At 75.1% G+C, this 48719-nt stretch carries 38 protein-coding genes and 1 pseudogene (1 of these 39 only partly in view); 16 read left to right on the top strand and 23 right to left on the bottom strand.

The window, feature by feature from the left end; genetic code table 11:
* Nucleotides 1-190: 190 nt before the first annotated feature.
* Nucleotides 191-538, top strand: a complete 348-nt coding sequence (locus ACFVXH_RS33595) for a GntR family transcriptional regulator (protein WP_074005740.1) — start codon at nt 191-193, stop codon at nt 536-538.
* A complete protein-coding gene (locus tag ACFVXH_RS33590; RefSeq protein WP_387829642.1) occupies nt 535-1560 on the top strand; it encodes a DUF1648 domain-containing protein in 1026 nt (341 codons plus the stop codon). Before ACFVXH_RS33595 ends, ACFVXH_RS33590 begins: the two co-directional genes overlap by 4 nt.
* Nucleotides 1561-1654: 94 nt before the next feature.
* Here ACFVXH_RS33590 and ACFVXH_RS33585 read toward each other — a convergent pair whose 3' ends face one another.
* A complete protein-coding gene (locus tag ACFVXH_RS33585; RefSeq protein ID WP_387829640.1) occupies nt 1655-4453 on the bottom strand; it encodes a hypothetical protein in 2799 nt (932 codons plus the stop codon).
* A 445-nt stretch (nt 4454-4898) separates the two neighbouring features.
* Here ACFVXH_RS33585 and ACFVXH_RS33580 point away from each other — a divergent pair, with 445 nt between their 5' ends.
* Nucleotides 4899-5648, top strand: coding sequence for a hypothetical protein (locus ACFVXH_RS33580; protein ID WP_387829638.1), 750 nt, complete (start codon nt 4899-4901; stop codon nt 5646-5648).
* Nucleotides 5649-5747: 99 nt separating this feature from the next.
* Nucleotides 5748-6587 carry an SAM-dependent methyltransferase gene (locus tag ACFVXH_RS33575; protein WP_074005743.1) on the top strand — a complete coding sequence of 280 codons (840 nt, stop codon included), beginning with the start codon at nt 5748-5750 and terminating at the stop codon, nt 6585-6587.
* Between the two features lie 22 nt (nt 6588-6609).
* Here the strand turns inward: ACFVXH_RS33575 and ACFVXH_RS33570 are convergent, their stop codons facing one another.
* Nucleotides 6610-7269, bottom strand: a complete 660-nt coding sequence (locus tag ACFVXH_RS33570; RefSeq protein ID WP_387829693.1) for a response regulator — start codon at nt 7267-7269, stop codon at nt 6610-6612.
* Nucleotides 7270-7319: 50 nt separating this feature from the next.
* Nucleotides 7320-8561 (bottom strand): sensor histidine kinase, encoded by a 1242-nt coding sequence (locus tag ACFVXH_RS33565; RefSeq protein ID WP_387829636.1) that lies wholly within the window; start codon nt 8559-8561, stop codon nt 7320-7322.
* A gap of 126 nt (nt 8562-8687) precedes the next feature.
* On the opposite strand from ACFVXH_RS33565, the gene ACFVXH_RS33560 reads away from it, so the two are divergent.
* Together ACFVXH_RS33560 and ACFVXH_RS33555 are read left to right on the top strand one after the other, a co-directional pair.
* Complete coding sequence (locus ACFVXH_RS33560) at nt 8688-9611, top strand: ATP-binding cassette domain-containing protein (RefSeq protein WP_387829634.1); 924 nt, start codon at nt 8688-8690, stop codon at nt 9609-9611.
* Nucleotides 9608-10480, top strand: coding sequence for an ABC transporter permease subunit (locus ACFVXH_RS33555; RefSeq protein WP_387829632.1), 873 nt, complete (start codon nt 9608-9610; stop codon nt 10478-10480). Before ACFVXH_RS33560 ends, ACFVXH_RS33555 begins: the two co-directional genes overlap by 4 nt.
* Nucleotides 10481-10585: 105 nt before the next feature.
* Here the strand turns inward: ACFVXH_RS33555 and ACFVXH_RS33550 are convergent, their stop codons facing one another.
* Entirely contained in the window at nt 10586-12061 is a 1476-nt protein-coding gene (locus ACFVXH_RS33550) for an MFS transporter (RefSeq protein ID WP_053112161.1), read from the bottom strand.
* Between the two features lie 275 nt (nt 12062-12336).
* On the opposite strand from ACFVXH_RS33550, the gene ACFVXH_RS33545 reads away from it, so the two are divergent.
* A complete protein-coding gene (locus ACFVXH_RS33545) occupies nt 12337-14403 on the top strand; it encodes an MDR family MFS transporter (RefSeq protein ID WP_074005747.1) in 2067 nt (688 codons plus the stop codon).
* A gap of 52 nt (nt 14404-14455) precedes the next feature.
* Here ACFVXH_RS33545 and ACFVXH_RS33540 read toward each other — a convergent pair whose 3' ends face one another.
* Together ACFVXH_RS33540 and ACFVXH_RS33535 are read right to left on the bottom strand one after the other, a co-directional pair.
* Nucleotides 14456-15706: an MFS transporter gene (locus ACFVXH_RS33540; protein ID WP_387829629.1), complete on the bottom strand. Its 1251-nt coding sequence runs from the start codon at nt 15704-15706 to the stop codon at nt 14456-14458.
* Between the two features lie 121 nt (nt 15707-15827).
* Nucleotides 15828-16496, bottom strand: coding sequence for a GntR family transcriptional regulator (locus ACFVXH_RS33535; RefSeq protein WP_380777080.1), 669 nt, complete (start codon nt 16494-16496; stop codon nt 15828-15830).
* Nucleotides 16497-16667: 171 nt separating this feature from the next.
* Between ACFVXH_RS33535 and lysA the strand changes: the two genes are divergently transcribed.
* On the top strand, nt 16668-18026 hold the full coding sequence (lysA, locus tag ACFVXH_RS33530) for a diaminopimelate decarboxylase (RefSeq protein WP_387829627.1): 1359 nt from the start codon (nt 16668-16670) through the stop codon (nt 18024-18026).
* A gap of 9 nt (nt 18027-18035) precedes the next feature.
* The gene (locus ACFVXH_RS33525; protein WP_049660390.1) at nt 18036-18959 is read left to right on the top strand and encodes a LysR family transcriptional regulator; all 924 of its coding nucleotides are present in this window, start codon (nt 18036-18038) and stop codon (nt 18957-18959) included.
* A 52-nt stretch (nt 18960-19011) separates the two neighbouring features.
* Here the strand turns inward: ACFVXH_RS33525 and ACFVXH_RS33520 are convergent, their stop codons facing one another.
* The 7 genes from ACFVXH_RS33520 to ACFVXH_RS33490 form a co-directional block, all read right to left on the bottom strand.
* Complete coding sequence (locus ACFVXH_RS33520; protein WP_380741472.1) at nt 19012-19851, bottom strand: serine hydrolase; 840 nt, start codon at nt 19849-19851, stop codon at nt 19012-19014.
* On the bottom strand, nt 19848-21476 hold the full coding sequence (locus ACFVXH_RS33515; RefSeq protein ID WP_387829624.1) for an amidohydrolase family protein: 1629 nt from the start codon (nt 21474-21476) through the stop codon (nt 19848-19850). Before ACFVXH_RS33515 ends, ACFVXH_RS33520 begins: the two co-directional genes overlap by 4 nt.
* Before the next feature lie 29 nt (nt 21477-21505).
* Complete coding sequence (locus ACFVXH_RS33510; RefSeq protein ID WP_107418955.1) at nt 21506-22306, bottom strand: amino acid ABC transporter ATP-binding protein; 801 nt, start codon at nt 22304-22306, stop codon at nt 21506-21508.
* Nucleotides 22303-23283, bottom strand: coding sequence for an amino acid ABC transporter permease (locus ACFVXH_RS33505; RefSeq protein WP_234348503.1), 981 nt, complete (start codon nt 23281-23283; stop codon nt 22303-22305). Before ACFVXH_RS33505 ends, ACFVXH_RS33510 begins: the two co-directional genes overlap by 4 nt.
* 31 nt (nt 23284-23314) lie before the next feature.
* A complete protein-coding gene (locus ACFVXH_RS33500) occupies nt 23315-24205 on the bottom strand; it encodes an ABC transporter substrate-binding protein (protein WP_387829621.1) in 891 nt (296 codons plus the stop codon).
* A 190-nt stretch (nt 24206-24395) separates the two neighbouring features.
* A complete protein-coding gene (locus ACFVXH_RS33495; protein ID WP_074005754.1) occupies nt 24396-25193 on the bottom strand; it encodes a hypothetical protein in 798 nt (265 codons plus the stop codon).
* Between the two features lie 133 nt (nt 25194-25326).
* A complete protein-coding gene (locus ACFVXH_RS33490) occupies nt 25327-27984 on the bottom strand; it encodes an SdrD B-like domain-containing protein (protein WP_387829619.1) in 2658 nt (885 codons plus the stop codon).
* Nucleotides 27985-28474: 490 nt separating this feature from the next.
* Here ACFVXH_RS33490 and ACFVXH_RS33485 point away from each other — a divergent pair, with 490 nt between their 5' ends.
* Nucleotides 28475-29443, top strand: coding sequence for an NAD-dependent epimerase/dehydratase family protein (locus ACFVXH_RS33485; RefSeq protein WP_387829617.1), 969 nt, complete (start codon nt 28475-28477; stop codon nt 29441-29443).
* A gap of 155 nt (nt 29444-29598) precedes the next feature.
* On the opposite strand, the gene ACFVXH_RS33480 is transcribed toward ACFVXH_RS33485, so the two are convergent.
* A complete protein-coding gene (locus tag ACFVXH_RS33480) occupies nt 29599-30636 on the bottom strand; it encodes an aldo/keto reductase (protein WP_387829691.1) in 1038 nt (345 codons plus the stop codon).
* 119 nt (nt 30637-30755) lie between these two features.
* Between ACFVXH_RS33480 and ACFVXH_RS33475 the strand changes: the two genes are divergently transcribed.
* A complete protein-coding gene (locus tag ACFVXH_RS33475) occupies nt 30756-31376 on the top strand; it encodes a TetR/AcrR family transcriptional regulator (protein ID WP_387829615.1) in 621 nt (206 codons plus the stop codon).
* A 703-nt stretch (nt 31377-32079) separates the two neighbouring features.
* On the opposite strand, the pseudogene ACFVXH_RS33470 reads toward ACFVXH_RS33475, so the two are convergent.
* Nucleotides 32080-32631: pseudogene (locus tag ACFVXH_RS33470) on the bottom strand (TerD family protein); the annotation flags it as partial.
* 258 nt (nt 32632-32889) lie between these two features.
* Here ACFVXH_RS33470 and ACFVXH_RS33465 point away from each other — a divergent pair.
* On the top strand, nt 32890-34149 hold the full coding sequence (locus ACFVXH_RS33465) for a pyroglutamyl peptidase (RefSeq protein ID WP_387829613.1): 1260 nt from the start codon (nt 32890-32892) through the stop codon (nt 34147-34149).
* A gap of 54 nt (nt 34150-34203) precedes the next feature.
* Here the strand turns inward: ACFVXH_RS33465 and ACFVXH_RS33460 are convergent, their stop codons facing one another.
* Nucleotides 34204-34704: an inorganic diphosphatase gene (locus tag ACFVXH_RS33460; RefSeq protein WP_049652137.1), complete on the bottom strand. Its 501-nt coding sequence runs from the start codon at nt 34702-34704 to the stop codon at nt 34204-34206.
* A gap of 229 nt (nt 34705-34933) precedes the next feature.
* Here ACFVXH_RS33460 and ACFVXH_RS33455 point away from each other — a divergent pair, with 229 nt between their 5' ends.
* Complete coding sequence (locus ACFVXH_RS33455) at nt 34934-36010, top strand: restriction endonuclease (protein ID WP_049652136.1); 1077 nt, start codon at nt 34934-34936, stop codon at nt 36008-36010.
* Between the two features lie 76 nt (nt 36011-36086).
* Here ACFVXH_RS33455 and ACFVXH_RS33450 read toward each other — a convergent pair whose 3' ends face one another.
* The 3 genes from ACFVXH_RS33450 to ACFVXH_RS33440 all read right to left on the bottom strand — a co-directional run bounded on the left by ACFVXH_RS33450 (nt 36087) and on the right by ACFVXH_RS33440 (nt 40419).
* On the bottom strand, nt 36087-37982 hold the full coding sequence (locus tag ACFVXH_RS33450) for a CocE/NonD family hydrolase (protein ID WP_387829610.1): 1896 nt from the start codon (nt 37980-37982) through the stop codon (nt 36087-36089).
* 222 nt (nt 37983-38204) lie between these two features.
* A complete protein-coding gene (locus tag ACFVXH_RS33445; RefSeq protein ID WP_387829608.1) occupies nt 38205-39029 on the bottom strand; it encodes a Mut7-C RNAse domain-containing protein in 825 nt (274 codons plus the stop codon).
* A gap of 112 nt (nt 39030-39141) precedes the next feature.
* A complete protein-coding gene (locus tag ACFVXH_RS33440) occupies nt 39142-40419 on the bottom strand; it encodes an MFS transporter (protein ID WP_074005760.1) in 1278 nt (425 codons plus the stop codon).
* 469 nt (nt 40420-40888) lie between these two features.
* Between ACFVXH_RS33440 and ACFVXH_RS33435 the strand changes: the two genes are divergently transcribed.
* The 3 genes from ACFVXH_RS33435 to ACFVXH_RS33425 all read left to right on the top strand — a co-directional run bounded on the left by ACFVXH_RS33435 (nt 40889) and on the right by ACFVXH_RS33425 (nt 45143).
* Nucleotides 40889-43345, top strand: a complete 2457-nt coding sequence (locus tag ACFVXH_RS33435; protein ID WP_387829606.1) for a molybdopterin cofactor-binding domain-containing protein — start codon at nt 40889-40891, stop codon at nt 43343-43345.
* Between the two features lie 35 nt (nt 43346-43380).
* Nucleotides 43381-43848 (top strand): (2Fe-2S)-binding protein, encoded by a 468-nt coding sequence (locus tag ACFVXH_RS33430; protein WP_049652133.1) that lies wholly within the window; start codon nt 43381-43383, stop codon nt 43846-43848.
* 146 nt (nt 43849-43994) lie between these two features.
* Nucleotides 43995-45143, top strand: a complete 1149-nt coding sequence (locus ACFVXH_RS33425; RefSeq protein ID WP_380744410.1) for an alpha/beta hydrolase family protein — start codon at nt 43995-43997, stop codon at nt 45141-45143.
* Between the two features lie 12 nt (nt 45144-45155).
* On the opposite strand, the gene ACFVXH_RS33420 is transcribed toward ACFVXH_RS33425, so the two are convergent.
* The 4 genes from ACFVXH_RS33420 to ACFVXH_RS33405 all read right to left on the bottom strand — a co-directional run.
* A complete protein-coding gene (locus tag ACFVXH_RS33420; RefSeq protein ID WP_380744408.1) occupies nt 45156-45752 on the bottom strand; it encodes a TIGR03086 family metal-binding protein in 597 nt (198 codons plus the stop codon).
* A 176-nt stretch (nt 45753-45928) separates the two neighbouring features.
* On the bottom strand, nt 45929-46693 hold the full coding sequence (locus tag ACFVXH_RS33415) for an SDR family NAD(P)-dependent oxidoreductase (protein WP_198959499.1): 765 nt from the start codon (nt 46691-46693) through the stop codon (nt 45929-45931).
* Nucleotides 46694-46969: 276 nt separating this feature from the next.
* Nucleotides 46970-47701 (bottom strand): transglycosylase family protein, encoded by a 732-nt coding sequence (locus ACFVXH_RS33410; RefSeq protein WP_387829603.1) that lies wholly within the window; start codon nt 47699-47701, stop codon nt 46970-46972.
* A 556-nt stretch (nt 47702-48257) separates the two neighbouring features.
* Nucleotides 48258-48719: the 3' portion of a response regulator transcription factor gene (locus ACFVXH_RS33405; protein ID WP_049652130.1), read on the bottom strand. Its footprint extends 207 nt past the window's final position; only the last 462 of its 669 coding nucleotides appear in the window; its start codon lies off the right edge, out of view; it ends in the stop codon at nt 48258-48260.

Raw genomic sequence — 48719 nt, 5'->3', positions numbered from 1 at the left:
GGGCCCCGCGTGGGGCCCCCGGCGGAGCGCGTGGGTTTGGGGTGAGGGGGCGGTTGGCCGGCCGCGCGGTTGTGCCCCGTCCCCCGGGCCGGGGGGGGGGGGGGGGCCCGGGCCCCCCCCCCCACCGCTGCCCGTTCCGCCGTCCCGGGCCATGGCACCAGACGTGAATGGTGCTATCGTCACTAGCACCATGTTGCTGAAGCTGGACATCGGGGACACCCGACCACTGCACGAACAGGTCGCCGGCGCGATCAGACGAGCCGTCGCCGAGGGCGAGTGCGCCCCCGGGGACAAGCTGCCCCCGGCCCGGGAGCTCTCCCGGGCCCTGGGGGTGAACACCAACACCGTCCTGCGCGGGCTGCGCACGCTGCGCGACGAGGGGGTGCTGGAGTTCCGCCGGGGCCGCGGCATCACGATCGCGACCGGCGCCGACACCCGCTCCGAACTGGTGGACCGGGTACGGCAGTTGGTCGAGGACGCGGCCCGGGCCGGCTACAGCAGGAACGATCTCGTGGACATGATCAGGGGGATGTCGTGACGGACTCGGGGAACACCACGGAACCGACCACGGAGCCGGCCGCCGCGCGGCCACCGGCGGCCGGTGGCGCCGTCTGGGCCGCGGCGGCCTGGTCGGTCGGGGTGCTGGCGCTGCTGGTCGCCCTGCCGCTGGTGGCGCGCCACCGGCTGCCGGACCCACTGGCCACCCACTGGGGCGGGCGGGAACCGGACGGCTCGATGTCGCTGACGGCGGCCACGGTCTTCCCGGCCGCGTTCTGGGCGGTCCTGGTGCTGATCTCGGTGGTCCTGCGGCGGTACTGGGCCGGCCGGACGCCCGGGGCCGCGTCGGCGATGCTGGCGGCCGGCGGGGTGCTGCTGACGGGGGCGCAGGCCTCCATCGTGCACGCCAACCTGGACCGCGCCCGCTGGCAGGACGCCGCCCCGATGGGCATCGAGGTGGTCCTGATCCTGCTGGCCACCGGCCTCGCCGGGCTGCTGGCGGTGCTGGCCGGCCGGCGCTACGGCGGCCGTCCGGAGCGGCACCCGGCGGTCGGGGCACCGGCGCTGGAGGTGCCGCCGGGCGAGCAGGTCGTCTGGCTCTCCCAGGCCGCCAACCCGTGGCTGCAGCTGTCCGCCGCGGTGCTCGGGCTGCTCTCGGTGGCGGGGGTGCTGCTCACCGCGAGCGGGGTCGTCGACCTGGACTGGGTGCTGGTGCTGCCGCTCGCCGTCGGCGCCCTCGCGCTCCTCGGCTGCTCCTCGGTACGGACCCGGGTGACGGCCCGCGGCCTGACCGTCGGCTTCGGCCCGTTCGGGTGGCCCGCCCGCCGCTGGTCCCCCGCCGAGCTCGACTCCGCCCGCGCCGAGCGGCGCACCGCCGCGCAGTCGGGCGGCTGGGGCTACCGGATCAACGGGCTCGGCACCACCGTGATGGTGCGCCCGGGCGTCTGCCTGGTGGTCCGCACCCGTCGGGGCACGGACTTCGCGGTCAGCGTCGACGACGCCGAGCGCGGGGCCGCACTGCTCAACGCGCTGATCGCCCGTACCCGGCAGCCCACCGGCTGAATCGTTTCGGCAGCGGGGTACCCGGCGGTCCGGTCACCACGACCGGGCCGCCTCGCCGTTCCGACTCCCCTCGCCGCACTCACCCCCGCTCCCCTCAGGACTCCCCCGCGCGCAGTTCGGTGGCGATCTGCCGCCGTCCGGCGACCAGCGTCTCCAGCACCACCCCGAGGCAGGCCACCAGCGTCAGGCCCGCGGTGGGCAGCAGCACCGGCAGCGGCGCGGGATCGAGGGAGCCGCCCGTCCCGGCCCCGACCAGGGTCGAGAGGTCGAAGGCCGGCCCCAGCAGGACGGCCGCCAGCACCGCGACCCCGGCGCCGCCGGCGGAGGCCGCCAGGGTCCGCGGCAGCGCCTCGGCGATGATCAGCGCCAGCCCCTGCCGTGGCCGCAGGCCCATGGTGCGCAGCCGGGCGAGCACCGCCGTACGGTCGGGCGCGGCCCGCAGCAGCGTCAACAGGACCGCGAGGACGGCGAATCCGGCGCTGGCCGGGGCCGCGTACCAGAACAGCCGTCCGGCGGCCTGCTGCAACGGGTCGTCGGCGAGCTGCGCGGCGTACTCGCGGCTGCTGCCGACCCGGTAGGCGGGCGGCAGTCCGTGGCTGCCCCGGCCGGCCGCCGCGGCCTCGTCCGCGATCAGCTTGTCGAGGCCGGTCGGCTCGACCAGGCCCCGCTCCAGGAGGAGCGACCTGATCCGCCCGGGGTCGAGGCCGTCGCCGACGGCCAGCCACCCGGTCCACCGGCCGAGTTCCGGCAGGCGCTCCACGGCGGGGCCGCTGGGCACCACGACGAACGGCTGCTCCGGCTCCGGCAGCGCCGGGGTCGCGGTGACGATCCCGGCGACGGTGGTGCGCAGTTCGCTCGCGGTGGACAGGTGCAGCGTCGGCGCGCCGGCGGCCAGGCGCGCGGCCAGGTCGCGGCTGAACAGCGCGGGTACCGGGGTGTCCGGGCCGCCGGGGGTGCCGGCGAGCTTCGCCGGGTCGAACGCGCCGGCCCCGAGGGTGCGGGCGATCGCGGCGTACGCGGTCGGCTCGGCGACCACCAGGGTCACCTTGGTGTAGTCGTTGGGGCCGGCGCCGACGAACCGCGCACGCTGGTCCACCCGGACCGCGGTCGCGCTCCTGGCCTCCGGGAGTCCGCCCACGGCCTTGAGGAACGGGTCCGGCAGGGTCGCGTAGTCCGGGACGGAGACGGCGATGTCGCCGCCGGTCGCGACCCGTCCGGCGTGCAGCCTGCCGTGGTCCACGGAGGCGAGCAGGGTGGCGCCGAAGCCGGTCGCGGTGACGGCGATCAGCAGGGCGAGCAGCGGCAGCGCGGAGGGCCGGCGGCGCCCGGAGCCGTCCCGGGCGGCCCGGGCGAGGCCGAGGAAGCCGATCAGCCCTCGGCCGCGGCCGACGAGCGCGGCCAGCCGGCCGGTCGCCACCGGCTCGATCCGCGCCAGCAGCAGCCCGCCGGCGACGGCGAGCAGCAGCGGGGCGGCCACCAGCAGCGGGTCCACGCCCCGGCCGGAGTGGCCGACGCCGCGCCGGCGGACCTCGGCCACCGCCACGGCGGTGACGGCCAGCAGCGCGAGTTCGCCGACCACCCGGCGCCCGCGGCCGGTCGGCCGGGGGCGGTCCCACAGCAGGGCGGCGCGGGCCGGGAGGGCGAGCAGCGCGAGCAGGGTCGTGCCGAGGCCGGCCGCCACCGCGAGGCCCCAGCGCGGGGTGGGCAGCAGCACCAGGGCGAGCACCGCCCCGAGCGCGGCGGCGGGCAGCACGGTCACCGCGCCCTCGCCGAGCAGCCGCAGCAGCACCCCGCCGCGCGAGCCGCCGCGGGCCCGGAGCAGCCCGAGTTCGGCGGCGCGGCGGTCGGTGCCGAGCGCGGCGGCCAGGCAGAGCACCACCACGGCGACGCCCGCGACGCCGGCCGGCCCGATCGCGCTCAGCGCCATCGCGGCCCGGTAGCGCTCGGCCGCCCGGTCGAGGATGACGGGCAGCGTCGAGACGGACCGCAGGTCGGCGCGCCCGGTCGCGTCGGCCAGGGCCGCGACGCCCGGCCCGGACACGAGGGGCAGGACGTCGGCGCGGGTCCGCTCCAGCCGGTCGGCGCGCAGCGGGGCGGGGTCCACGGCCACCCGCCAGAAGTTCTGGACGGACGTGCCCCAGCCGGTCAGCCCGGCCAGGCTGTCGCCGTCGACGAAGCCGGTGGCCCCCAGCCAGTTGCCGTGCTCCAGGTCGATGTTCAGGCAGGGGCGGTCCGGGCAGCCGAGGCCGGTCCAGAACGGGTCCAGCGGGTCGTTGACCCGGAACAGGCCGGTCACCACGGCGGTCCGCCGGCTGTCGGGGCCGGTGCTGCCGCTGTCGACGACGTCACCGACCTTGATGCCGACCAGTTCGGCGGCCGTCCGGCTGACCATCACCGGCAGCGGGGCTCCGGCGGTGGCGGGGCCCGGGCGGCTGCCCTCGGCCAGGGTGACCCGGTCGGCGAGGCCGGCCAGGTGGGCCAGGGAGAGCCTGGGCGGGGCGCTGTCGCTCACCCGGCGGTAGCCCGGGTTGAACATCGGGACGGAATCGGTCACGGAGCCGTGCGCCAGGCCCGCCGGGGACAGCGCGAGCTTCCCGCCGACCCGTTCGACGAGCTGCCGGTCGACGGCGTCGAGGTCGGCGGCGGTGTCGCTCGGCCGGGCCTTGGAGGAGAAGTGCAGGCTGGTCGCGTGGATGCCCTGCCGGTGCACGTAGTCCCGCAGCGCCGCGTCCGCGCCCCGGTCGGTGACGCGGGGGACGGCCACGGACAGCAGGACGGTGACGAACGCGAGGGCCGCCGTCAGCAGGGCGGTGCCCGGGTCGGCGCGCAGCCGGGTGCGGACCCAGTGCGCCGGGCGGTGGGCGGCCCCGGGGGTGCCGGCCTTGGCGGTCACGTCTCCTCCACGAGGCGCAGCAGGACGGCGGCCGCCGGAGGGGCCGCGGGTGGACGCGTCGTGCGCGCACCGCGCACGGATCACCGGCGACCGGTCGCCGGACGATGCTGTCAGATCCGATCACCGATCGGAAGGGAATGGTACAGATCGATCCAGGCTCGTCCAGGCACGGTTGGGGCTGGTGGGGGCCGCTGTCCCGCTCTCCGCGCGGGAGTTGAACCGTCGGGCCCTCCGGGTCCGTAGTGGATGGTCGTCCGGGGCGCCCCGGACGGTCATCGGGGGTCTAAACCGCTCAAATCGGTGGTGCTTCGAACGCCAATGCGGGTACACCAGTTGACGGTCGCTCAGGTGTGTGGCGGCGCCCGTCCGACGCCGCCCCACCCCGTCCCGCGCGGCCGGAGGACGAGCGGGCCCACGCGCCCGTGCGAAAGGCAAGGAGGCGTCCGTGACTCACGACGTGCGCACGCAGAACTCCCCCGCTGTCCGGCGGAGCACCCAGGACGTTCGGACCATCGCGATCCTGCGCCTCGGCGTCGGCCTGATCGGCATCCTGCTGCCGGTGGCCCTGCCGTTCGGCAACTGGCTGGCCGCCGAGCTGACGGGGCGCGGCACCGACGGCTTCTGGCCGAACTCGATGAGCGGCGCGTACTACACCGACACCCGGAACGTCTTCGTCGGCGCGCTGTGCGCCCTCGGGGTGTTCCTGATCTGCTACCGCTTCGACCGCCGGGACGACCGCTGGAGCACGGCGGCCGGGTTCTTCGCGCTCGGGGTCGCGCTCTGCCCGACGTACACCGGGGGCGGGTCCGGCCTCGACCGCACCGTCGGGGTGTTCCACCTGGTCTTCGCCGGCCTGCTGTTCGTCATGCTGGCGGTCTTCTGCCTCTACTCCTTCCGCAACCCCCGCTCCGCCCAGCCGGCCCGGGTGGGCACGGCGTACCTGGTGGCCGGGGTGGTGATCCTGGCCGCTTTGGCGCTCTCGCTGCTGGCCGGGGTGACGGGCGTCGGCTCCGACTGGCCGGTGCGGCCGCTGTACCTGGGCGAGTGGCTGGCCACCTGGGCCTTCGGCCTCGCCTGGACGGGCGCCGCCCTCGAACTCGCGGCGCACGGGCGGCGCGACGCCGACAGCGCCGTGGTCCCCCGTCAGCCGGGCGCCGGCGCGCTCGACCCGAAGCACCCGGAGGCGCACGCCTGAGACCCTGTCATTCCCGTGCGGCGGGCGACCGTTACCATGCGCACCATGAACCGCCACCAGGGCGGTTGGTGACGGATGCCCAGCGGCGGGAGAACGAACATGGCGAACGAGGTCCGGGCAGAGCACGGTCCGCGCGAGGACTACCCGTCGGTGGACCTGCGGATGGACGTTCCGCACTCCGCCCGGGTCTACGACTACCTCATCGGCGGCAAGACCAACTTCGAGGCGGACCGGGTCGCGGCGCACGCCTCGGTGCGGGCCTGGCCGGCGCTGCCGACCTCGATGCGCACCACCCGCGAGTTCATGCAGCGCTCGGTGCGCAGACTCGCCGAGCAGTACGGCGTACGGCAGTTCCTCGACATCGGCACCGGCATCCCGACCTCGCCGAACGTGCACGAGGTCGCCCAGGCGGTCGACCCCGAGGCCCGGGTCGCCTACGTGGACAACGACCCGATCGTGCTGACCCACGCGCGGGCCCTGATGGACAGCACGCCCGAGGGCCGCACCTGTTACGTGGAGGCCGACTTCCGCGACCCGGAGTCGATCATCGGCAACCCCCGGCTGCGCGAGGTGCTCGACTTCTCGCAGCCGGTGGCGCTGTCGCTGATCGCGATCGTCCACTTCGTGCTGGACGAGGACGACCCGCAGGGCATCGTGCGCCGCTTCATGGACGCCCTGGCCCCCGGCAGCTTCCTCGCCCTGACGGTCTTCACCGGGGACACCGACCCGGTGGGCGTGGGCGGCGTCGGCCGTGAGTACAACGCGCGCGGCATCCCGCTCCAGATCCGCGACAAGGCCGAGACGGAGGCCTTCTTCGACGGCTACGAGCTGCTCGACCCGGGCGTCACGCTGGTGCACCACTGGCGGCCGGACGCCGGTGCCGCGCCCGTCCGCGACCAGGACATCGCGATGTACGCGGGCGTGGCGATCAAGCGCTGAATCGTTTCTGCGGCGGGCCCGGTCAGCCGGACACCGAGACCAGGCCCGCCTCATAGGCCAGGATGACCAGCTGCACCCGGTCCCGGGCGTCGAGCTTGGCCAGCAGCCGGGTCATGTAGGTCTTGACGGTCGCGATGCTGAGCACCAGTTCGGCGGCGATCTCGGTGTTGGACAGGCCCCGGCCGACCAGGGTCAGGATCTCGCGCTCGCGCCCGGTGATCGCCGCCAGCCGCCGCTCGGCTGCGACGGCGGCGGCCACAGCGGTGACACCCCGGGCACCCGGCCCGGGCCCGCCGGTCCCCGACCGCGACGGACGGCCCCCGACGAACGCCCCGATCAGCCGCCGGGTGACGCCCGGCGCGATCAGCGCGTCCCCGGCGGCGACCACCCGCACCGCGCCGAGGATGTCATCCAGCGCCATGTCCTTGACCAGGAAGCCGGACGCCCCGGCGTGCAGCGCCGCGTACACGTGCTCGTCCTCGTCGAAGGTGGTGAGCACCACCACCCTGGTCGGCCCGCCGTCGGCGGTCACCAACCTGGTCGCCTCGATGCCGTCCATGCCGGGCATCCGGATGTCCATCACCACGACGTCCGGCCGCAGTTCGGCGGCCAGCCGGACGGCCTCCGCCCCGGTGCCCGCCTCGCCGACCACCTCGACGTCCGCCGTCTCCGCGATCACCATCTCCAGCGCGGCGCGCACCAGCGGCTGGTCGTCGACCAGCAGGACCCGGATCACGCGCCCGCCTCCCCGGCCGACGAACCCGACGAGCCCGGTACCGACGCCGATACCGCCACCGGCACCGGCAGCCGGGCGGCCACCCGGAAGCCGCCCCCGGGCAGCGGCCCGGCCTCGAACTCGCCGCGCAGCAGGGCGACCCGCTCCCGCAGCCCGGCCAGCCCGAACCCGCCGCCGGCCCCCCGGACCGGACCCACGCCCCGCCCCCGGTCGGTGACCTCGACGGACAGCTCCCCCGCCGTCCGGTGGTCCACCGCCACCACACAGGCGTCGGTGTCCGCGTGCCGCACCACATTGGTGACCGACTCCTGGACGATCCGGAAGGCCGCGAGGTCCACCTCCGGCGGCAGCGGCCCCGGTTCGCCGCGCCGCCGCACCTCCACCCGCACCCCCGCCGCGGTGGTCGCCCCGGCCAGCCGGTCGAGGTCGGCCAGGCCCTGCGGCACCGGGGCCGAGGCCTCGCCGTCGGCCTCCCGCAGCGCGACCAGCATCCGGCGCAGCGCCGCCAGGGTGTCCCGCCCGGCCGCCTCGATCTCGCCCAGCGCCTGCTTGGCCCGCTCCGGCCGACGGTCGATCACCCGGCGGGCGGCGCCCGCCTGGAGGGCGACGATGCCGAGGCTGTGCGCGACGGTGTCGTGCATCTCGCGGGCGATCCGCAGCCGTTCGGCGGTGACCGCCTCCTCGGCCGCCCGTGCGCCGAGCGCCGCCGCGTGCTCCCGGTTCTGCCGCCCCGAGCGGCCGACCAGCCAGGCGACCAGCGCGAGCAGCGCGGCGCCGTCGGCCGAGCCGATGTGGGTGCCGGTGAAGATGCCCACCGTGTTGCCGTGCACCATGCCGATGTGCGCCACCAGGAGGACCATCACCAGCGCGAAGGCGGCCCGCGAGGTGCGGCGCGGCCGGGTCGCGGTGATCAGGCAGAGCGCGACGTCCACGGCGAGCAGCGCGCCGGGCGGCACCTGGGCGCCGCCGGCCCACCCGTCGGTCTCGGTGAACGCGGCGATCAGCAGCAGGACGACGGAGAGCACCGGCAGCCGTCGCACCAGCGCCGCGCCCGCGAAGGCCACCACCGTGTCGGCCAGGGTGAACGCCCAACCGCCGTGCGCGGCGGCGCCGGGGTGCTGCGAGGCGTCGCCGCCGAGCCGGACGGCGGGGTAGCCGGCGGCCACGCACCAGGCGAGGCCGACCCAGACCTCGGGCGGGACGCGCCGGAGCAGCGGCGGGGAGGGCGTCGATGACATGGTCCAAGATCGTAACGACGGTCCGGCGAGGCCGTCATCCAGCCGTGGTTGTACGGCCGGGGGTGACGGGCAATGTCGACGCCGGTCCGATGCTGCCGGACGGGCCGGACGGGCACCGTGGAGCCCATGATCGAAGTCACCGAGCTGACGAAGCGCTACGGCCGCGGCCACCGCGTCCGCACCGCCGTCGACCGTCTCTCCTTCACCGTCCGGCCCGGCCGGGTCACCGGCTTCCTCGGCCCCAACGGCGCCGGAAAGTCCACCACCCTGCGGCTGGTCCTCGGCCTGAGCGCCCCCACCTCCGGCGCCGTCACCGTCGACGGCCGCCCCTTCCGCGGCAGGCCGCGCGGCCTGCGGCACGCCGGCGCGCTGCTGGACGCGGGCGACGCCCACGGCGGGCGGACCGGCCGGGCCCACCTGCGGGCGCTCGCCCGCACCAACGCGATCCCGGCCGCCCGGGTCGAGCAGGTGCTGCACGAGGTCGGGCTCGCCGAGGCGGGCGGGCGCCGGATCGGCGGCTACTCGCTGGGCATGAGGCAGCGGCTCGGCATCGCCGGCGCGCTGCTCGGCGACCCGCCGGTGCTGCTCTTCGACGAGCCGCTCAACGGGCTGGACCCGGAGGGCGTGCTCTGGGTGCGCGGGCTGTTCCGCCGGCTCGCCGCCGAGGGGCGCACCGTCTTCGTCTCCAGCCACATGATGGCCGAGATGGAGCACACCGCCGACCACCTGGTGGTGGTCGGACGCGGCCGGCTGCTCGCGGACGAGAGCCTGTCCGCGTTCGCCGCCCGGGCCGGCCGGGGCACCGTCACCGTCCGGGCCGCCGAACCCGACCGGCTGGCGGCCGTGTTGACGGCGGTCGGCGCCGCCGTGCGGCCCGGTCCGGACGGCGCCCTCGCGGCGACCGGCGTGGACGCCACCCGGATCGGCGAACTCGCCCTGGAGCACCGCCTGTTGCTGCACGCCCTGACCCCCAGGGGCGCCTCCCTGGAGGAGGCGTTCATGGACCTGACCGCCGACAGCGTCGAGTACCCCGCCGGAGAGCCCCGTTGAACACCTCCTCGAACACCCCGCTGGACACCGTTCCCGCCGACACCCGCACCGGCACCCGCGCCGCCGAGCCGCGCGCCCGGTTCGGCGACCTGCTGGCCGCCGAGTGGATCAAGTTCTGGTCGCTGCGCTCCGTCCCCTGGGTGCTCGGCCTCAGCGCCCTGGCGATCGTCGCCGCCGGCCTCAAGTCCGCGCTGTACACCCGCGACCACTACACACCGGGCGAGGACGACCCGGTGATGATGGCGCAGGTGGCGCTGAACAACGCCTTCGGCGCCGCCTCCGCCGACATCCTGATGCTGGTCGCGGGCGGCCTCGGCGCGCTCGTCATCACGGGCGAGTACGCGACCGGGCTGATCCGCACCACCCTGGCGGCCGTACCCGACCGCCGGGCGGTGCTCGCCGCCAAGGCCTGCGTGCTGGCCGCCGTGCTGTCCGGCTACGGCGTGCTCGCCATCGGCGCCTCCTTCGGCATCAGCCAGGCGGTCCTGTCCGGGACCGGCATCGGGCAGTCCGTCACGGACCCGGCCGCGCTGCGGTACGTCGCGGCGGCAGTGCTGTTCGGCCCGGTCTGCGCCCTGGTCGGGCTCGGCCTCGGCGCGCTGATCCGGCACAGCGCGGGGGCCGTGGTGGGCACCGTCGTGGTGCTGTTCTTCATCCCCTCGCTGGTCACCGAGCGCTACCGGTGGAGCGCCGACCTGCTGCACGCCCTGCCGCTGTCCGCCTGGCAGCGCCTGGCCCGGACCACCCTGACGGGCCTGCGGCCGTCCGAGTACCCGGCCACCGTCACAGGGGCCTGGACCACCTACGCGGTGTGGGCGCTGGCCTCGGTCGCCGTCGCGGCGGCCGCCGTCCACCGCCGGGACCACTGACGGAAGCACTGACAGAAGCACTGACAGAAGCACTGACGGGACCGCTGACGGCCGATCCGCGCGCCGGGCCGCCCGGCCGGCGCGCCACGGCCGCCCGGTGCGCTCCTACGGCCGGCCGCCCCGGCCCGAGGCCAGGTCGGCGACCGCCACCAGCAGCGCCGCCAGCACCAGCCCGGCCGCGACCGTCACACCCAGCTGGAAGGCCAGCGACCAGTCCGGGCGGGGCCCCGCGGCATGGGCGAAGAACACCGAGCCGACGACGGCGATGCCCACCGCCGAGCCGACCCGCTGCGCGGTCTGCAGCACCCCGCCCGCGCTGCCCGCCCGGGCCACCGGCACCTGCTGGAGGGTCAGCGTCTGGTTCGGGGCGATCACCAGTCCGCTGCCCACCCCGGCGACCAGCAGCGGAAGCGCCGTCGTCCAGCCCACCCGGGGCCCCGACCACAGCTGCACCGCGAGCGCCGAGGCCAGCAGCCCGGCCAGCACCAGCACCAGTCCGGCCACCACCAGCCGCCGCCCCAGCCGGCTCACCAGGCGCCCGCCCACCGCCGCGGACACCCCCGAGCCGACCGCGAACGGCGTGATCGCCAGGCCCGCCGTCAGCGCCGAGTAGTGCAGGCCCGCCTGGAGGTAGAGCGTGAAGATGAAGAAGATCGCGGTGAACCCGGCGAAGTACACCAGCGACAGCAGCACCCCCGCCGCGTACGGCCGCACCGCGAACAGCGCCATGCTCACCAGCGGTTCGCGCCGCCGCCCGTAGTGCAGCTCCCAGCCGACGAAGGCGGCGAGCAGCACCGCCGCCAGCGGCAGCAGCAGCCAGCGGGTCGGGCCGTGCCACTGCTGCGCCTGGACGAACGGCAGCAGCAGCGAGACCGTCCCGGCGCCGAGCAGCAGCACGCCGACCGGGTCGAAGTCCCGGTGCCCGGCCCGGTCGCCGGCGGGCGGGGGCGCGGGGAGCAGCCGGTAGGCGACGGGCAGCGCGGCCACGCCGATCGGCAGGTTGACCAGGAACACCCAGCGCCAGCCGTCCTGCGGGCCGACCACGTGGATCAGCAGCCCGCCGAGCAGCGGCCCGACGGCGGTGGACAGCCCGATCGTCGCGCCCAGCGCGCCGAAGGCCCGGCCGCGCTCGGGGCCCTGGAACAGCACCTGGATGAAGCCGGACACCTGCGGCACCAGCACCCCGCCGGCCGCGCCCTGGAACAGCCGGGCCAGCACCAGCCACTCCTGGCTCTGCGCCGCCCCGGCGAGCGCGCTGGCCACGGTGAACAGGGCGAGCCCGGCGAGGAAGACGGCCCGCCGGCTGCGCGCGTCGCCGAGCCGCCCGGAGGGCACCAGCACCAGGCCGAAGGCCAGCGCGTAGCCGCTGAGCACCCACTGCAGGCCGCTGTCGGACATGTGCAGCCCGGCCCGTACGGTCGGCAGCGCGACGTTGACGATGCTGACGTCCAGCAGGGTCATGAAGCCGGCGACCAGGCAGACCGCGAGCGCCCGCCAGCGACGGGCGGCGGCCCGGCCGCCCACGGCGGTGGCGCCGGGCTGCGCCGGGTGCGCGGTGCTGCGCGGGGGGTCGGCGTTCATGGGAGCCCCTTCCCGGGGGCCGGGGCGTCGTGGCACCCGGACGAACGTCGGTCGGCTTCGACCGGCTTCGAATCAGATTCGTTCGAATTCGCTCGGCTTCGTCCGGCTCATCGTCGCCCGGCCCGTCCGGGGCCGCCACCGGGACCGCCACCGGGTCACCGGCCGGGCCTCGACCGGGCCTCGACCGGGAAGGCCGCCCGGGCCCTCGTCACCCGGCCTCACCCGGACGGCCGAACCGGATCGCGGCCACCGCCCGCACCCCGGAGGCTGACGGCATGACCGTCGCCACCGAGACCCCGCCCTCCGCCCCTCCGGTGCTGGACGTCCGGCAGCGGAACGTCGTCTTCGCCACCATCGTGCTCGGCATGCTGCTGGCCGCCCTCGACCAGACCATCGTCGGCACCGCCCTGCCCACCATCGTCTCGGACCTCGGCGGGGCCGCGCACATGTCCTGGGTGGTGACGTCCTATCTGCTGGCCGAGACGGTGGCCACCGTCCTGGCCGGCAAGTTCGGCGACCTGTACGGGCGCAAGCTGCTGTTCCAGATCTCGGCGATCGTCTTCGTCGGCGGCTCGTTCCTGTGCGGGCTGTCCACCAACATGACCCTGCTGATCGCCTGGCGGGCCGTCCAGGGCCTCGGCGCGGGCGGCCTGATGGTCACCGCCATGGCCCTGATCGCGGACGTCATCCCGCTGCGCGAGCGCGGCAAGTACCAGGGCGCGATCGGCGCGGTGTTCGGCGTGGCCACGGTGATCGGGCCGCTGCTGGGCGGGCTGTTCACCGACCACCTGTCCTGGCGCTGGGCGTTCTACGTCAACGTGCCGATCGCGGTCGTGGTGGTCGCCGCGGCCGCCCGGACCATCCCCTCGGTCCGCTCGGCGACCCGCCCGGTCGTCGACTACCTGGGCATCGTGCTGGTCGCGGTCGGCGCCGGCGCGCTGATCCTGGCGACCAGTTGGGGCGGCAACGAGTACCCCTGGGGCTCCGGGGTGATCATCGGCCTGTTCGTCGGCGGCGCGCTGGCACTCGGCCTGTTCTGCTGGGTGGAGACCCGGGCCGTCGAACCCATGCTGCCGATGCGGCTGTTCCGCAACCCGGTGTTCACGGTCTGCTCGGTGCTCAGCTTCATCGTCGGCTTCGCCATGCTCGGCGCGCTGACCTTCCTGCCGACCTTCCTCCAGTACGTGGACGGCGACTCGGCGACCGTCTCCGGCGTCCGGACGCTGCCGATGGTGATCGGTCTGCTGATCGCCTCGGTCGGCAGCGGCAACGCCGTCAGCAAGACCGGGAAGTACCGGCTGTTCCCGATCGTCGGCACCGCGGTGATGGCCGTCGGCCTCTACCTGCTCTCCCGGCTGGAACCCGGCACCGGCACCGCGCTGGCCTCGCTCTACATGTTCGTGCTCGGCGCCGGCATCGGGCTGAGCATGCAGGTCCTCACCATCGCCGTGCAGAACACCGTCGACTACGCCGACCTCGGCACCGCCACCTCCGGGGTGACCTTCTTCCGCACCATCGGCAGCTCCTTCGGCACCGCCGTGTTCGGCACCATCTACGCCAACAGCCTGAAGACCGAACTCGCCCACGGGATCGGCACCGCCGCCCGGCTCACCGGCGCCGACCCGGCCGTGCTCGCCCACGCGGCGGAGAGCCCGCAGGGCCTGCACCGCCTGCCGGCCGACCAGGCCGCGCCGATCGTCCAGGCCTACTCCGACGCCCTGCACACCGTGTACCTGTGGACCATTCCGGTGGCCGTGGTCGGCTTCGTGGTGGCGCTCTTCCTCAAACAGGTGCAGCTGCGCGACACCGCCCGGGCGGGCTCCACCGACATGGGCGAGGGCTTCGCCCAGCCGACCACCGCCGACTCCGACCCGCACCTGGAGTACTCGGTCTGCAAGATCGTCCGCGGGGTCGACCTCGACACCGTCCGCACCATCGTCTCCGGCGCCGACACCCGGGTGGACCTCGCCGGGGCCTGGGCGCTGATGGAGGTGGCCGGCCACAAGAAGGCCGTCGGCCACGCCTCGCTCGACCTCATCGCCGCCCGCAAACGCGTCCCGCCCGAGGTCCTGGAACCGGTCTTCGACCGGATGGCCGCCGAGGGCTACCTCCGCCGCGACGGCGACCGCCTCTCCCCCACCGAGGCCGGCACCCACGAGGTCCGCACCCTCGCGGGCGCCTGGTCCGACTGGCTCAACGCCCGCCTCGACGCCGACGCCGGCCGCCCCCGCAGCCCCCGGCTCAGGGCCGCCGCCGACACCATCGCCTGGCGCCTCCTGGTCGAGGACCTCGCCAACGGCCTCCCCGCCCACGCCCGCCCCAAGGACGACGCCAAGGTCTGACAGCAGGCCGCCCCCGCCCGGGGATGGGCGGGGGCGGCGGCGGGGGGTGGGGTCAGCGGGAGGCTTCGGCGGGGGCGGTGCGGCGGGAGGAGAGGGTGATCACGGCGAGGCTGGCGAGGGCGAGGGCCGTCACCACGCTGAGCATCACGGTGTAGGAGGCCAGCGAGGAGAGCGCCGCGAGCACCGCGGGGAGCAGGAAGCCGGAGTAGCAGAGCGCGTAGTAGACGCCGGTGATGCCGGCCAGGTCGTCGGGGGTGACGATGCGCTGGATCTCCAGCAGGCCGGAGACCACCCCGATGCCGTAGGCGGCGCCGAGGAGGACCGCGCCGGCCAGGCCGAGCAGCGGGGAGCGGAGCGCCGCGTCGGCGGCGCAGACGGCCATGCCGCAGGCCATCAGCACCATGGAGACGATGACGCCGCGCGCCGAGGAGAGCGAGTCCAGGCGCTTGGCGAAGGGCTGGACGAGGGCGCCGGTGCCGAGGGTGAGGACGGTCAGCAGGGTCGCGTAGGCCAGCGACCAGTGGCCGAGCCGGTCGCCGACCAGCTGCGGGGTCACCGCGTACGCGACGCCGGCCGAGCCGAACACCCAGGGGGCCATCGGCAGGACCACCCGGACGAAGCGCCGGTGCCCGGCCGCCGGGACCTTGAGGTCGGCCCAGAGGCCGCGGACGGCGGCGGTCGCCCGCGCCCGGGTCTCGACGGCCTTCGGGAGCAGGAACAGCGCGGGCAGGGTGACCAGCAGGTGGGCGAGGTACGGGGTGACCATCGGCCAGGGGCCCCACTGGGCGAGCACGCCGGCCACCCCGGCGCCGAGGCCGAAGCCGAGGGTCAGGGCGAGGGAGGCGCGGCGGGCGCCGGCCCCCTGGTCGGCGGCCGGGTCGTGCGGGGCCTGGGAGAGCTCCTTGACCCAGCTGGTGCCGACGGCCATCGCGATGCCGACGGCTATGCCGGTGAGGAACCGCCCGGCGTAGATGGGGAGTTCACCGGTCACACCGCCGCACAGCACCCCGCTGGCGGCGAGCGAGGCGGCCACCGCGCCGATCATCAGCGGGCGGCGCCCGTAGCGGTCCGAGGCGGCGCCGCCGACCAGCAGTCCGGGGACCAGCCCGAGGACGTACGCCCCCAGGAAGGCGTCCACGGTGACCTCCGAGTAGCCGCCGAGGTGGCGGTACATCAGCAGCAGCGGGGTGAACTGGTTGCCGCCCCACCCGCAGCAGAACATGGCCAGGGCGGCGAGCAGCCACGGCCGCCCCCGGCCGGACGGTGCGACGGGACCGGCGGACGGTGGCCGGGCGGTGCTCATGGTGGTGCTGCTCCTTGTCGGATGGGAGGTCCCGGCGGTCCGTCGGGGCTGTGCGCGCGAAACGCTCGTCGGTGCGCGAAGGCGTCGGTGCGCGAAGGCGTCGACGCGCGATGGGGGAAGGTCAGCGGTCGGTGACGGCGCGGTGGGCGTCCAGGTGGGCGCGCAGGGCGGCGGTGAAGCCCTCGGCGTCGCGGGCGGCGATCCGTTCGACGAGCACGGTGTGCTCCTCGACCAGCGAGGCCAGCCGCTGCCGCTGCCCCTCCGGCTGCACCTGGAGCAGCTGGACGGCCATCCGGCGCTGGCGGTCGCGCAGCGTCCCGTAGAACCGTTCGGCGAGCTCGTTGCCGGAGGCCGTCACGATGCCCCGGTGGAAGGCCTCGTCGGCGTCGGCGAAGGCGCCGAGGTCGGCCCGGCGGGCGGGTTCGCGCTGCTGGTCGATCAGCTCGGACAGCTGCCGGACGAGCGCGTCGAGGCCGTCGGGGCGGCGGGTGATCCGGCGGACGGCGGTGCTCTCCAGCGCCTCGCGCAGTTCCAGCACGTCCTCGGCCTCGCCGGGGCCGACCGGCACCACGACGGCTCCGCGCTTGGGGAAGAGCTGGAGCAGGCCCTCGGCCTGCAGCCGCAGGAAGGCCTCCCGGACCGGGGTGCGGCTGAGCGAGGCGCGCTCGGCGATCTCGCCCTCGCTGATCAGCGTGCCGCCGGGGAGGCCGCCGCCGAGGATGAGGTCCTTGGTCAGGTCGTACGCGCGGTCCGCGGCCGGGACGCGGGCGGGGGGCGGGGTGTCGGCCATGGACCACACCGTAGCACCATAGATGCAAGCTTAGATGCAACAGTCGGCACAGGGGCCGGAGCATCGGTTTCGGTACTGCTCAGGGCCGGAAGAATGCGCTTTCTCACCCCCTCCCGCAGGGCCGAGGATGGGCGGGGCCAACCAGCCTGCCGGGAGGAAGCCTTGTCCCCTGTGTCCCCAGCCCTGCCGCCCCTCGACCCGGCCCTGCCGCCCGTCGACCCGGGCCTGCTGCCGCTCACCGCCGAGTTCCGCCCCGAGGGCCTGGCCGTCGGCGGCGTGCTCCTGGACGAGGCGGCCCGCCGGTACGGCACGCCGCTGTTCGTCTACGACGAGGAGCACCTGCGCCGGCGCTGCCGGGAGGCGGTGGCCGCCTTCGGCCGGGGCAACGTCGCCTACGCCTCCAAGGCCTTCCTCTGCACCGCGATGGCCCGCCTCGCCACCGAGGAGGGCCTGCTGCTGGACGTCGCCTCCGGCGGCGAGCTGCGCACCGCGCTGTACGCCGGGGTCGACCCGGACCGGATCGTGCTGCACGGCAACAACAAGGACGAGGCCGAGCTGCGCACCGCGCTGACCGTCGGCCTGCGCCACATCGTGGTGGACAGCTTCGACGAGCTGGACCGGATCGAGCGGCTGCACCGCGAGGAGGGCCTGCCCCCGGCCCGGGTCCAGCTGCGAGTGGCGCCCGGGGTCGCGGCCGGCGCCCACCAGGCCATCCAGACCGGCGGCCACGACTCCAAGTTCGGCTTCGGCCTGGCCGACGGCGCCGCCGCGGCCGCGGTGCGCCGCGCCCGGGGCTCCGCCGCCGTACGGCTGGAGGGCGTCCACGCCCACGTCGGCTCCCAGGTGCTGGACCCGGCCGAGCTGGCCGACGGCGCCGCCGCGGTGGCCCGGTTCGCGGTGGAGCACGGACTGCGCCGGCTGACCGTCGGCGGCGGCCTGGGCGTGGCCTACCTGAGCGGGCAGAGCGCCCCCTCCTTCGCGGTCTGGGCCGAGCGGGTCCGCGCGGCGGTGCGCGGCGCGGGCTGGAGCGGCGAGGTGGGCGTCGAGCCCGGCCGCTCGATCGCCGCCCGGGCCGGGCTGACGCTGTACCGGGTCGGCACCGTCAAGCGGATCAAGGGCGTGCGCACCTACGTCAGCGTGGACGGCGGGATGAGCGACAACCTGCGCCCGGCGCTGTACGGCGCCCGCTACGAGGCCTTCCTGCCGCGCTGCCCCGAGGCGCCCCGGCCGGGGCACGCCCGGCTGGTCGGCAAGCACTGCGAGAGCGGCGACGTGATCATCGACGACGCCGCGCTCCCCGCCGACCTGCGGGTCGGCGACCTGCTGGCCACCCCGGTGACCGGCGCCTACGGCTACGCCATGGCGTCCAACTACAACAAGCTGCCGCGGCCCGCCGTGGTCTTCGTCCGCGACGGCGAGGCCCGCCTGGTGGTGCGCCGGGAGACCGAGCACGACCTGCTCCGGCTGGACGTGGCCGCCGGCGACGGCCTCGGGGAACCGGTGGCTGCGCAGCGGTCGCATGCCGTCTAACCTGGGCCGATGCTGAACAGCGCCCGACTGCACGTCCTCCTGGAGATCGCCCGCCGGGGCACCATCGTGGCCGCGGCGCAGGCCCTGCACCTGAGCCCGTCCGCCATCTCGCACCAGCTCGCCCGCCTGGAGCAGGAGCTGGGTGTCGCGCTGGTGGAACGGGCTCCGCAGTCCCTGCGCCTGACGCCCGCGGGTGTCCGGCTGGCCGAGCACGCCCAGGCGATCGCCGATCTGATGGCCGTCGCCCAGGACGACCTGCGGGCGCACGCCGAGGGCGCGGCCGGGGTGCTGCGGATCGGCTTCTTCGCCTCCGCCGGGCTGGACCTGCTGCCCCGGGCGCTGGCCGCGTTCTCCGCCGCGAACCCGCAGGTGGAGCTGGAGCTGATCATGGGCCAGCCGCACGAGCTGGTCCCGGACCTGGAGGCCGGCCGGCTGGACGCGGCCGTCGTCTTCGAGCACCCGCTGGACCCGTGGTGCCGCCAGGCGGCGGTGGACGTGCGGATGTACTTCGAGGAGCCGCAGCTGGTCGTGGTGCCGCTGCGGCACCGGCTCGGGCGGCGCTCGCTGGTGCGGCTGGCCGAGCTGGAGGGCGAGAGCTGGATCGGCACCCACGGCGGCAGCACCGGCGAGCCGGTGCTCGAACGCGCCTGCGCGGCCGAGGGGTTCCGCCCCCGGGTGCGCTGCCGCAGCGACCACTACCAGGTGACCATCAACCTCGCGCGGGCCGGCATGGGCGTCGCGCTGATCCCGGCGCTCGGCCTGGCCGACAGCGCCGGGGTGCACGTCTGCCGGCTGGACCACCCGCAGCTGCACCGCCGGATCGGGGTGGCCACCCGGACCACCAACCGCAACCCGGTGCTGCGGTCCTTCCTCGCCGAACTCGGCGCCGCCGCCGGGGAGATCAGGTCGCTGCTCGACATGCGCTGGGCCTGACCTCCCCGACCCGGACGTCCCCCGGCCCGGACCATGCCCGGCCCGGAGCCCGTCAGGCCGGCCGCTGGGCCCAGGCCGCGAGGGCGCCGCCGACGTCCCGGATGGCGTGCACGGCGGCCCGCTCGGTGCTGGGCCCGAGCGCCACGTCCCAGTGCGCGACGACCGCGTAGGCCACCCGCCGGGCGCCCACGATGACGCCCGCGTCGGCCCGCACCCCGGTGTCCGTACCGGTCTTGTTGGCCACCAGCAGGCGGCCGGGCAGCGGTTCGGGGAAGCCGGGGGCGTACGGGTCGTGGTCGATCAGCGCGGGCACCAGCCCGTGGTCGGTGTTGGCGCGCATCCAGCCGAGCAGCCGGGCCGAGGCCCCCGGGGTGGCCATGGTGCCCCGGACCGCGAGGGCCACCAGGCGGGCCAGGTCGCGGGCGGTGCCGGTGGCGAAGACCGGCGGGAGGTCCGGCCCGCGCTCGTCGCGCACCCGGTCGTGCAGGGTGAGCCGCTCGAGCCCGAGGTCGTGGGCCAGCCGCGCGGTGGCCGGCAGGCCGACCAGCCGCAGCAGGGCGTTGGTGGCGGTGTTGTCGCTGACCGCGGCGGTCAGCCAGGCCAGGTCCTCCACCGTCCAGCCGGGGCGGCTGAGCCGGCCGAGCAGGCCGGTGCCGCCGGTGACGTCCTCGGGGAGGATCGCGGCCGGCTGCCCGGCCGCCAGTTCCCCGTTGTCCAGCCGCCGGGCGACCTCGGCGAGCAGCAGCAGCTTGGAGGCGCTGGCGACGGGCAGCACGACGGTGTCGTCCACCCCGACCGCTTCGCCGCCGTCCACGTCGACGGCGGCCACCGCGAGGGTCAGCGGGAGCGCCGCCGAGCTGCGCGCGGCGGCGGCCACCTGGGCGAGGCTCATCGGACCCGCACCACCTCTCCGGCCCGGCTCGCGGTCGGCCGGCCGCCGCGCACCGCGACCCGGCCGGCCACCACGACGGTCTCCACGCCCGCCGGCGCCAGCAGCGGCCGCTCGAAGGTCGCGCCGTCCAGGACGGCCGCCGGGTCCAGCACCACCAGGTCGGCGACGGCGCCGTCCCGGACCACCCCGCGCCCGGCCAGCCGGAACCGCTCGGCGGGCAGGCCGGTCATCTTGTGCACCGCGAGCTCCAGCGGCAGCAGGCCCTGCTCGCGCCCGTAGTGGCCGAGCACCCGGGCGAAGCTGCCCGCCCAACGGGGGTGCGGGCGGCCGGGTTTGGGCACGCCGTCCGAGCCGATCATGGACAGCGGGCTGGCCAGCACCCGGCGGACGTCGTCCTCGCGCATCGAGTGGCTGATGATGGTCACCTCGCCCTGCGCCTCCAGCAGCAGGTCGCTCACGTAGTCGACCGGGTCGGCGCCGCGCTCGGCGGCCAGGTCGGCGATCCGGCGGCCCTCGGCGGTACGGCGGGCGGGCGCGGCGGCCACCGAGATCAGGTCCCAGCCGCCGTTGCCGACGGTGTTCTCCCAGCCCTCGACGCCGTTCGCGATGTCCGCCCGGATCCGGTCCCGCACCTCCTTGCTGCGCAGCCGCTCCAGCAGGGCGGCCGGCCCGCCCTCGCTGGTCCACGGCGGCAGCATCGCGTGCAGCACGGTGCTGCCGGCGGTGTACGGGTAGACGTCGCAGAGCACGTCCACGCCGTCGGCGCGGGCCTGTTCCAGGCGCGGCAGGGTGCGCAGGGTGGCGCCCCAGGCGTGCCGCCCGGCGGTCTTGTGGTGGGAGACCTGGAGCGCGGCGCCGGAACGCACCGCGATCTCCAGCGCCTCCTCCAGGGCCTTCTCCACCTGGGACATCTCGTCGCGCAGGTGCGTCACGTACGGCTTGCCGTGCCGCGCGGCGACCTTGGCCAGGGCCACGATCTCCTCGGTGTCCGCGTAGACGCCGGGCGGGTAGATCAGGCCGGTGGAGAGGCCGGCCGCGCCCTGGGCCAGCGCCCGGTCGAGCAGGTCGCACATGGCGGCCAGCTCCTCGGGGGTGGGCGGGCGGTCCTCGAAGCCCATCACCCCGGCGCGCAGCGTGCCGTGGCCGACCAGCGAGGCGATGTGGTTGCGGCGCAGTTCGGGCCGCTGGCCGGCCGCGAAGGCGTCGAAGTCCTCGGCGGGCAGCACCGGCCCGAGGCCGAAGGAGACCCGCAGGTGCCCGGCCAGTTCGGGCAGCCGCTCGGGCAGGGCGGGGAACAGGCTGATCCCGCAGTTGCCGCTGATCTCGGTGGTGACGCCCTGGAGCAGCGGGGCGAGCCGCAGTTCGTCCAGGGCGTCGCCGTCGGTGTGGGTGCCGCCGCCGAAGGGGGCGGCGAGCGCGTCCGAGTGGGTGTGGACGTCGATGAAGCCGGGGGTGACGACCCGTCCGGTGACGTCCAGCGTCTCGGCCGCGGCCACCGCGGTGCCCGGCGGCAGGACGGTGACCCGGCCCCCCGCGACGGCGAGGTCGGCCGCGCGGCCGGGCGCCCCGGTGCCGTCCACCAGGGTGCCGCCGCGCAGCAGCAGGTCGACCGGGGTCGTGGTCACGTCCGCTCCCATCAGTCCTGTCGCTCCCATCAGAGCACCGTCGAGAGGAAGGCCCGGGTGCGGTCGTGCCGCGGGGCGGTGAACACCTCGGCCGGGCTGCCGGCCTCCACGACGGCGCCCTCGTCCATGAAGACGACCCGGTCGGCGACCTCGCGGGCGAAGCCCATCTCGTGGGTGACGACGATCATCGTCATGCCGCTGCGGGCGAGGTCGCGCATCACGCCGAGCACCTCGCCGACCAGCTCCGGGTCGAGCGCGGAGGTGGGCTCGTCGAAGAGCATCAGGGTCGGTTCCATGGCCAGCGCCCGGGCGATCGCCACCCGCTGCTGCTGGCCGCCGGAGAGCTGGGCCGGGTAGTGGTCGGCGCGGTCGGCCAGGCCGACCCGGGCGAGCAGCTCGCGGGCCCGGCGCTCGGCCTCCTGGCGCGGGCGCCCCTTGACCGCGATCGGGCCCTCCATCACGTTCTGCAGCGCGGTGCGGTGCGGGAAGAGGTGGAAGCGCTGGAAGACCATGCCGATCCGCTCGCGCTGGTGGCGGATGTCGCGCGGCCGGCGCTCGCGCAGCCTGCTGCCGGAGGCGCCGTGCGGCTCGTAGCCGACCAGTTCGCCGTCCACCTCGATCCGCCCGGCGTCGATCTTCTCCAGGTGGTTGAAGCAGCGCAGCAGGGTGGACTTGCCGGAGCCGGAGGGGCCGATCACGCAGAGCACCTCCCCCGCCCGGACCTCCAGGTCGATGCCGCGCAGCACCTCCAGCTCCCCGAAGTGCTTGCGCACCTTCCGGGCCGACAGGACCACCTCGGCGGTCGGCTTCGCCGGATCCGTACCCGTCACTTGCCCTCCCCCTTCTTCACGCGCTTCTGTGCTGCGCCGCGCCCCGGCCGCAGGTTGGCCAGCACCCGGCGGTGCAGGGCCGGCGGAGCGCCGGCCGGGTTGAACTTCCGCTCCACCGCGTGCTGGGCGACGCTCGCGATGGTGGTGAGCACCAGGTACCAGAGGGACGCGACGATCAGCAGCGCTATCACCTCGAAGTTGGCGAGGTAGAGGTGCTGGGAGACGGTCATCAGGTCGGCGCCGGCGATGACGGAGACCAGCGAGGTGGTCTTCAGCATCGAGATGAACTGGTTGCCGAACGGCGGGATGATCACCCGCATCGCCTGCGGCAGCACCACCCGGGTGAGGATCTGCCGGTTGGACATGCCGAGCGAGGCGCCGGCCTCGCGCTGCCCGGGGTCGACGCTCTGGATGCCGGCCCGGACGATCTCGGACATGTAGGCGCCCTCGTTGATCGACAGGCCGAGCAGCGCCGCCACGAAGCCGGTGATCAGGGTGTTGGACTGCCAGCTGACCAGCTTGGGCCCGTCGAACGGGATGCCGATGCTGATCTCCGGGAAGAGCAGCGCCAGGTTGAACCAGAAGATCAGCTGGACCAGCAGCGGGGTGCCGCGGAAGAACCAGGTGTACGCCCCGGCGGTGGTCCGCAGCACCGGGCTGTCGGACAGCTGCATCACCGCGACCACCACGCCGATGACGATGCCCACCACCTGGGAGATCAGGGTGAGTTGGACCGTCACCCAGAGCCCTTCCAGGATCACGCCGTCGAACTGGTACCGGGCGACGATGTCCCAGTGCAGGTTGGGGTTGACGATGATCGTCCAGGCCAGCCAGACGGCGACGAAGGCCGCCGCCAGCACGGCGAACCAGCGCGCCGGGCGGGGCCGGCCGGTGACCTCGAAGGCCAGGTCGTCGTCGGCCGCGGTCTCGGCGGTCGGGACCCGGCCGGCCGGTGCGGGCATCGCGGGGTCTCTCATGTCGGTGCTCATCTCGTCGGTGCCGCCGTTCTCACTGCGCCGCGTTGACGGTGGCGCGCTCCACCGCGCTGCCGCCGACCTGGTAGGTGTCCAGCACCTTGCGGTACTCGCCGCTCTCGATCAGCTCCTGGAGCGCCTTCTGCACCGCGTCGCGCAGCCCGGAGTCCTTCTTCGCCACCGCGATGCCCCAGGGCGCCGTCCCGTACTGGTCCGGCAGCACCTCGTAGGAGCCGCTGTTCTGCACGAACATCTGCGCCACCGGGTAGTCCACGATCGTGGCCACGGCCCGCTCACTGTCCAGCTGGAGCAGCCCGGTCGGGGCGTCCTCGCTCTGCGAGATCGTCATCCTGGTGGCGCACTTGGCGTTCTGCTGCTCGCCGATCTCCAGGTTGGAGCTGCCCTTGGCGAGGACCACCTTCTTCCCGCAGAGGTCCTCCAGGGACTTGATGCCCTCGGGGTTGCCCTTCTTCGTCATGATCACGCCGCCGGTGCGGAAGTAGTCGACGAAGTCGACGGCCTGGCGGCGCTGGGCGCTGTCCGTCATGGAGGACATCACCAGGTCGTAGCGGCCGGCCTGGAGGCCGGGGATCAGGCCGTCGAAGGAGGAGTTGGCGAGCTCCAGCTTCAGGCCGAGCCTCCCGGCGACGGCGGCGGCGAGGTCCGGGTCGACCCCGGTCAGCTCGGTGGTGCCGGGCTTGTACATCTCCATCGGCGGGTAGCCGACGGAGGTGGCGACTCTGAGCACGCCGCTCTGCTTGTTCTTCGCCGGGAGCAGCTCGGCGGCGCTCTTCCCGGCGTTCTGCGCGGCCTGGGCCGCGCCGGCGGCCGGGGAGCCGCCCTGGTCGGAGCGCCCGCAGGCGGTGGCGGCCAGGACGACCAGGGACAGTGCGGCCAGACAGCGCAGGGAACGGGGGCGGTTCATCGGCTACTCCCTCGGGCGGTGACGGTGCGCCGATGCTGGCAGCCGGGTCCGGGTGAACGGAAGATGATGAAGCTATTGCTGCCTCACCAACGATTTTTGTACGGCTGACCGCCCTGTCCTGCGGCTTCCGGCCGTACCGGGCCGGCCTGGTCGCCCGGTCAACCGGTCGGCCGGCCGGCCGGTGCGCCGGTCAGCCGGTGAGCCACGGGGCCTCGGGCAACTTGGCGTCCGCCTGCCGGCCCGCGAGCTCGACGGTGGTGGGGGTGCCCAGCCCCGGCATCCGCATCGTCACCCGGCGCAGCCCGCCGTCGCCGTCGACCCAGTAGGTCAGCGGCGAACGGGCGCCGTCGGGCGCGGCCCCCTGGGCGCGCGGACCGGCGAAGCGGTCGTAGCCCTTGCCGTCGATCCGGTCCCGGCCCAGCCAGCGGGCCCCGGACTGGGCGAGCAGCAGCGGGTTGTCGGGGCGGTCCGCGCCGAGCTGGACCAGCAGGTTCAGTCCGGCGTCCAGCGGATCCGCCGTGTAGGTGCGCGGCGACCAGCCCTGGCGCGGGATGCGCTCGGCCTGCTCCCAGGCCGGGGCGTCGGTGGCGGGGGCGGTGCCGGCCTGGTCGGGGGCCAGCCCGAGGCCGCCGGTGTCCCAGACGATCAGGCCGTGGTCCAGCGCCCCGCTCGCGCCGGTGGTCCGGTAGCGGCCGACCCCCCGGTGGTTGCGGTAGTCGACGACCCCGTCGACCCGGATGGTGACGCCCCCGCCCTCCTCGGCGGTGAGCGTCACCGCCACCGGGCTCGCCTGGTAGAGGTTCAGCCGCGACAGGGCGAGCCGGCCGGCCTCGTCGGTGGTCACCGGGCGTTCGACGGCCTCGTCGGAGACCGTCCGGTAGACGGCCACGCCGCCCGCCGCGGCGCCGCACACCACGATCGCGATCAGGGCCTTGAGCCAGTGGGACCGCCGGGGCCCGCGGCCGTCGGCCTTCGTCTTGCGGGGCATGCAGCCGCTCCCTCTCCTCGGTCGGACACGACAGTCGGGCGGGCCCGGGGACCAACGGTCCCACGAACCCGCCCGACTCGGGCCCGGTGCCGGTCTCCCCGCACCGGGCCCGGTACGAACACCCCGTCAGGCCCTATCCGCGCTGGGCGGCCTTGCGCCTGCGGGCCACCAGCACCGTGGCGGTGCCGAGGGCGATCAGCGCCGCCGCGCTGGTCAACACGATCGGCATCCCTTCACCCGCACCGGTGTTGGGCAGGTGCCCGGACGCCGGGGGCGCCGGGGCCGGCGGCACCGGGGCCGCCGTCGTCGGCGCCGGGGTCGGCGTCTCGGTCGGGGTGGGCGTCGGTGTCGGCGTCGGGATCAGCTTGTTGACGGCCGTCACCTCCACACCGGCGTCGAGGTTCGCCGAGGTCAGCTTCAGCGGGCCGAAGACGGTGACCTCCGGCGCCGCGTAGCCGTCCGGCGGGCTCAGCTCCTGCCAGTAGTACGTCCCCGGCACGCCGGTGCCCTGGCAGATGCCGTCGGCGCCGGTCGTGCAGGGCTCACCGACCTTGGTGTCGGGCTTGTCGCCGGTCGGCTGGAGCCCGTCGGTCCCGTTGGTCTCGTGCCACAGCTGGAACTTGGCGCCGGCCAGCGGCTTGCCGTCCTGGTCGTGCTTGACCAGGCGCAGCGCGCCCTCCTGGAGCCGGAAGCCGAAGTCGTAGGTGTGGTCGTTCTCGCCGGGGCCGCCGGTGGTCAGCGCCCGCTCCGGGAACCTGCCGTCCTTCGGAACGATGCCCTTGGAGTCGATGAAGTGGTTGTCACCGACGTCGTGGTCGGTCGGCACCCACTGGAAGAGGGGGCCGTCCTTGGCGTAGTCCGCCGGGTTGTCCAGCTTGATCGTGTACTTGGTCCTCGGCTTGAGGCCGCCGTCGACGTTGCTGTCGTCGAAGTAGTACTCGCCGCGCTTGGTCGTCTTGGTGGTGCCGACGAGCTTCCCCGACTCGTCGTACAGGTGGACGGTGGCACCCGGAACCGGCTTCTGGCCCGGCAGTTGGAGGCCGCTGCGCTCGGGGTCGTACCAGACCCGGTTGCCGATCTGGAGGGGCGCCTGGTCGCAGAGCACCTCCAGGTCGCCCATCGCGGCGCCCTTGCCGAACGGCGGGATGCCCGGGGCCGTGTTGAGCCGCACGCCGCCGTCCGCCTTGCCGTCGCGCTTCTGGAAGGCGCTGCCGTAGCCGTAGGCCTGGCTGTCGCTGTCGTAGCCCGAGGTCACGATGGAGTCCTCGACCTTCGAGAACGCCATCCCGGCGTTGGCCGGGTTGTTGTGGCCGATCCGGGCGTTGTCGAAGAACCGCTGGCCCCGGGCCTTGGACCCGCAGCCCAGGTTGGTGTCCAGCACGTACGTGCCGTTCTCCGGGCAGGCCTTGAGGAGGTCGCCGCCGGGCAGGACCTTGGACATCACGTTGCCCGTCGGGCTGGCCGCCGACTGGTCGCCGAAGCGGTCCCGGAAGGCGAGCAGCATCGAGCCGTCGGTCTCGAAGGCGATCTCGGCGACCGCCGGCTCGGGGTTGGCCAGGTAGCTGGCCCCGCAGGCCTGGCCGTTCTGGGAGGTCGGGAAGGTGTCCTGCCACGGGAACCAGGCGGTGCCCGGGCACGGGCCGCCGACCGTGGTGCCGCGCGGGTAGTCGAGCGGCTGGTTCAGCACGGCCGGCTTGAACGCGCCGGTGGACAGGTCGAACGGCAGCACCACGGCGCGCAGGTCCGTGGCCTTGCCGGTGGACTCGCCCGAGCAGACACCGCCGAGGAAGCCGGTGCCGTCCTGGATGCCGAGGCCGTACGGACGCCAGTCCCCCGGCGCCGGGCAGCCCGGGTCCGGGATGGCGTAGGCGGCCTTGGGCGCGGCCGCCGTCGCCGCGGTGGCGTCGTAGCGGTAGAGCTTGCGGTCGTTCAGGTTGACGACGAAGAGGTCCTTGCCGTCGTCGGTGATCTTGATGCCGCCGAGGCTCTCCTTGCCCACCGGGGCCAGGAAGCCGTCGTCGTTGCCCGGGCCGTGCGGGGTGGTGCCCGCGTCCGGGACGGTGGCGAACAGCGTGGTCTTCTTCGTCGCCCAGTCGGTGACGTAGATCCCGCCGGGGCCGCCGGGGCCGTAGGCGGTGGTCCGCTTGGCCTGGGCCGAGGAGAACACCCGCTTGTCGGCCTTGTTCCAGGCGATGCCGTACAGGTTGCCGGTCTGCCCGGCCGTGGCCACGTCGGTCAGGGTGAAGCCGGTGCCGGCCGTGCCCCGGGACTCGTACGGGAACGACACCAGCGTGTGCTGGGCGGCCCCGTCCTGGGGCGGGTTCTGACAGGTCGACACCAGCGGCGCGTTCTTCTGGCAGTAGTCACCCGGGCTCCAGAGCCCCGTGGTGATCTCCACCTTCTTGCCGCCGGAGAGGTCGACGAACTCCTCGTTGGAGCTCAGCTTGTTCGGCCCGCCGTCCAGACCCTCGCGGGAGGCGAAGGCCGGGTAGAGCACGCCCGGCTTCGGGTTCACCACCTGGACGCGGTACTTGCCGCCGGTCAGCTTGCTCGCGGCCGGCGCCAGCGTCACCGTGCCGTCCGCCGCCGTGGTGCCCTCGATGGAGGCCCCGGCCTCGTCGGTGAGCGTCACTTTCACGCCCGCCATGCCCGATTCCAGCCCGGGCGTCCACACACCGTCGGTGTCCACGGCCCGGATCACGTGGACCGCCACCGTGCCGTCGCCGGTCTGGGGGAAGGCCGGCGGGGCCGCCGCCAGGGACCAGGAACCGGCCAGTACGGCCAGCGTCACCGCGCCGCCCGCGGTGCGAAGGCCCGCGGCGCGGCGGCCGGGTGGACCCGTCCGCCGCCCGCCGGAGCCGCGCGCGGCACCGACGGTTCGATCATTTGTCGTCGTCATCCCTGCTCTCATCATCCAGTTGGGCCTGCCGCCCGACCTCGGGAGCGAGTTCGCGAGTGGCGGAAAGCCGCCATTGTTAACGGGAGCTTAAAGGGACTTCACACAAGTTCGCCGGGAAACAAGGAACTTTGACAGGAGATCAGACGTTACGAGGCCGTCACGGCTGCTCATCCGGCCCCGGCCGTCGAGCCGTTGACCAGCGCCGATCCGCCTGCTGCGGCCCGCCGCCCCCGGCCGTCACCGTACCGCACCGTTGACCGTCGAACACTCTTCCCCCCGGAACCGTCCACACCGGGCCCCGACTCACCCACCCCACCCACAACTTGGGCAACAACCGGCCACCGGCTGGCCCCGCCCCGGGGCGGACTGGCACGATGTCCGAATGCGCATTCTGGTCATCGGCGGCACCCGCTTCATCGGATTCCACTTCGCCGAGGCGGCACTGGCCGCCGGGCACGAGGTCACGGTGGTGCACCGGGGCCGCTCCGGCGCCGGACTCCTCCCGGACGCCACCCACCTGATCGCCGACCGCGACGCCGACCTGTCCGCGCTGCGCGGCCGGCACTGGGACGCCACCGTCGACCTCTGCGCCTACTACCCGCGCCAGGTACGGGAGTTGGCGGCCGCCCTCGACCCCGGCGCCGCCGGGCGCTACCTGCTGGTCTCCTCGCTCTCGGTGTACGACGTCCCGGCCGCCCCGGGCTACGCCGAGGACTCCGCCCTGCTCCCCGCCGACGGCCCGGAGGCCGAGGAGATCACCGCCGAGACCTACGGCGTCCTCAAGGTCCAGTGCGAGCGCGCCGCCCGGCAGGCCTTCGGCCCGGAGACCCTGCTGGTCCGCCCGACGTACGTGATCGGCCCCCGCGACTACACCCACCGCTTCGACTACTGGGTGGAGCGCCTCACCCGGGGCGGCGAGGTGCTCGCCCCGGGCCGGCCGGAAGCGCCGCTCCAGGTGGTCGACGTCCGCGACCTCGCCGCCTGGATGCTCGCCCTGCTGGAGCGGGGCGCCTCCGGCGCCTACCACGCCGCCACTCCCCCGCCGTTCGGCATCGGCGACCTGCTCGACGCCGTCGCCGCGGCGGTCGCCCCGCCCGGCACCACCCTCACCTGGGTGGACGAGGACTTCCTCCGGGCCGCCGGCGTCCAGGAGCGCGCCCTCCCGCTCTGGCCCGCCGACCCGGAGAGCCGCGCCACCAGCACCGCCGACCCGGCGGCCGCCCTCGCCACCGGCCTCGCCCTCCGGCCGGTGGCCGACAGCGCCCGCGACATCCAGCCGTTCGAGCGCGTGCCGGGCACCCTCGACCCCGAGCAGGAAGCCGAACTCCTCGCCGCCTGGCACCAGCGGTAGCGGTAGCGGCGCCGACGCGGAGTCCACCGGCACGGGGCCGACCGCCGCCCCGCGACAGCCGGTCCGGCCCCGGCCCGGACATCTCCCGGGCCGGGGCCCACGCCGCTCGGGCCTCCGCTGGTCGCCACGCCCCTCCCCGTCCCTCCCCGCGCGCCTCAGCCCGCCAGGGGCGGGTTGAGCCGGGCGAACGCCTCCTGCCGCCGGTACGGGAAGTACGGGTACGGCGCGGTGCGGGCGCTCGCCGCGTCCAGCCGGGCCACCTGCTCCTCCGTCAGGGACCAGCCGACCGCGCCGAGGTTCTGGCGCAGCTGCTCCTCGTTGCGGGCGCCGATGATGACCGAGGAGACGGTCGGACGGCGCAGCAGCCAGTTGATCGCCACCTGGGGGACGGTGCGTTCGGTCTCGGCGGCGACCTCGACCAGCGCGTCGACCACCCGGTACAGCAGCTCGTCCTCCACCGGCGGGCCGTAGTCGGCGGTGTCGTGCAGCCGGCTGCCGTCCGGGAGCGGCCGCCCGCGGCGGATCTTCCCCGTGAGCCGCCCCCAGCCGAGCGGGCTCCAGACCAGGGCGCCGACGCCTTCCTCCTGTGCGAGCGGCATCAGTTCCCACTCGTAGTCGCGGCCGACGAGCGAGTAGTAGACCTGGTGGGCGGCGTACCGGGGGCGGCCGTGCCGGTCGGCGAGGGCGAGGGACTTCATCAGCTGCCAGCCGGAGAAGTTGGAGACGCCGGTGTAGCGGATCTTGCCGGCCCGGACCAGGTCCTCCAGGGTGGCGAGCACCTCCTCGATCGGGGTGCCGGCGTCGTAGGCGTGCAGCTGGAACAGGTCCAGGTAGTCGGTGCCGAGGCGGCGCAGCGCGTCGTCGACGCTCCGGACCAGCCGGGCGCGGGAGGTGCCGGCGTCCTGCGGGCCGTCGCCGGTGGGCAGTCCGGCCTTGGTGGAGATCAGCACCTGGTCGCGGCGGCCGCGGATCGCCTGGCCGAGCACCTCCTCGGAGGCACCGTCGGAGTAGACGTCGGCGGTGTCGAAGAGGGTGACTCCGGCGTCGATGGAGATGTCGAGGAGCCGGCGGGCCTCCTGGACGTCGGTGGTGCCCCAGGCGCCGAACAGCGGGCCGCGCCCGCCGAAGGTGCCGGTGCCGAGGCTGAGCGCGGGCACCTTGAGTCCGGACGCGCCGAGCCGGCGGTACTCCATGTCGGTGGCGATGGTCATGGCGGATTTCTCCCCTCGAAGTCCCTAATGGGACCACTGTTCCGTTAGGATGCTCTGAACCTAGCAGACTCCACCCCTCTAATGGAACAGGAATCCCGTTAATGGCCGTCGAGCCCTCCACGCCCGGCACGGTCCGCCCCGGCGGCCGGACCGCCCGGGTCCGCGCCGCCGTCCTGCGCGCCGCCGAGGACGCCCTGGTCGAGCGCGGCTTCAGCGGCCTCGACCTCGGCGACATCGCCCAGCGGGCCGAGGTCGGCCGCACCACCGTCTACCGCCGCTGGGGCAGCACCACCGCGCTGGTCGCCGACCTGCTCGCGGACATGGCCGAGCAGTCGCTGCCGCGCACCGACAGCGGCTCCCTCGCCGGGGACCTCCGGGCCAACGCCCGGCTCGTCCAGCGCACCCTGGCCGACCCCCGGCAGGGCGCGCTGTTCCGCGCCGTCATCGTGGCGGCGACCTGCGACCCGGACGCGGCCGAGGCCCTGCGGCACTTCTACCGGCGCCGGGTCGAGGAGTGGGCGCCGTGCGTCGCCGCGGCCGTCGAGCGCGGCGAACTCCCGCCGGACACCGACGGGTTCGAGGTCGTCCGGGCGGTCTCGGCGCCGCTCTACTACCGGATGCTCACCACCGCCGAGCCGCTGGACGAGGCGGCCGCGGACCGCGCGGCGGAGGCCGCCGAGGCGGCGGCCCGCGCCGGGGCGTACCGGCGCGGGGACCACTAGGAACGCGAACGGCCGCACAGCGCCGAAGCGTTGTGCGGCCGCCGGGCGCGGCGAGGGCCCTGGAAGGCCGGAACGACGCTCCGACATCATCCGACCGACGGCGGGGGCCGCCGGGGGGCTCCCCAGGCGGCCCTCGCCGCGGCCGTGACCTGACGGTTCAGAAGACGGTTTAGAAGAAGCCGTCGTCCTCGTAGTAGTTGTTGACGACCACCTGCGGGTCGTCGTCGAAGGCCTCGTTCAGCAGCGCGCCGCCGACCAGGCCGGCCGCGCCGGCGCCGATCAGCGCGCCGGTGCCGAAGCGCCGTCCGCCCTGGGCCTGCTGGCCGGGCACCTGCGGCGGCTGGCCCTGCTGGACCGGCTGCGGATAGCCCGCCTGCGCCGGGGTGTAGAACGGCGGGACGTTGGTCTGCACCCGCTGGGCGCAGGCCACGCAGGCCTCGATCTGGCGCGGCACGCCCCACTGCGGCGACCAGTACACCGCCGTGGTGCCGGCGCCGTGCGAGGGGTCGAAGAAACACGTCACGGGGTAACTCCCTGGTCCTTGCTGGGTCATCGGAACGGCGGGCGCGGCGGCGGGCAGCACGGCCGGCACCGGGGCCGCGACCGGCGCCGGCGGCGCGGCGGGCGGAGCCACGGGCGGGGCGGGCGGCGCGACCGGCGGCTTCACCGGGGCGGGCGGGGCGGCGGCGGGCGCCGGCTGCAGGACGTCCACCCCGAAGTCGGTGGCGATGCCCGCGAGCCCGTCGGCGTACCCCTGCCCGACCGCCCGGAACTTCCAGTCCGCGCCGTGCCGGTACAGCTCGCCGAACACCATCGCCGTCTCGCTGCCGGCCTCCGACGCCACGTCGTACCGGGCCACCTCGGTGCCGCTGTCCGGGTCGACGACCCGGATGTGGGCGCCGCGGACCTGCCCGAAGGACTGCCGCCGCTGCGCCGCGTCGTAGATCGCCACCGCGAAGACGACCTTCTCCACCCCGGCGGGGACCTCCGCGAGCCGGACCTCGACCTGCTCGCGGTCGGCGCCGCCGCCGGCCCCGCCCAGGTGGCGGACCGAGCCGTCCGGGCTCCGCAGGTTGTTGAAGAAGACGAAGTGCTGGTCCGAGGCGACCTTCCCGTCCGCCCCGCAGAGCAGCGCGCTGGCGTCCAGGTCGTACCCGTCACCGGCCGTCCAGCCCAGGCCCACCCGCACCACCCGCACCCCGGGGGCCTGCTTGCCCAGGGAGACGTTGCCACCCTTCGTCAGGGCCACGCTCATGGAACTTCCTCCACCACCGTACGAGTACCGCTGTTCGACCACGACAACGCTGTAGAACTCGCGGCGGTTCCCGGTCGAACCGCCGGCTTTCCGTCCGGGCCGGAACGCCGTCCCACCAGCGGCGGAACGCCGCCCGAGGGGCCCCCGGCGGCGCCTCCCGGTACCGGGCGGGCCGGTCCGGCGGCCCCCGGACCGGCGTACGGCGCGCCGTGTCGGCACTCTGGCGGGCCGTCAGGTCCGGACCTATTGTCAGCGCACATGACATGTCTACGCCGCACCGCCGGACTGGCCGCCGCGCTCGCCGGAACCCTCGTCGCCCTGCTGGCCCCGGCCGCCGCCCAGGCCGCCCCGGCCGGCTGCCGCACCTCCGCCACGGTGCCGCTGGACGCCGAGCAGGCCCGCCTCCAGGACGCCCGCACGGCCGGCTTCACCGAGCGCTCCGGCCTGGGCGAGCTGCTCGGCGGCTTCCCCTCCGCGCTGTGCGCCGCCCGCAACGCCCGGCAGGCCGAGCGGGTGGCCGACACCTGGGGCCGGACGCTCTGGCAGGCGGGCGTGGACCGCGCCCAGGGCCGGCGGCCGAGCGGCGAACTGCCCGCCCGGGACGACCGCCCGCTGTACTGGACCAGGCTCGCCATGACCGTCCAGCTCGCCCGCTGGCAGCCCCGGTTCGACGTCGACCACGCCGCGCTGCGGGCCCGTTTCGAGGACGCCTCGCGCGGCCTGGACGACGGTTTCAGCGCCGCCCCCGGCGTCCGGCGGATCTTCGTCAGCGGCTTCGACCCGTTCGGCCTGGACGCCGAGGCGCGCCGCGCCAACCCCTCCGGGTCCGCCGTCCTGCAACTGCACGGGCAGCGGATCACCCTCGCCGACGGCAGCGCCGCCGAGGTCCGGGCGGTCGTCCTGCCGGTGCGCTACGGGGACTTCGACAAGGGCATCGTGGAGCGCGCCTTCACCCCGCACCTGCGGCCGGGCCGGCAGTCCGCCGACCTGATCACCAGCATCAGCCAGGGCTACCCGGGCAAGTTCACCCTGGAGGAGTGGGCCGGGCGCGCCCGCTCCGCCGACCCGGCCACCGACAACGTGGCCGCGCTCTCCGGCGGCACCTCCCAGCACCCGGTGGACGCCCCGGGGCTGGCCCCCGGGCCGCAGTTCGTCCGCACCACCCTGCCGACCGACGCCATGCGGGCCGTCCAGCAGCCCTTCCCGGTGCTGCTCGACACCTTCGTCACCGAGATCCCGGCGGGCGCCACCGGGCCGGTCTTCCGGCCGGACGGCCCCACCCCCGGCTCCCGCGCGGTCTCCGGTGGCGGCGGCGGGTACCTCTCCAACGAGGTCGCCTACCGCTCCAACCGGCTGCGCCTGTTCCTCGCCCCGGACCTCCCCGGCGGCCATCTGCACACCCCGGTCCTGAACGGCCTGCCGGCCGACCCGGACCGGCTCACCGCACCGGAGTTCGAGCAGAACGAGGCCGCGATCGGCGACGAGGTCCGCGCGATCCTGAGCGCCGCCAGGCTCTGACGGACCGTCCGGGCACGCCCCGGGGACGGTCCGGGGCGGCCCGGGGGGCGCCCGCTACGCCGGGTCGGCGAAGCGGGTGCCCGCCGCGCGGGCCCGCGACTCGGCGATCTCCGCGTAGGCGGCGTCGCGGCCCGCCCAGTGCGAGCCCTCGACGGACTTGCCGCGCTCCAGGTCCTTGTACACCTGGAAGAAGTGGGTGATCTCCAGCAGGTCGAACTCGCGCAGGTCGCCGATGTCCCGCAGGTCGGCGTAGCGCGGGTCGTGGGCCGGGACGCAGAGCACCTTCTGGTCCGGGCCGCGTTCGTCGCGCATCACCCACACGCCCACCGCCCGGCAGGTGAGCACGCAGCCGGGGACGGCCGGCTCGCCGCCGAGCACCAGGGCGTCCAGCGGCTCGCCGTCGCCGCCGAGGGTGCCCTCGACGTAGCCGTAGTCGGCGGGGTAGGCGGTGGCCGTGAAGAGGGTGCGGTCCAGCCGGATCCGGCCCGCCACGAAGTCCATCACGTACTTGTTCCGCGACCCCTGCGGGGTCTCGATCATGACCTCGAACTCCACCGCTGGCCTCCTCCTCGGCTCCTGGGGGGATTGTCCGCCGTCCGGACGGCCACCGGAAGCACCCCCGCCGTCGAGCCGCCCCCGCGCCGCCCGAGGCCCGTGCGCACGCCGGTGCCCGTGCGCCAGGTCTCGATTGTGCGGCGGAAGTGACGGCCCGACAATTCTTCGTCCACGATTCCTCTACGGTGACGCCTGCAACAGCCGTCACCATGCAAGAGGGGGCACGCCCATGTCCCGGAGCCGGAAGCTCCACCGCCTCAGCAACCCCGACGCCGACGAACGCCGCGCCCAGCGCGCGCTCTTCCGTCACCTCCGCGACGACACCAACGCCAACCGCGGCCGGATGGCCCGGCGCGTCCGCGAACTCCAGCTCCTGCTGGCGATGGACCCGGTCGAGTTCGAAGGCCTCATCGCCCGGCTGATGGAGGCGATGGGCATGAAGGTCGAGCTCACCGCCCGGTCCCGGGACGGCGGGGTGGACGTCCGCGGCATCGACCCCGACCCGTTCCGCGGCGGCAACGTCATCGTGCAGGTGAAGCGGTACCGGGACACGGTGGCGCCCACCGCGGTGCGGGACCTGTACGGGACGCTGCGGCACGACCAGGCCGCGACCAAGGCCGTCCTGGTCACCACCAGCAGGTTCGGCCCCAGCTCGCACCAGTTCGTCGCGGGCAAGCCGATCACCCTGCTGAACGGCTCCGAGCTGGTCGGTCTGCTCAAGCACCACGGCTTCCACGAGGTCTTCGCGGCCGTCCAGGACGAGGCCTCCGCCGAGGCCGGCGCCCTGGACGGACTGCCCGCGATCGAGGTGGCCGCCGAGCCCTCCCGGCTGCTCCTGCACTGGACCGGGGAGGAGGAGTACGACATCGCCGCCCTGGTCTGCCGGGGCAACGTGGCGCTCTCCGACGACCACCTGGTGTTCTACAACAACGGCTCCACGCCGGACGGTTCGGTGCGGCTGGTGACCGGCTACGGCGACGCGAACGCCTGCCTGATGGTCGACTTCGACGCGCTGCCCGCCGACGTCGACCGGCTGGTGGTCATCGCCGCCGCCGACACCGAGAACCACCCCGGGGCCACCATGGGCGGGTTCGCCGGGCCCGCGCTGATCCTGGAGGCCGGCGCCGGACAGGACGCGGCCGTGGTGCACCTGGCGGACGGCGCGGAGACCAACACCGCGATGCGGCTCGGCCGGTTCGACCGCGAGCCCTCCGGGGACTGGGAGTTCACCCCGGCCCTCGCCGGGTACCCGGGCGGGCTGCGGCAGGCCGTGACCGCGTACGGCCTGGAGGTCGTGGACGCCTGACCCGGCGCGACACGACGTGAGGTGAGGTGCCGACGTGGGGCACCCGGCCGAGACCGGGTGCCCCGCGTCGCACCCCTCAGCGCACGACGGGCAGCTCCAGCGCCGAGCCGCGGTCGCCGCCCCAGCCGATCCGGTAGCCCGCCTTCCCGTCGGCCGGGAGCAGCTGGAAGGAGTCGGGGTTGGCGGCCGCGACGGTGAGCCGGATCCGCTCACCGGCCCGGAACAGCACCGAGACGGGCTGGAGGTCGATGGTGACGCGCTGCGCGCGGCCCTGCGGGAAGTCCTCGGCGTCCTCGGCCGCGTAGCTGCGCGGCGTGCGCAGCCGGCGCCAGTCGGGATTGTCCGAGCGGTCCGCCACCGCCCGGTCGGCCAGCGAGAGTTGACCCTCCGTCAGATAGGTGACCCGGCCGTCCGGCGCGACGTCCTCCAGGTAGACGTGCAGGGCGCCGCGGGCCGAGCCCGCCAGGCCGGTGACGTCGAGGGTGACCTTGCCGTTGCCGGTGACCCGGGTGTCGGCGCCCAGCGGTGCGGTGGTGTAGCCGAGCAGCTTGGCGTCGACGGCGGCGCGGTCGGGGTAACTGACCTCGTCGCCGCTGAGGTTGGTGTTCCAGCGGTCCAGCGGGCCGGTGCCCGCGGTCGGGTCGAGGAGCAGCTGGTCGGAGCCGCCGCGGCGGTCGTCCGCCCCGTCGACGGACGAAGGGCCGGTGGGCGGGTGGTCGGTGAGCGAGCGGCCCGCGCCGAGGTCGAACCGCCGGGTGCGGGTGCCGGGCACCGGCCAGCGGGTGGTGGTGCGCCAGACGCCCTCGTTGAAGGTGTAGTAGTGCACCCGCCGGGTGCCGTCGGGGTGGGCGTCGCCGCGGACGTAGCGGTCGAAGAAGTCGAGCACCCGCTGGTCGTTCTCCTGGTGCTCCTGCCCGGTGAGCGGGCGGGCGGGCTGGAACGGGTCGGCGAACCAGCCGGCGCCGTGGTTCCACGGGCCGATCCAGTCGTCCTGGGTGTTGGACAGGCCGGTGAACTGGGAGAGCACCCCGTTGGCGGTGCCCGCGTCGAGCCAGCCGGCCCTGGTCAGGACCGGCACCCCGCCGGCCTCGACGGCGTCGGTCCGCTCGCCGACGCTGCCGACCGTCCAGCTCTTCGGCCCGTCCCGGTAGTCACGGTGGACGCCGGAGTGCGCCATCTCGACCAGGTTGGCGTTGTTCGCGTGCTCGGCGCGCGCGGCGGCGAGCAGGGCGGGGCCGTCGGGCCCGTCGACCGGCCGGGGCTGGAGGCCGGTGAGGCCGATGCGCGCGCAGAGCTGCCGGGTGTCCTCGTCCGTCTCGCAGGTGGTGCCGCCGGCCTGGTCGAGGATGCGCAGCAGCAGCGCGTACGGGGCGACCCGGGGTTCGATGAGCAGGCCGCCGGGGCGCACCAGGTCCTCGTAGGGGTCAAAGTCGTAGGAGATCGGGGCGGCGGCGGTGATGTGATGGTTGCCGAGGGAGGTGGCGAGCATCGCGGTGTCGCCGCCGTAGGAGATGCCGGTGGTGCCGATCCGGCCGTTGGACCAGGGCTGGGCGGCGATCCAGTCGCTGAGCGGGCCGCTGTCGGCGGTCACGTCGGCGCCGAGTTCGGAGGTGAGGGTGCCGAAGGAGGCGCCGGTGCCGCGCAGGTCGGCGACCACGTAGGCGTAGCCGCGGGCGGTCCACCGCTCGGCCTCGCCACTGGTGCCGCCGGGTTGGCCGGCCTTGACCCTGGCCCGCCAGTAGCGCTGGGTGACCAGGACGGTGGGCAGGTCGGCGCCGGCCCGGGTGCCCTCGGGCAGGTAGACGTCGACGGCGAGGCGGACCCCGTCCGGCATGGTCACGTAGCGCGACCGCAGATGCGGCTCGGCGGGCCCGGACGGCCCGGCGGCGGCCGCCGGGGCGACCGAGAGCCCGAGCACGGCCGCGGCGGCGACCAGCGCCGCCAGCGGGCGGCGCAGCACTCCCCGCCTCATCGGACGGTCGCCTTCCAGGGGTCTTCCTCCGGGCGTGCCTCGGCCCCGACCGGGATGGTCACCACCGCGGTGTCCGTATCCCCCGTGTCCGTGGTGCGGAAGGGCTGTTGCCCTGGCTGAGTACTCATACGACGACCTGGCCTCTCTCCTGCGAGCGAGTAGCGTGGTCTCGTCCCCCACCGCCGATGGGACCACGGGCGCCGGGCCGTCCGCCAGAGCGCGCTACCCTGAGACGACCCCGATCCGGCCCTGGCCCTCCCCGGACCCGTGGACCTCCCCGAACTCCCCGACCGGCCCAGGCTCCTGGCCCGGTCCGCCGGCCCGGCCTGGCCCGAAGTCGCGCACCGCCTCGGCGACGATCGCCTCCAGCCGGGCGTGGTGGGCGCCGCGCCAGTAGGCCTGGCCGCAGTCCTCGCACTGGGCGAAGGCGTCGTACGAGCGCTCGGTGCCGTCCCGCAGCTGCTCGCGCACCGAGGTCTTGGTAGCCGGGTGCAGCCTGCCGTTGCAGGCGGTGCAGCGGCTCCACGGGGTGAGCGGCGGAGCGAAGCGGGAGAGCACGTCGCGCAGTTGCTCGGCGGGGCGGTGGCTGTAGACGTAGGCGCCGGCCCACAGTTCGCGGCGGCGCAGCAGGCCGCGGTCGCGGGAGAGCATGATCCGCTGCTCGGCGGCCGAGCGGGCGGCCAGGGCGGCGTCGCCGATGTCGGGGTTCTCGTACGCGGCGTCCACGCCGAGCAGGCGCAGCCGGCGGGCGAGGGTGCCGAGGTGGACGTCCAGCAGGAAGCGCGCCGGGACGGGCGAGGGCTGCGGCCTGGCCACGGCCCGGACGGTGATCTCCTCGCCGTCGGCCGGGACGTGGCTGTCGGGCACCGCCCGGCCGTCCACCAGCAGGGCGCCGACCTCGGTGAGCGGCACCCCCAGGGACTCGACGACGTGGCCGAGGGTGGAGGCGCCGTCGGTGCGCAGCGCGGTACGGCCGGCCCGCCGGGGCGCGGAGACGAAGAGGTGCAGCTCGGGGGCGAAGTCGAGCTGGATCTGGGGTCGGTCCACGCGGCCAGCATGCCAGCGGGCGGCGGCCCGGGGCCACCGGGTTTCCGGCCCGGTCCGGTCCGGTCCCGTTGGACGCTCCCCGGGCCGCCTTGGGGGTTCCCGTCCCGTACGGTCAGGCCCCCGGCGCCGCTCCCGCCACCACCGGGGGCGCCGGCGGTGACACCGCGTGACCGCGGTCCCGGGCCGCCCAGCGGGCGACCGGCCCCATCGCGTACCCCGCCGCGAGGAACACCCCGCCCAGGACCAGCCAGCCGGCCAGGCCCCCCTCCAGCAGCAGCGCGGTGAGCAGCAGCGGTCCGAGGGTGCGGGCGACGGCGACGCCGGTGCCGAAGAAGCCCTGGTACTGGCCGATCCGCCCGGGCGGGGCGAGGTCGAAGGCGATCTGCCAGCTGCCGGCCGACTGCCGCATCTCCCCGGCCACCTGCAGGACGGAGGCGGCGACCAGCAGCGCGCCGACCGCCCAGACCGGCACGTCCAGCGCGGACAGCCCGAACACGGCGCAGGAGCCGAGCAGCAGCAGCCCGGCGGAGCGGACCGCCCGGGCGGCCGGTTCCAGTCCGGTGATGCCGCGGGCCGCCCGGACCTGGAAGGCCAGCACCGCGAGGGTGTTGAGCACGAACAGCGCCGAGCCGAGCCAGCCGATCCCGGGGGCGCGCGCGGCGATCCAGAGCGGGATGATCAGGCTGAGCAGCGGCATCCGCAGCAGCAGGACGGCGTTGACCGCGGTGACGGCGGCGTACCGGCGGTCGCGCAGCACGGCCAGGCGCGGCCCGGCGTCCGACGGCCCGGTCGCGGGCGGGGCTTCGGGCAGCCGCCGCAGGACCAGCGCGCCGATCAGGAAGCCGAGCGCGGTGACGGCGAAGGCGGCCAGGTAGGCGGCGCGGGTGCCGACGCTGAGCGCGATGCCGCCGATCGCCGCGCCGACGGCCAGTCCGCCGTTGAGGGTCGACTGGATGTGGGCGAGCAGCGCGGTCCGCTGCGCGGGCGGCACCAGGGCGGCGACCAGCGCCTGCCGGGCGGCGGTCAGGCCGGACTGCGCGGTGGCGTAGAGGCAGACCGCGAGCAGGAACAGCGGGTAGGAGCGGATCACCAGGAAGGCGGCGACCACGGCCGCCGTGCCGAGCGCGAGCGCCATCGAGGTGCGGCGCGGGCCCCGCTGGTCGGCGAGGTGTCCGAGCGGGACGCCGGCGAGGGAGCCGAGCGCCCAGGCGAGGGTGAGGCCGAGCCCGAGGGCGGTCGGGGACATCCCGACCACCCGGGTGAAGTAGAGGGCGGAGCAGGTGTAGTACGCGCCGTCGCCCACGGCGGCGGCCAACTGGGCGGCCGCGAGGGTCCGCTGGGGCCCGGCGGGCGGCAGGGCGCCCCAACGGGCGGTTCGGTCGGACGGCATGCCCCTCCTTCACTCGTTCGCGGGCGCCACCGGCCGGAGGCGTCCGGGCGGTCGCCCGCACGCGCCCCCAGGGCCGTCAACGCCCCGCGGCCGTAAACGCCTCACGGACCGTCACCCTTGTTCGCGGCCCCCGGACGGGCGGCGCGCGGAGTCGGTCCTCGCAACCGCCGGTTCGGGTGCGCCCCCAGCCTACGGAAGAACCGGCCCAGTGGAACGGTCCAGTGATCAAGGAATTTCCTGGGCCAATTCCCCCTGCCGCCGCACCGTCGACCGACCCCTGAACCCGCGTGCGAGGGGCGCCAGTTGGCGCCTCCGAGCCCGTCCCGGCGGCCCTGCTCCGGCCCCGCCCGCAGCTCCGAAGCGCCGTCCGTACCCGCTCCGACTCCGCTCCCGCCGACCGCCGCACAACCGTGATCGGGCCGACCGAGGGCCAACTTTGACCGTGTTGACCCGTCAGTAGCCTCCTTTTATGCTCAACGGCGTTCGCGATCCGGCACCGGCCCGGGGCCGCCCCGCCCGCCCGTTCCGTCGCCGTCTCCGGCCCGAAGGGTGTCCTCCCATCAGCACCTCCCTCGCCCCCTCGGACTCCAACGGCCGACCGCGCGACGCCGGGCACCCGCACGGTACGGCTGCTGCCACGGACGCCCCGGGCACCGCCGGCGCTCCGGCCGACCCGGACGCCCCGGGCCCGGAGGGCACCCGCCGCCGGCGCTTCCTCACCTACCTGCTGGCCGCGCCCACCCTCACCGTCGGCGCCCGCCTCGGCGCCGACGCCGTCGCACCCGCCACCGCACAGGCCGCCCCGCGCCCCGTCCCGTCCCCCGCCGCGGCCGCCGTGCCGGTCCGCGAGACCGCCCTCCCCCAGCAGCTGATCGGCCTGCCCGGCATCCCGGACATCGTCGACCTCGGCGACGCGATGATCATCGCCGGGCTGCCGACCGCCCACCTGCTGGTCCTCGAAGTCACCCCCGCCGGACGCGCCGTGCTGCACCTGCCCCGGCTGGAGGTCGGCCAGGGCCTCACCACCGCGATCGCCGTCATCGTCGCCGAGGAGCTCGACGCCCGGCTCTCCGACGTCGACGTCCCGCTCTCCGACGCCCGCCCCGAACTGCTCTTCAACCAGCTGACCGGCGGCTCCAACTCGATCCGCTCGCTGTACGACCCGGTGCGCGCCGCGGCCGCCGCCGCCCGGGCCCGGCTGGTGACCGCCGCCGCCAGGCGCTGGAACGTTCCCGCGCCCACCCTGCGCACCGCCGACTCCGCCGTCCTCGCCCCCGACGGCCGCCGGCTCGGCTACGGCGACCTCGCCGCCGAGGCGGCCACCGTCGCCGCACCCGCCGTCCCGGCCCTCCCCAAGACCCCCGACCAGCTGCGCCTGGTCGGCCGGCCGACCGGCCGGATCGACGCCCGCGACATCGTCACCGGCCGTGCCAAGTACGCCGGGGACCTCGACGTCCCGGGCGCCGTGCCCACCGTGGTCGCCCGCCCGACCACCGTCAACGGCACCCTCAAGTCCCTGGACGCCTCCGCCGCCCGCGCCATGCCCGGAGTCCTCGGGGTCGTGCAGATCCCGACCGGCGTCGCCGTCCTCGCCGAGACCTTCGACCAGGCGCTCAAGGCCCGCGACGCACTGCGCACCACCTGGAACCCGGGCCCGGTCGCCGGCCTGTCCGACGCCGACGTACGGTCCCGGCTGCGCGCCGCCCACCTGCCGTCCCTCCCGCCGCCGCTGCTCTCCCACCGGGTGGAGGGCGAGTTCGACTTCGCCTTCGTCAACCACGCCCCGATGGAGGTGCTCACCGCCGTCGCCGACGTCCGGCCGAACCGGGCCGAGCTGTGGTTCGCCGCGCAGAGCCCGATCCTCGCCCAGGGCACCATCGCCGCCGAACTCGGACTGCCGACGAACGCCGTCACCGTCCACGTGGTGCGCGGCGGCGGCTCGTTCGGCCGCCGGCTGTTCTTCGACGCCGCCCTGGAGGCCGCCCAGGTCTCCAAGGCCGCCGGCCGCCCGGTCAAGCTGATGTGGACCCGCAACGACGACATGCGCCACGGCCGGATGCGCCCCGCCAGCCACCACATCGTCCGGGCCACCTACGGCCTCGGCCAGGTGTTCAGCTGGGAGCACCACGTGGCCGGCGTCCGCACCGACCTCGGACACGGCCTCGGCGACGTGTTCACCGCCGCCGGCTACAAGCTCCCGCTGGCCGGGCTCACCGGCGCCGAACTGTTCTTCCTGCTCACCGAGAAGATCCCGTACGACGTCGGGGTGACCAACCAGCTGCTCGCCGAGGTGCCGCTGGAACTGCACACCGGCAGCTGGCGCTCCGTCTACTCCGGCACCGTCCGGGTCTCCGACGAGATCATGATGGACGAACTCGCCCGCCGGATGGGCCAGGACGAACTGGCCTTCCGCCGCGACCGGATGCGCAGCACCACCGGGCGGGCGGTGCTGGACGAGCTCGCCAAGCGGGGCGGCTGGGGCCGCCCGATGCCCCCCGGCCAGGCCCAGGGCATCGGCTACCACGACGAGCACAGCGCCTGCGTCGCCTACCTCGTCGAGCTGGACGCCACCGACCGCGCCAACCCCCGGGTCACCAAGGCCGTCGTCGTCGCCGACGTCGGCCGGGTGATCAACCCCACCGGCCTGGAGGCCCAGCTCACCGGCGCGCTGGTCGACGGCATCTCGGTGATCCTCCAGGCCGGCAACCACCTGGACAACGGCGCCTTCCGGGAAGGCAGTTACGGCGACTTCCACTACGCCCGGCAGCGGCACACCCCGCCGGTGGTCGAGATCCACCTGATGCCGCCGAGCGGACCGCCCGGCGGCGCGGGCGAGCTGGGCGTCCCGGCCGCCTCCGCCGCCGTCGCCAACGCCTACGCCCGCGCGACCGGCACCAGCCCGCGCTCCTTCCCGATCAACTTCTGACCACCAGCCGAGCCAGCCGAGGAACCGCGACCCCCATGCCCAGCCACACCTTCGTCCTCAACGGGCAGCCCGTGACCGTCGAGGCCCCGGACGACATGCCCCTGCTCTGGGTGCTGCGCGACAAGCTCGGCGTCACCGGCCCCAAGTACGGCTGCGGGGTGGGCGTCTGCCGCGCCTGCACCAGCCACCTGGACGGCCAGGAGTTCCAGCCCTGCACCCGTTCCGTCAAGGACTGCGCGGGCCACACCGTCACCACCATCGAGGGCCTGGCCGACGGCGAGGTCCTCCACCCCGTCCAGGAGGCCTGGCTCGCCTGCGACGTCGCCCAGTGCGGCTTCTGCCAGCCGGGCCAGATCATGACCGCCGTCGCCCTGCTGCGCCGCACCCCGAACCCGACGGACGCGGACATCGACCAGATCCAGAACATCTGCCGCTGCGGCACGTACCCGCGCATCCGCGAGGCGATCAAGCAGGCCGCCACCCGGCAGGGCGCCAAGCCCTGAACCCTGGGCCCAGGTTCGGGTTCGGGTTCGGGTTCGGTCCCGCCGCCGACTTGCCGTCGGTCCTCCGCCCGCTCCGAACCCTGGCGTCACCGGTCCAGACCACCTAGGCTGACCGGGCCCCGTCGCCGAGCCGGCAAGGATGACGCATGATCAGGCGCCGTTCACTGCTCGCCCTCACGGGCCTGGGCGGGACCACCGCCCTGCTGCCCGCCGGGCCCGCCCTCGCCGCCCCGACCGCCCCGCCGCGCACCATCGACCTCCCCGCGCCCACCGTCGGCCGGCCGGTCGGCACCACCAGCCTGCACCTGGTCGACCACGACCGGCTCGACCCCTTCGCGCCCACGCCCGGCCCGCGCGAGCTGATGGTCCAGCTCTGGTACCCGGCGCGCGGCACCGCCGGCCGGCCCCGCGCGCCCTACACCACCCCCCGGGTCGCGGCCGTGATCGAACAGGCCCTGCCGCTGGACCCAGGCACCCTCGGCCTGGTCCGCCCCACCGCCCGCGCCGGCGCGCCCGCCCACCCCGGCCCGCTCCCCCTGCTGCTGCTCGGCCACGGCCGTAAGGGCGGGCGCAGCAACTGCACCGCGCTGGCCGAGGAGTTGGCCGCGCACGGCTACCTCGTCGCGGCTCTCGACCACACCTACGACGCCGCCGCCGTCGAGTTCCCGGACGGCCGGCTGGTGCGCAGCGTCCTGTCGGAGGAGCCACCGGACTGGGACGCCGCCGAGCGCGAGGAGATCGCCGCGCGGGTCGGCGACCTGCGCTTCGTGACCGGCCAACTGACCAGCGGCCGACTGCCGTTCCGGGTCGACGAGGAACGGATCGGCGTGCTCGGCCACTCCATGGGCGGAGCCGCGGCCGCCGAGGCGCTGCGCCAGGACCCGCGCTTCCGGATCGGCCTCGACCTGGACGGCGGCCTGTTCGGCTCCCCCGTCCCGGAGCTCGGGCTGGACCGGCCGTTCCTGCTGCTCACCTCGCTCGACGACCACGACACCTGGCGGCGCTGGCGCGAGCACCACCACGCCTGGGGCCGCCAACTGCGCACCCTGGGCGCGGGCCACTTCAGCTTCACCGACCTGCCGCACGCCGCCGTCCCCGGCAACCTCCCGGGCCACCTGCCCCCCGAGCTCTACGCCGCCCTGCTCGGCACCATCGCCCCCGCCCGCGCCACCGCACTCACCCGCACCTACGTCCGGGCCTTCGTCGACCACTTCCTCCGCGACCGCCCCGCCCCGCTCCTCGACGCCCCGTCCCCGCGCCACCCGGAGATCGAGTTCCGCTGGAGCCGCCGGTAGGCGCCGACCCCGTCAGGTGGCCGCCGGGTCGCGGCCGAAGAAGGCCGCGAGCCGGTCGTACGCCGGGGCGTCCTCGGGGACGTCGACGGCGGGCCCGAAGGCGTGCTGCTCCTCCTCGGCGCCCCGGTACTCGGGTTTGAGCGCGCCGGCCGCCCAGGCGAGCGCGGCGAGCGCGACCTCGTGGTCCAGGCCCTCGGTGGACTGGCCGGTGGCATGGGCCAAGTCCCAGCCGTGGACGGCGAATTCGGTGGTCTGCTGGTCCACCGGGAAGCGGGCCGGGAGGGTGCCGACGCCGGGGACCTCCAGGGTGCCGCCGAGGTCGCCGGCCGCGCGCCAGGCGTCGACCAGCTCCTCCGCCCCGGCCTCGAAGGCGTGCAGCCAGTCCTCCTCGACCCGTTCGAAGGGCTGCGACCAGTCCGGCTGCCCGCCCTTCGCCCGGACGGTGAACTGCCGCAGGTCGTGCAGGAGGTGGCTGACCAGGTCGCCGACGTCCCAGGAGCGGCAGGGCGTCGGGTGGCCGGCCAGCTCGACGCCGGTGCCGTCGATCAGCCCGGCGGTCTGCGCGAGCGCCCGGGCGAGCAGCCCGATCGGATCTTCCGCTGCGGTCATGGCACACCTCTCGGTACGGGTCCCGGTCCGGGAGCACGGGTCGTGCCGGGCGATCGTAAGCGCGTGCGCCGACAACCGCCCGGCGCGACACCGGGCCCGCCGCCGCCCGGGGCGCGCCCCGCGGATCCCTGCCGGGCCTGCGGGACACGCCCCGGGGGCCTGCCGTCGAACCCGCGTCAGGCGGCGAAGCCGCCGTCCACCGCCAGCTCGGCGCCGGTGACGTACCGGCCGCCCTCGCCGACCAGGTAGGAGACCGCGGCGGCGACCTCCGCGCCGGTGCCGAAGCGGCCGAGCGCGGTGAGCTCGCGCTGGCCCTCCGCCGCGGGGCCGCCGGCCGGGTTCATGTCGGTGTCGATCGGCCCGGGGTGGACCAGGTTGGCGGTGATCCCGCGCGGCCCGAGCTCCCGGGCCAGCGCCTTGGTCAGGCCGATCAGCGCGGCCTTGCTGGTCCCGTACAGCGTGGCGCCGGGGAAGGCGACGCGCTGGGCTATGCAGCTGCCGAGGTTGACGATCCGCCCGCCCTCGGTCAGGTGCGCGGAGGCCGCCCGGGCGTACAGGAAGGGTGCCCGGACGTTCACCTCCAGGACCCGGTCGACATCCTCCAGCGTGAGGTCGCCGATCGGGCCGAGGACACCGACGCCCGCGTTGTTCACCAGGACGTCCAGCCTCCCGAACCGCTCGACGACGGCCTCGACCACGCCCCGCACCGCCTCCGGGTCGGCGCTGTCCGCCCGTACGGCCCAGCCGGTCCGCCCCATCGCGGTGATCTTCGCGGCGACCTCCTCGGCCCGCTCCGCGCCCCCCTGGTAGGTCAGCACCACGTGGGCGCCGTCCTCGGCCAGCCGCAGGGCGACCGCCGCCCCGATCCCCCGGCTGCCGCCGGTCACCAGGGCCACCTTGCCGTCGAGGCTGTCGAGCACTGCCGCACCGTTCATCGTCATATCTCCAGAACTCCTCGTTCCGATCTCGGACATGACTCGATCCTGGCCCGGAGCCCTTCAAACCTCCGGCGGTATTCGGACGTTGCGTTCAACGTTCAACCAAGTCGCGACGTGCTCCCGTGCCCCGGCGTGTGCGCCGACCACCGGTGGTGCGGTCCGACCGCCGGCCGCCCGGTCCGGGGCTCCCCCGGGAACGGACCGCGAACGCGCCGGGACCGGCCGAGCGGCCGCCCTGATGGGGGCGGCCGCTCGGCCGGTCGGACAGCCGTCAGTCGGTCAGACGGTCAGCGTCTGACCCGGGAAGATCAGGTCCGGGTCGGCGCCGATGGTGCGCAGGTTCTTCTGGTACAGGCTGTCCGTGTCGGTGCCGAACTTGGCCGCGATGTCGCTCAGGGTGTCACCGCTCCTGACGGTGTAGCCGCCCGCGGCGGTGTTCTTCGGCGCGACCGGCGCGGACTGCGCCGGCTTGGCCGAGGGCTGCCCCTTGGGCGCCTGCTGCACGGCCGCCGGCTTGGCGGCGGGCTTGGCGGCCTTCACGGCCGGCTTCGCGGCGGGCTTGGCCGCCTTGGCCGCCGTGCCGCCCGAGGTGTCGGCGACGGCCGGGGCGCCGCCCTTGCCCAGGCCCGCCCTCTGCGAGCAGACGGGCCAGGCGCCCGCACCCTGCGAGGCGAGGACCTTCTCCGCGACGGCGATCTGCTGCGCCTTGGTCGCCTTGTTGGCCTGGGAGGCGTACGCGGTCCCGCCGTACGCGGCCCAGGTGGACGGGCTGAACTGCAGTCCTCCGTGGAAGCCGTTGCCAGTGCTGGTGCTCCAGTTCCCGCCGCTCTCGCACTGGGCGACGGCGTCCCAGGTCGAGGAGGTAGCGGCGGAGGCCGAGGTGGCCGTGACGAGGCCGGCCACCGGCAGGGCCGCGACGGCGGCGCCCGCGAGGACCGCCATCCGCACGCGGTGGCGCTTGGTGGTGGCGGTGGTGTCGGTGGCAGCGGCGGTCTCGTGACGGGGATTCATACAGTTCCTCTCGACAAGTCCCGGGTGGGCATGCGGAACCAGGCCCGGGACATGGGCCGGCAGTCTTTCGCTCACCTCACTCGACGGGCGGCCGGACACGTGTCGGACGTGTCGTGCCGCCCCGGTCACCTCCGCACGCCGACGGCCTGTTCGAGCCGGTCTCGTCGGCGGGCACCGCCCTCACGCCGCGGGTCAGTCGGCGGGCAGTGCGTCGGGGTGAACCCGGGTGGCGCTCGTTGCGCCGCCAATGAAGCTAGGGGGCATCACCCGGACGCAGCAAGCAATTCTTCGACGTCGCAGGTCAGTTGACTGTTACCGGCGGTACGGGTCAAAAAATCATGCCCGCTTTGACCATTTTTGACCAGATTTCCAAGATCAAACGGTCAAATTCCGTGCCCTCACTCACACCTGTCCGCCCGAGAAAGCCGTCACACCATCCACGCGGAGGAACCGTCAGCTGACGCACCGTCACCACCGCACCCGGAGTTCCCGGTTCCGCGCCGCCGTCGAGTGGCATCCGTCACGCCCGACACGTACGGCGACCGCGCGAACACCCTCAGCGACGGCCGTCGAGCTCCGCGTCCCGCGCCAACAGCGCCGCCTGGACCCGGTTGTCGCAGCCCAGCTTGGCCAGGATCCGGCTGACATAGGTCTTCACCGTCGCCTCGCTCATGTGGATCCGCGCCCCCGCGTCGGCGTTGGACAGACCCTCTCCGAGCAGGGCCAACACCTCCAGCTCGCGCGGGGTGAGCACCTCCAGCCGACGCCGCGCCGCGACGGCGCGGGCGGCCAGCGAGGCGCTGCGCCCGGAGGCCAGCGAGTCGACGATGTGCCGGGTCGCGGCCGGCGAGAGGAAGGCGTTCCCGCCCGCCGCCGCCCGGACGGCCTGGATCAGCTCGTGCGGTGCGGTGTCCTTGAGCAGGAAGCCGGCACCACCCTCGGTCACGGCGCGCAGGACGTTCTCGCGCTCCCCGAAGGTGGTGAGGATCAGCGCCCGCGCGCCGGGGGCGACCTTCGC

Origin of the sequence: Kitasatospora sp. NPDC058184, from assembly GCF_042883725.1 — a bacterium.
Taxonomy (GTDB): domain Bacteria; phylum Actinomycetota; class Actinomycetes; order Streptomycetales; family Streptomycetaceae; genus Kitasatospora.
Note: the sequence above shows the minus strand (reverse complement) of the source record. Positions and strands in the feature narration are given on the sequence as shown.

Bases quoted from the DNA above. Each gene is read 5' to 3' on its own strand.
- ACFVXH_RS33595 (WP_074005740.1), top strand. From the start codon at position 191: ATGTTGCTGAAGCTGGACATCGGGGACACCCGACCACTGCACGAACAG.
- ACFVXH_RS33575 (WP_074005743.1), top strand. From the start codon at position 5,748: ATGGCGAACGAGGTCCGGGCAGAGCACGGTCCGCGCGAGGACTACCCG.
- ACFVXH_RS33570 (WP_387829693.1), bottom strand. From the start codon at position 7,269: ATGGTGATCGCGGAGACGGCGGACGTCGAGGTGGTCGGCGAGGCGGGC.
- ACFVXH_RS33565 (WP_387829636.1), bottom strand. From the start codon at position 8,561: ATGTCATCGACGCCCTCCCCGCCGCTGCTCCGGCGCGTCCCGCCCGAG.
- ACFVXH_RS33560 (WP_387829634.1), top strand. From the start codon at position 8,688: ATGATCGAAGTCACCGAGCTGACGAAGCGCTACGGCCGCGGCCACCGC.
- ACFVXH_RS33550 (WP_053112161.1), bottom strand. From the start codon at position 12,061: ATGAACGCCGACCCCCCGCGCAGCACCGCGCACCCGGCGCAGCCCGGC.
- ACFVXH_RS33545 (WP_074005747.1), top strand. From the start codon at position 12,337: ATGACCGTCGCCACCGAGACCCCGCCCTCCGCCCCTCCGGTGCTGGAC.
- ACFVXH_RS33540 (WP_387829629.1), bottom strand. From the start codon at position 15,706: ATGAGCACCGCCCGGCCACCGTCCGCCGGTCCCGTCGCACCGTCCGGC.
- ACFVXH_RS33535 (WP_380777080.1), bottom strand. From the start codon at position 16,496: ATGGCCGACACCCCGCCCCCCGCCCGCGTCCCGGCCGCGGACCGCGCG.
- ACFVXH_RS33525 (WP_049660390.1), top strand. From the start codon at position 18,036: ATGCTGAACAGCGCCCGACTGCACGTCCTCCTGGAGATCGCCCGCCGG.
- ACFVXH_RS33520 (WP_380741472.1), bottom strand. From the start codon at position 19,851: ATGAGCCTCGCCCAGGTGGCCGCCGCCGCGCGCAGCTCGGCGGCGCTC.
- ACFVXH_RS33505 (WP_234348503.1), bottom strand. From the start codon at position 23,283: ATGAGAGACCCCGCGATGCCCGCACCGGCCGGCCGGGTCCCGACCGCC.
- ACFVXH_RS33500 (WP_387829621.1), bottom strand. From the start codon at position 24,205: ATGAACCGCCCCCGTTCCCTGCGCTGTCTGGCCGCACTGTCCCTGGTC.
- ACFVXH_RS33495 (WP_074005754.1), bottom strand. From the start codon at position 25,193: ATGCCCCGCAAGACGAAGGCCGACGGCCGCGGGCCCCGGCGGTCCCAC.
- ACFVXH_RS33485 (WP_387829617.1), top strand. From the start codon at position 28,475: ATGCGCATTCTGGTCATCGGCGGCACCCGCTTCATCGGATTCCACTTC.
- ACFVXH_RS33480 (WP_387829691.1), bottom strand. From the start codon at position 30,636: ATGGAGTACCGCCGGCTCGGCGCGTCCGGACTCAAGGTGCCCGCGCTC.
- ACFVXH_RS33475 (WP_387829615.1), top strand. From the start codon at position 30,756: ATGGCCGTCGAGCCCTCCACGCCCGGCACGGTCCGCCCCGGCGGCCGG.
- ACFVXH_RS33465 (WP_387829613.1), top strand. From the start codon at position 32,890: ATGACATGTCTACGCCGCACCGCCGGACTGGCCGCCGCGCTCGCCGGA.
- ACFVXH_RS33455 (WP_049652136.1), top strand. From the start codon at position 34,934: ATGTCCCGGAGCCGGAAGCTCCACCGCCTCAGCAACCCCGACGCCGAC.
- ACFVXH_RS33450 (WP_387829610.1), bottom strand. From the start codon at position 37,982: ATGAGGCGGGGAGTGCTGCGCCGCCCGCTGGCGGCGCTGGTCGCCGCC.
- ACFVXH_RS33440 (WP_074005760.1), bottom strand. From the start codon at position 40,419: ATGCCGTCCGACCGAACCGCCCGTTGGGGCGCCCTGCCGCCCGCCGGG.
- ACFVXH_RS33435 (WP_387829606.1), top strand. From the start codon at position 40,889: ATGCTCAACGGCGTTCGCGATCCGGCACCGGCCCGGGGCCGCCCCGCC.
- ACFVXH_RS33430 (WP_049652133.1), top strand. From the start codon at position 43,381: ATGCCCAGCCACACCTTCGTCCTCAACGGGCAGCCCGTGACCGTCGAG.
- ACFVXH_RS33425 (WP_380744410.1), top strand. From the start codon at position 43,995: ATGATCAGGCGCCGTTCACTGCTCGCCCTCACGGGCCTGGGCGGGACC.
- ACFVXH_RS33420 (WP_380744408.1), bottom strand. From the start codon at position 45,752: ATGACCGCAGCGGAAGATCCGATCGGGCTGCTCGCCCGGGCGCTCGCG.
- ACFVXH_RS33415 (WP_198959499.1), bottom strand. From the start codon at position 46,693: ATGACGATGAACGGTGCGGCAGTGCTCGACAGCCTCGACGGCAAGGTG.
- ACFVXH_RS33410 (WP_387829603.1), bottom strand. From the start codon at position 47,701: ATGAATCCCCGTCACGAGACCGCCGCTGCCACCGACACCACCGCCACC.